The 55,739-nt window shown below is 69.8% G+C and carries 51 protein-coding genes and 1 pseudogene (1 of these 52 running past the window's edge); 28 read left to right on the top strand and 24 right to left on the bottom strand.

Annotated elements, in window-relative coordinates:
- Positions 1-91: 91 nt before the first annotated feature.
- The 5 genes and pseudogenes from ACH4TV_RS41930 to hutH form a co-directional block, all read right to left on the bottom strand.
- Positions 92-1,624 (bottom strand): TIGR02677 family protein, encoded by a 1,533-nt coding sequence (locus ACH4TV_RS41930; protein WP_398406737.1) that lies wholly within the window; start codon positions 1,622-1,624, stop codon positions 92-94.
- A gap of 142 nt (positions 1,625-1,766) precedes the next feature.
- On the bottom strand, positions 1,767-2,090 hold the full coding sequence (locus ACH4TV_RS41935) for a hypothetical protein (RefSeq protein WP_398406644.1): 324 nt from the start codon (positions 2,088-2,090) through the stop codon (positions 1,767-1,769).
- A 129-nt stretch (positions 2,091-2,219) separates the two neighbouring features.
- Positions 2,220-3,029 carry an SDR family NAD(P)-dependent oxidoreductase gene (locus tag ACH4TV_RS41940; RefSeq protein ID WP_398406645.1) on the bottom strand — a complete coding sequence of 270 codons (810 nt, stop codon included), beginning with the start codon at positions 3,027-3,029 and terminating at the stop codon, positions 2,220-2,222.
- Between the two features lie 67 nt (positions 3,030-3,096).
- Positions 3,097-3,333, bottom strand: coding sequence for an acyl carrier protein (locus ACH4TV_RS41945; protein ID WP_398406738.1), 237 nt, complete (start codon positions 3,331-3,333; stop codon positions 3,097-3,099).
- A gap of 151 nt (positions 3,334-3,484) precedes the next feature.
- A pseudogene (hutH, locus tag ACH4TV_RS41950) lies at positions 3,485-4,954 on the bottom strand (histidine ammonia-lyase); the annotation flags it as partial.
- Between the two features lie 433 nt (positions 4,955-5,387).
- Here hutH and ACH4TV_RS41955 point away from each other — a divergent pair.
- Positions 5,388-5,996 (top strand): helix-turn-helix domain-containing protein, encoded by a 609-nt coding sequence (locus ACH4TV_RS41955; protein WP_398406646.1) that lies wholly within the window; start codon positions 5,388-5,390, stop codon positions 5,994-5,996.
- A gap of 48 nt (positions 5,997-6,044) precedes the next feature.
- Here ACH4TV_RS41955 and ACH4TV_RS41960 read toward each other — a convergent pair whose 3' ends face one another.
- Positions 6,045-6,896 carry an IclR family transcriptional regulator gene (locus ACH4TV_RS41960; RefSeq protein ID WP_398406647.1) on the bottom strand — a complete coding sequence of 284 codons (852 nt, stop codon included), beginning with the start codon at positions 6,894-6,896 and terminating at the stop codon, positions 6,045-6,047.
- Positions 6,897-7,110: 214 nt separating this feature from the next.
- Entirely contained in the window at positions 7,111-8,451 is a 1,341-nt protein-coding gene (locus ACH4TV_RS41965; RefSeq protein ID WP_398406648.1) for an MFS transporter, read from the bottom strand.
- Positions 8,452-8,710: 259 nt separating this feature from the next.
- Between ACH4TV_RS41965 and ACH4TV_RS41970 the strand changes: the two genes are divergently transcribed.
- Positions 8,711-9,904: an MFS transporter gene (locus tag ACH4TV_RS41970; protein ID WP_398406739.1), complete on the top strand. Its 1,194-nt coding sequence runs from the start codon at positions 8,711-8,713 to the stop codon at positions 9,902-9,904.
- A 75-nt stretch (positions 9,905-9,979) separates the two neighbouring features.
- Here ACH4TV_RS41970 and ACH4TV_RS41975 read toward each other — a convergent pair whose 3' ends face one another.
- Together ACH4TV_RS41975 and ACH4TV_RS41980 are read right to left on the bottom strand one after the other, a co-directional pair.
- Complete coding sequence (locus ACH4TV_RS41975) at positions 9,980-10,654, bottom strand: response regulator (protein WP_398406649.1); 675 nt, start codon at positions 10,652-10,654, stop codon at positions 9,980-9,982.
- Positions 10,651-12,300: an ATP-binding protein gene (locus ACH4TV_RS41980; protein WP_398406650.1), complete on the bottom strand. Its 1,650-nt coding sequence runs from the start codon at positions 12,298-12,300 to the stop codon at positions 10,651-10,653. The genes ACH4TV_RS41975 and ACH4TV_RS41980 overlap by 4 nt, the downstream gene beginning before the upstream one ends.
- Positions 12,301-12,397: 97 nt before the next feature.
- Between ACH4TV_RS41980 and ACH4TV_RS41985 the strand changes: the two genes are divergently transcribed.
- From ACH4TV_RS41985 to ACH4TV_RS42005, 5 genes are read left to right on the top strand one after another with little or no spacing between them, the layout of a single operon-like run.
- A complete protein-coding gene (locus ACH4TV_RS41985) occupies positions 12,398-13,408 on the top strand; it encodes a Bug family tripartite tricarboxylate transporter substrate binding protein (protein ID WP_398406651.1) in 1,011 nt (336 codons plus the stop codon).
- Positions 13,405-13,938: a tripartite tricarboxylate transporter TctB family protein gene (locus ACH4TV_RS41990; protein ID WP_398406652.1), complete on the top strand. Its 534-nt coding sequence runs from the start codon at positions 13,405-13,407 to the stop codon at positions 13,936-13,938. Before ACH4TV_RS41985 ends, ACH4TV_RS41990 begins: the two co-directional genes overlap by 4 nt.
- Positions 13,938-15,434: a tripartite tricarboxylate transporter permease gene (locus tag ACH4TV_RS41995; RefSeq protein ID WP_398406653.1), complete on the top strand. Its 1,497-nt coding sequence runs from the start codon at positions 13,938-13,940 to the stop codon at positions 15,432-15,434. Before ACH4TV_RS41990 ends, ACH4TV_RS41995 begins: the two co-directional genes overlap by 1 nt.
- A 30-nt stretch (positions 15,435-15,464) precedes the next feature.
- Positions 15,465-15,860, top strand: coding sequence for a universal stress protein (locus tag ACH4TV_RS42000; protein WP_398406654.1), 396 nt, complete (start codon positions 15,465-15,467; stop codon positions 15,858-15,860).
- Positions 15,861-15,862: 2 nt separating this feature from the next.
- Entirely contained in the window at positions 15,863-17,008 is a 1,146-nt protein-coding gene (locus ACH4TV_RS42005; RefSeq protein WP_398406655.1) for a DUF475 domain-containing protein, read from the top strand.
- A gap of 83 nt (positions 17,009-17,091) precedes the next feature.
- Here the strand turns inward: ACH4TV_RS42005 and lpdA are convergent, their stop codons facing one another.
- Positions 17,092-18,504 (bottom strand): dihydrolipoyl dehydrogenase, encoded by a 1,413-nt coding sequence (gene lpdA, locus ACH4TV_RS42010; protein ID WP_398406656.1) that lies wholly within the window; start codon positions 18,502-18,504, stop codon positions 17,092-17,094.
- Between the two features lie 260 nt (positions 18,505-18,764).
- Here lpdA and ACH4TV_RS42015 point away from each other — a divergent pair, with 260 nt between their 5' ends.
- Entirely contained in the window at positions 18,765-19,394 is a 630-nt protein-coding gene (locus ACH4TV_RS42015; protein WP_398406657.1) for a TetR/AcrR family transcriptional regulator, read from the top strand.
- Between the two features lie 56 nt (positions 19,395-19,450).
- On the opposite strand, the gene ACH4TV_RS42020 is transcribed toward ACH4TV_RS42015, so the two are convergent.
- The 3 genes from ACH4TV_RS42020 to ACH4TV_RS42030 form a co-directional block, all read right to left on the bottom strand.
- On the bottom strand, positions 19,451-20,509 hold the full coding sequence (locus ACH4TV_RS42020; RefSeq protein ID WP_398406658.1) for an LLM class flavin-dependent oxidoreductase: 1,059 nt from the start codon (positions 20,507-20,509) through the stop codon (positions 19,451-19,453).
- Entirely contained in the window at positions 20,509-21,042 is a 534-nt protein-coding gene (locus ACH4TV_RS42025; protein WP_398406659.1) for an SRPBCC family protein, read from the bottom strand. Before ACH4TV_RS42025 ends, ACH4TV_RS42020 begins: the two co-directional genes overlap by 1 nt.
- Before the next feature lie 124 nt (positions 21,043-21,166).
- On the bottom strand, positions 21,167-21,664 hold the full coding sequence (locus ACH4TV_RS42030) for a winged helix-turn-helix transcriptional regulator (RefSeq protein WP_398406660.1): 498 nt from the start codon (positions 21,662-21,664) through the stop codon (positions 21,167-21,169).
- 119 nt (positions 21,665-21,783) lie between these two features.
- On the opposite strand from ACH4TV_RS42030, the gene ACH4TV_RS42035 reads away from it, so the two are divergent.
- On the top strand, positions 21,784-22,680 hold the full coding sequence (locus ACH4TV_RS42035) for a short-chain dehydrogenase/reductase (protein ID WP_398406661.1): 897 nt from the start codon (positions 21,784-21,786) through the stop codon (positions 22,678-22,680).
- 286 nt (positions 22,681-22,966) lie between these two features.
- Here the strand turns inward: ACH4TV_RS42035 and ACH4TV_RS42040 are convergent, their stop codons facing one another.
- On the bottom strand, positions 22,967-23,344 hold the full coding sequence (locus ACH4TV_RS42040; RefSeq protein ID WP_398406662.1) for a hypothetical protein: 378 nt from the start codon (positions 23,342-23,344) through the stop codon (positions 22,967-22,969).
- Between the two features lie 792 nt (positions 23,345-24,136).
- On the bottom strand, positions 24,137-24,829 hold the full coding sequence (locus tag ACH4TV_RS42045) for a TetR/AcrR family transcriptional regulator (protein WP_398406663.1): 693 nt from the start codon (positions 24,827-24,829) through the stop codon (positions 24,137-24,139).
- Between the two features lie 225 nt (positions 24,830-25,054).
- Between ACH4TV_RS42045 and ACH4TV_RS42050 the strand changes: the two genes are divergently transcribed.
- The 4 genes from ACH4TV_RS42050 (at position 25,055) to ACH4TV_RS42065 (ending at position 29,166) form a co-directional block, all read left to right on the top strand.
- Positions 25,055-26,029 carry an enoyl-CoA hydratase/isomerase family protein gene (locus ACH4TV_RS42050; protein ID WP_398406664.1) on the top strand — a complete coding sequence of 325 codons (975 nt, stop codon included), beginning with the start codon at positions 25,055-25,057 and terminating at the stop codon, positions 26,027-26,029.
- Between the two features lie 7 nt (positions 26,030-26,036).
- Positions 26,037-26,960, top strand: coding sequence for an alpha/beta hydrolase (locus ACH4TV_RS42055; RefSeq protein WP_398406665.1), 924 nt, complete (start codon positions 26,037-26,039; stop codon positions 26,958-26,960).
- A gap of 35 nt (positions 26,961-26,995) precedes the next feature.
- A complete protein-coding gene (locus ACH4TV_RS42060; RefSeq protein ID WP_398406666.1) occupies positions 26,996-28,468 on the top strand; it encodes a class I adenylate-forming enzyme family protein in 1,473 nt (490 codons plus the stop codon).
- 194 nt (positions 28,469-28,662) lie between these two features.
- A complete protein-coding gene (locus ACH4TV_RS42065) occupies positions 28,663-29,166 on the top strand; it encodes a hypothetical protein (protein WP_398406667.1) in 504 nt (167 codons plus the stop codon).
- Here ACH4TV_RS42065 and ACH4TV_RS42070 read toward each other — a convergent pair.
- Complete coding sequence (locus tag ACH4TV_RS42070; protein ID WP_398406668.1) at positions 29,146-30,042, bottom strand: TIGR03620 family F420-dependent LLM class oxidoreductase; 897 nt, start codon at positions 30,040-30,042, stop codon at positions 29,146-29,148. The two genes, ACH4TV_RS42065 and ACH4TV_RS42070, sit on opposite strands and share 21 nt — an antisense overlap.
- A gap of 92 nt (positions 30,043-30,134) precedes the next feature.
- Here ACH4TV_RS42070 and ACH4TV_RS42075 point away from each other — a divergent pair, with 92 nt between their 5' ends.
- Positions 30,135-30,716 (top strand): TetR/AcrR family transcriptional regulator, encoded by a 582-nt coding sequence (locus tag ACH4TV_RS42075; RefSeq protein ID WP_398406669.1) that lies wholly within the window; start codon positions 30,135-30,137, stop codon positions 30,714-30,716.
- Positions 30,717-30,782: 66 nt separating this feature from the next.
- Positions 30,783-31,481 (top strand): SDR family oxidoreductase, encoded by a 699-nt coding sequence (locus tag ACH4TV_RS42080; protein WP_398406670.1) that lies wholly within the window; start codon positions 30,783-30,785, stop codon positions 31,479-31,481.
- 17 nt (positions 31,482-31,498) lie between these two features.
- On the opposite strand, the gene ACH4TV_RS42085 is transcribed toward ACH4TV_RS42080, so the two are convergent.
- Positions 31,499-32,371, bottom strand: a complete 873-nt coding sequence (locus ACH4TV_RS42085) for an alpha/beta fold hydrolase (protein ID WP_398406671.1) — start codon at positions 32,369-32,371, stop codon at positions 31,499-31,501.
- Positions 32,372-32,435: 64 nt separating this feature from the next.
- Between ACH4TV_RS42085 and ACH4TV_RS42090 the strand changes: the two genes are divergently transcribed.
- A complete protein-coding gene (locus tag ACH4TV_RS42090; protein WP_398406672.1) occupies positions 32,436-33,041 on the top strand; it encodes a CGNR zinc finger domain-containing protein in 606 nt (201 codons plus the stop codon).
- A 316-nt stretch (positions 33,042-33,357) separates the two neighbouring features.
- Here the strand turns inward: ACH4TV_RS42090 and ACH4TV_RS42095 are convergent, their stop codons facing one another.
- Positions 33,358-33,831: a winged helix-turn-helix transcriptional regulator gene (locus tag ACH4TV_RS42095; RefSeq protein ID WP_398406740.1), complete on the bottom strand. Its 474-nt coding sequence runs from the start codon at positions 33,829-33,831 to the stop codon at positions 33,358-33,360.
- Positions 33,832-33,972: 141 nt separating this feature from the next.
- On the opposite strand from ACH4TV_RS42095, the gene ACH4TV_RS42100 reads away from it, so the two are divergent.
- A complete protein-coding gene (locus ACH4TV_RS42100; RefSeq protein WP_398406673.1) occupies positions 33,973-34,986 on the top strand; it encodes an NADP-dependent oxidoreductase in 1,014 nt (337 codons plus the stop codon).
- An 81-nt stretch (positions 34,987-35,067) separates the two neighbouring features.
- On the opposite strand, the gene ACH4TV_RS42105 is transcribed toward ACH4TV_RS42100, so the two are convergent.
- Positions 35,068-36,078, bottom strand: coding sequence for an enoyl-CoA hydratase/isomerase family protein (locus tag ACH4TV_RS42105; RefSeq protein ID WP_398406674.1), 1,011 nt, complete (start codon positions 36,076-36,078; stop codon positions 35,068-35,070).
- A gap of 65 nt (positions 36,079-36,143) precedes the next feature.
- Entirely contained in the window at positions 36,144-37,304 is a 1,161-nt protein-coding gene (locus tag ACH4TV_RS42110; protein WP_398406675.1) for an iron-containing alcohol dehydrogenase, read from the bottom strand.
- A 128-nt stretch (positions 37,305-37,432) separates the two neighbouring features.
- Between ACH4TV_RS42110 and ACH4TV_RS42115 the strand changes: the two genes are divergently transcribed.
- From ACH4TV_RS42115 to ACH4TV_RS42130, 4 genes are all read left to right on the top strand, one after another.
- On the top strand, positions 37,433-38,395 hold the full coding sequence (locus ACH4TV_RS42115; protein WP_398406676.1) for a LysR family transcriptional regulator: 963 nt from the start codon (positions 37,433-37,435) through the stop codon (positions 38,393-38,395).
- Between the two features lie 148 nt (positions 38,396-38,543).
- Positions 38,544-39,455, top strand: coding sequence for an alpha/beta hydrolase (locus ACH4TV_RS42120; RefSeq protein WP_398406677.1), 912 nt, complete (start codon positions 38,544-38,546; stop codon positions 39,453-39,455).
- 112 nt (positions 39,456-39,567) lie between these two features.
- Complete coding sequence (locus ACH4TV_RS42125; protein ID WP_398406678.1) at positions 39,568-41,451, top strand: propionyl-CoA synthetase; 1,884 nt, start codon at positions 39,568-39,570, stop codon at positions 41,449-41,451.
- A 95-nt stretch (positions 41,452-41,546) separates the two neighbouring features.
- Positions 41,547-43,745: a SpoIIE family protein phosphatase gene (locus tag ACH4TV_RS42130; protein ID WP_398406679.1), complete on the top strand. Its 2,199-nt coding sequence runs from the start codon at positions 41,547-41,549 to the stop codon at positions 43,743-43,745.
- 195 nt (positions 43,746-43,940) lie between these two features.
- On the opposite strand, the gene ACH4TV_RS42135 is transcribed toward ACH4TV_RS42130, so the two are convergent.
- On the bottom strand, positions 43,941-44,441 hold the full coding sequence (locus ACH4TV_RS42135; protein ID WP_398406680.1) for a PaaI family thioesterase: 501 nt from the start codon (positions 44,439-44,441) through the stop codon (positions 43,941-43,943).
- 93 nt (positions 44,442-44,534) lie between these two features.
- On the opposite strand from ACH4TV_RS42135, the gene ACH4TV_RS42140 reads away from it, so the two are divergent.
- Positions 44,535-45,002, top strand: a complete 468-nt coding sequence (locus tag ACH4TV_RS42140; RefSeq protein ID WP_398406681.1) for a winged helix-turn-helix transcriptional regulator — start codon at positions 44,535-44,537, stop codon at positions 45,000-45,002.
- 106 nt (positions 45,003-45,108) lie between these two features.
- Positions 45,109-45,681, top strand: coding sequence for a TetR/AcrR family transcriptional regulator (locus tag ACH4TV_RS42145; RefSeq protein WP_398406682.1), 573 nt, complete (start codon positions 45,109-45,111; stop codon positions 45,679-45,681).
- A 111-nt stretch (positions 45,682-45,792) separates the two neighbouring features.
- Here ACH4TV_RS42145 and ACH4TV_RS42150 read toward each other — a convergent pair whose 3' ends face one another.
- Together ACH4TV_RS42150 and ACH4TV_RS42155 are read right to left on the bottom strand one after the other, a co-directional pair.
- Positions 45,793-46,662 (bottom strand): alpha/beta fold hydrolase, encoded by an 870-nt coding sequence (locus tag ACH4TV_RS42150; protein WP_398406683.1) that lies wholly within the window; start codon positions 46,660-46,662, stop codon positions 45,793-45,795.
- Between the two features lie 209 nt (positions 46,663-46,871).
- Positions 46,872-47,723: an alpha/beta fold hydrolase gene (locus tag ACH4TV_RS42155; RefSeq protein ID WP_398406684.1), complete on the bottom strand. Its 852-nt coding sequence runs from the start codon at positions 47,721-47,723 to the stop codon at positions 46,872-46,874.
- 397 nt (positions 47,724-48,120) lie between these two features.
- Between ACH4TV_RS42155 and ACH4TV_RS42160 the strand changes: the two genes are divergently transcribed.
- From ACH4TV_RS42160 to ACH4TV_RS42175, 4 genes are all read left to right on the top strand, one after another.
- The gene (locus tag ACH4TV_RS42160; protein ID WP_398406686.1) at positions 48,121-48,729 is read left to right on the top strand and encodes a TetR family transcriptional regulator; all 609 of its coding nucleotides are present in this window, start codon (positions 48,121-48,123) and stop codon (positions 48,727-48,729) included.
- 150 nt (positions 48,730-48,879) lie between these two features.
- On the top strand, positions 48,880-49,884 hold the full coding sequence (locus tag ACH4TV_RS42165; RefSeq protein ID WP_398406687.1) for an NADP-dependent oxidoreductase: 1,005 nt from the start codon (positions 48,880-48,882) through the stop codon (positions 49,882-49,884).
- A 114-nt stretch (positions 49,885-49,998) separates the two neighbouring features.
- On the top strand, positions 49,999-50,868 hold the full coding sequence (locus ACH4TV_RS42170) for an alpha/beta fold hydrolase (RefSeq protein WP_398406688.1): 870 nt from the start codon (positions 49,999-50,001) through the stop codon (positions 50,866-50,868).
- Between the two features lie 123 nt (positions 50,869-50,991).
- A complete protein-coding gene (locus ACH4TV_RS42175; protein ID WP_398406689.1) occupies positions 50,992-54,051 on the top strand; it encodes an AfsR/SARP family transcriptional regulator in 3,060 nt (1,019 codons plus the stop codon).
- Between the two features lie 35 nt (positions 54,052-54,086).
- Here the strand turns inward: ACH4TV_RS42175 and ACH4TV_RS42180 are convergent, their stop codons facing one another.
- Positions 54,087-54,923, bottom strand: coding sequence for a DUF4394 domain-containing protein (locus ACH4TV_RS42180; protein WP_398406690.1), 837 nt, complete (start codon positions 54,921-54,923; stop codon positions 54,087-54,089).
- A 267-nt stretch (positions 54,924-55,190) separates the two neighbouring features.
- Here ACH4TV_RS42180 and ACH4TV_RS42185 point away from each other — a divergent pair, with 267 nt between their 5' ends.
- Positions 55,191-55,739, top strand: partial view of an aldo/keto reductase gene (locus ACH4TV_RS42185; protein ID WP_398406691.1) — the 5' portion only. 309 nt of this gene lie beyond the right edge of the window; 549 of the gene's 858 nt are visible here — the first part of the coding sequence; it begins with the start codon at positions 55,191-55,193; its stop codon lies beyond the right edge, outside the window.

Genomic DNA, 55,739 nt, shown 5'->3' on the forward strand with positions numbered 1-55,739 from the left:
CCTGTTACGACCCTGCCATCCACCAGGCCAACGGAAAGATCAACAGTAGGCCAGACACACCTGTCCCGGCATAGAGGTTGACTCAGGAAACTCATCCCGCCGCCTCCCGCTGTGCGGCGGGGAAGTCCCCGAACGCGTCGGCTCCGCCGGCCGCCGCGATGTGGACGACGTAGTCCGGTCCGGTCAGTGAACCCTTCGCGGTGCGCAGCAGGGCGGTGCGGTCGTCGGCAGGCGCAGCCAGCGCGATCTCCACCCGGCCGTCCCCCGTCGTGGCGCGTCGCAGCCCGTCCGTGTCCGGCCGGGCGGACAGGGCGCGGCCCAGCAGGTCCAGCAGCCGGTCGAAGACGGCGAGGTCCAACGCGCCGAAGGAGGACAGCCGTACGGGTCCGTCCGTCTCCAGCGTCCGCCAGGCACGCGCCAGTTCCGCTCGCTGCGCGCGAGCCCGCTCGGCGCGCTCCGCCCTGACGGCCGTGACATCCCGCACCCGGGCCGTGCGGGTGAAGCGCTCCGTCCGACCACTGGTGCGCAGCAGCGCCGACACCTCCACGGGCGGGGCCTCGGACCAGGAACGGGACGACGGGATCAACTCCGGGTCGGGATGCGCGAGATGGGCGTGGCGCGCCGGCCCGAGGCCGAAGGCCGCCGACCACAACCGATGCAGGTCCTCTTCCGCGGGGGCCGCCTCGAACCAGCGGGCCAGCTCCCGGAAGTCCTGCACGGCGCTGGAGGAACGGCGCCGGGACTCGTTGATCCGCTCCAGGACCTGCAGGAGCGAGACGATGGCCCGTCGGGCGATGTCGTGCAGTTGCTCGATCCGGGGGCGGGACCCGTCGTCCGGAAGGAACCACGCCCGCAGGCCCGCCCAGCGCGCCCGTCGGCTCTCCAGCCAGCCGGCCGCGGGATCCTCTCCGGCGACCGGCGGCAGCTCGGCTCCGCGCAGCGCCCGCTCGCGCAGCAGGGCGATCCCCTGCTCCTCCACCCGGGCCACCGCGGCGGCGACCATCTGGCCACGCCGGTCGAGGTTGACCAGGAACTCCTGGAGATACGCGACGGTGGCGGCCTTGACCTCGTGGAACACCTCCAGATCCGCCCCCTCGGCACGCAGGAGCCGCTGGAGTTCGCCGTTGAAGGCCTTGGTGTTCTCGACCAGGGCCTCCAGATGCCCCTCCAGTTCCCGCAGGGTGCTGAAGATCCGGCGATCGGCCGCGGCGGGTTCGCCGGACAGAAGGCCCAGCTCGTCGAGCCGGTCGGCGATCGCCTCCAGTACGGCCGTCTGGAGGGCCCCCGTCGAGGCGAGAACCTCCAGCGCGTGCCGCACTCCGGCGAGAGCGGCCTCGCCCCGGCGGGTCAGTGAGTACTGAAGGTTGCGCCGCTCGTATTCCTCGGCGGTGCGGTAGTTCTCCGCGTGGTTGTGCACCACGTCCAGCAGCTCCCACTGGACGAGTTTCCTGAGCGCGTCGTGCAGTTCCTCGTCCTCGACCGCCGCCGCCCAGCCCACCCCGCGCAGCCGCTCGCGCACCGCGTCGAGCCCCAGCGCCGTCTCCAGGTGCTCTCCGGCCGCGCCGAAGGCGTCCAGCACCGCCCCGTACAGATCGGACCTCTCCACCGTCGTGAACCGGAACATCTCCGGTGGAACCCTGCGCACGCCTGTCGCCCCTCCCCACCGCCTCGGCGGCATCCGAATCTCCACCGTAGGGGGCACCACCGACATTCCGGGGCGAGTCCCCGGAACAGCGGATCGCCGTACGGGACAACCCCCATCCTGGTCAGTCGGGCGGCGCCGGCGGCTCGGAGCGTTGTTCAGCTCTGGCGACGCGTTCCTCAAGGGCCCGGATGCGGTCGTAGAGATCGACGAGAGTCACGCCGTTGGCGACCACACCGGGGCGCTGCCAGTGCCTGCGCACAAATTCCTCGCGGCTCTCCTGCGACGACTGCTGGAGTCCGGTCGCGGCGGCAGCGGGTGATGCCGCCGCCTGCCCGGGTCCGTCCGGCCCGCGCGCGATCTTCTGCAGCTTCAGCACGCCGATCGCACCGACCACGAACACCACGAGTGCGGCGACGGGTATCAACAACGCCCAGCCGGCCGACATGAGAACCCCCTGTCCCTGACCAGGGGATGACACTATCGGTTCGGCGGATCACCCTCCTCACCGCGTGGTGGTCACCCCGCCTTCGCCGGGTCGATTCCGTACAGGGCCCGCCACTTGGCACCGTCCCCGTCAGGTGCGTCCGGTGGCCGCGACGAGCGCCGATAGGTCGTCCTCGTGGGTCAGGTAGCGTCCGGTGAGTGCGTCGGCCTCGCCCCGGATCAGCCGCAGCAGGTTGGCGATCGCCTCGGTGACCGGGGTGTACTGACCGGCCTCGCGCTGTGTGTCGAGCCAGGATTCGACGCGGCGCTGCCACGGGTTGTCGCTGTCCTGTGTCCCGGTGGCGGTCGCTCCGAGGCCGACGTCCACGATCCCCGGGTGGTAGCTGAAAGCGGTGATGCCGTGCGGCAGCAGCTCGATGGCCATGTTCTCCGTCAGCTTGTTCGCCGCCGCCTTGGACACCGAGTACGCGCTGACGTACGGCCAGCGGGTGTGCCCCGCGTTGCTGGAGATCGTGACGATCCGCCCCCGGCCGCGCTCGATCATGCCGGGCAGCACCGCCCGGCAGGCTGCCAGCGCGCCCCCCAGGTTGACCTCCATGGCGTGCCACCACTCGGCCGGGTCGTTCTCCCAGGCGGGCCCGGCCGGTCCGGGCACGCCGGCGTTGTTGACCAGTACGTCGATCCCGCCGAGCCGCTCGGTGGCCAGCTCGACGGCCTTGGCCAGTTCGGCGTCGCTGGTGACGTCGGCGGCGGCCATGACGACCTCGGGGCCCCGGTCGAGACCGGCGGCGGCCCTGAGCAGCGAGTCGGCGTCCCTGGTCGTGAGCACCAGGTGCGCGCCCGCCGCGTGCGCGGCCTCGGCGATGGCCCGGCCGAGCCCGCCGGCCGCCCCGGTCACCAGGACCCGCAGCCCGGCCAGGTCCGTCGTGTCTTGAGACATCACAACCTCCACCACGGTCAGAGTGAATTGCTGGGATTCCGCTGGAGTTCCGCCGGCCCGCGCCGCATCAGGCGCCCGTTTCCACCGGGGCGGCCAGCGCCCGCTGGAGGTGGTCGGCCAGGGCCTGCGGCGCGGGGTGGTCGAGCACGAGCGTGGCGGGCAGCCGCAGCCCGGTCAGGGCGCTGAGCCGGTTGCGCAGTTCCACCGCGGTGAGCGAGTCCAGCCCGGCCTCGTGCAGGCTCCGTTCCGGGGGCAGGGCGTCGGCGTCGCGGTGGCCGAGCAGTTCGGCGGCGGCCGCGCGCACCTCGGCCAGCAGCCGTTCGGCCCGCTCGGCCGGAGCCAGGTCGCGCAACGGGACGACGGGTGCGGAGTCGGCCGGTCCGGCGGGCGCAAGACCGCGCAGCAGCGCGGGCGCCCCACGGGCGCGCAGCCTGGCGGCGTCGAACCGGGCGAGGGTCAGTACCGCGTCGTCCTGGCGCAGCGCTTCGTCGAACAGGGCCAGCGCGAACGCGGTGGGCAGGGCGGTGTCCGGGAAGGTGGCGTCCAGGCCGGTCCCGCGCAGCGCGGGCGCCGGTGAGGATCTCGATGGCGACGACACGCGTGAGGCCGTCGACGGCGCGCCGCAGTTTGCGGGCCGCGCTCCATCCCATGGAGACGTGGTCCTCCAGCATCGCGCTCGTCGGTATGGAGTCGACCGACGCGGGTGCCGCGAGGCGTTTGAGTTCGGAGACGATCGCGGCCTGCGTGCACTGGGCGATCATGTATCCGCTGTCCACGCCGGGATCGGCGGCGAGGAACGCGGGCAGACCGTGGCTGCGGGCGACGTCCAGATACCGGTCGGTGCGGCGTTCGCTGATCGAGGCGACGTCCGCGGTCGCGATGGCGAGGAAGTCGAGCACGTAGCCGACGGGCGCGCCGTGGAAGTTGCCGTTCGACTCCACCCGCCCGTCGGTGAGGACGGCCGGGCTGTCGACGGCCGCGGCCAGTTCGCGGCCGGCGACCGTGGCGGCGTACTCGACGGTGTCGCGTGCCGCGCCGTGGACCTGGGGTGTGCACCGGAGGGAGTAGGCGTCCTGCACGCGGTTGCAGTCCGGCCCGCGGTGGGAGGCGACGACACCGGAATCGGCCAGGATCGCGACCAGGTTGGCCGCGGCGGTGGCCTGGCCGGGGTGCGGCCGAAGCGCCATCAGGTCAGGCGCGAACACCCGGTCGGTCCCGAGCTGTGCCTCGACGGACATGGCGGCGGCGATGTCCAGGGTCTTGAGCAGCCGCCGCAGATCGGTGACCGCGAGGACGAGGTGGGCCAGCATGCCCTCGACGCCGTTGAGGAGGGCGACGCCCTCCTTCTCCTGTAACGCGACCGGACTGAGCCCGGCGGTGGTCAGCGCCCGGGCGGCGGGCATGAGAACACCGGACGCGTCACGCACCTCGCCCTCGCCCATCAGCGCCAGCGCGCAGTGAGCCAACGGCGCCAGGTCACCGGAGCAGCCGAGCGAGCCGAACTCGCGTACCACCGGCGTGATCCCGGCCGACAGCATGAGGGCGAGCCGTTGCGCGGTCCCGGCTCGCACGCCGGTGTGCCCGGTCGCCAGCGTCGACAGCCGCAGCAGCATCATCCCGCGTACGACGTCCCGCTCGACCTCCGGCCCGGAGCCGGCGGCGTGGGAGCGCACCAGGGACCGCTGCAGCTGGGCCCGCTGCTCCGGTGCGATGCGTTGGGTCGACAGGGCGCCGAACCCGGTGGAGAGCCCGTACACGGGTGTCGGCGCGGAGACGAGTTCCTCCACCATCGCCCGGCCCTTCTCCAGGGCCGACAGCGCGTCGTCACCGAGGCGGACCGTCGCACCGTCCCGTGCGACAGCGGCCACGTCGTCGAAGGAGAGGGGGCCGGTCCCGACGGTCACGGTTCGGCGCGGCTCACTCATGGCGAGACCTTCTCGAGCTGTTTGTTCACGGCGTCACTTCCTGTCGAACTGGTCACGTGGGGGGACACAGCTGACGGGGACGGGCGCTTTTGCGTCGCCCGACAACGTCAGCAACGGCGGGCCCGATCGAGAACTTGCTACCGCGCTGTTACCAGGAGATGACCTTGGGCAATCGCGTGTCACCCCCGCCGTGCCGCAGGACGGCACACCAGAGGGCGCACACGGGCGGCCAACGGCACTCTTGGACCCGTAAGTTCCGGAAAAAGCACAGGAGTTGACCGGAGGACACATCTGACGACTCGTCACTCTCCGTACCGGGCAACGCCGGTGGTCCGCGAGGCGTGGGCGTGCTCCGAAGCGAGTCGCCGGGGGCCCGGGAGGGGACCTTACTCCGCAGTACGGGCCGTTTTCCTCTCGCCTACAGTGGTGTGCCATGACGTCGGGAAACAGCGTGGTGGCGCGCAATGTGCACCTTCTCAGAGAGCAGCGGGGCCTCTCGCTGGCCGAGCTGGCCCGCCAGGCCGGCCTGGCCAAGCAGACGCTGTCCAAGCTGGAGCTGGGCACGGGAAACCCCACGGTCGACACGCTGTTCTCCATCGCGGGCGCGCTCGGCGTGCCGGTGACGCGACTGGTGGCCGAGCGGGAACAGGTGATGACCGTGCAGCGGGGCGACGACGTCGTCTGGGAGCGGCACGACGGGTACGAGTCCCGGTCACTGGACCATGTGTACGGCTCCGGCGTCATCGAGAACTACCTGGTCCGCGTCAGCCGTTCACAGGGGATGGACAAGCCCTCCGATCCACACCCGGTAGGCACTCTGGAGCACCTCTACGTGATCCGGGGACGGGTACGGGTGGGGCCCGCCGACGCCCCGGTGGAGCTGGCGACCGGTGACTTCGTGCGATATCCGGGCGACCGGCCGCATGTATACGAATCGCTGGACAGGGAGAGCCTGTTGCACATCGTGGTGAGCGTGCCACGCGCACAGCCCGGCACCGGCGGCCTGAACGTCACGCACACCCACGCACACCGGCGGCCATGAGCGCCGACCCGGCAGACGAGGCCGCGGATCGGCGCGGCTCCGACCGGGTCAGGCGGGCAGAGCGCCGCGGCCGGACGGTACCGCGCCGCGTGCCTTGGCCGCGATGACCGCACGGGCCGCTTCATGGGCCACGCGACGCAGGGCCTCGGCGTAGCACGAGGGGTTGAAGCGGCGGTCGGCGCCGGCGACGGAGAGCGCGGCGACGGGACGGCCGAGAGGGCCCATGACCGGTACGGCGACGCAGATCAGGCCGGGGGTGGCCTCCTGTCGGTCGTAGGCGATGCCGTCCCGGCGGATGCGGCGCAGCTCGGCCCGGAAGCAGTCGGCGTCGGTGAAGGTGTACTCGGTGAGGGCGGGCAGCCCCGCCTCGATGGCCGCCTCGGCGGCGTCGTGGTCGAAGGCGAGCAGGGCCTTGCCGACAGCGGTGCAGTACGCGGGCAGCCGGGCGCCGATCCGGGAGGGTGAGCGCGCGGCGCGGTGGCCGTGGATCTTGTTGACGTACACGATCTCCGTGCCGCGCAGGACGGCCAGAGGGACTGTCTCGTGGGTCAGTTCGTACAGGTCGGCGAGGTGGGGCAGCAGCCATTCCTGGAGCAGCGGCGGGGTCGGCCCGTAGACGCGGTTGCCGATGTCGAAGAGCTGGGCGCCCAGCCGGTAGTTGCTGCCGACCCGCTCGACGAGTTCGTTGCGTTCCAGGATGCCCAGCAGGCGGAAGGCCGTCGACTTGGTGAGACGGGCGCGCCGGGCCAGCTCGCTGACGCCGACGTCCCGGTCGTGCTCGGCGAGCGACTTCAGGAGGACCAGTGCCTTGTCGACCGCTGTCTGCTGCTCGGGCCCGGGGGTCGGCCCGGCGGGGTTCGGGGCGTCGGCATGCTCGGGAGAAATGACGGTGACGCGCATGGGCAGACTCCGTGGGGAGAACCGAGGGCGGCCATTTAAGTGGACGCGCGTCCAACATAGGGGACCATGTCGGGCTTGTAAACGGCCCGTGCCACGCCAGTGTCGGCCCGCCGCTCTGTGCCGCCGGACGCCTCGAACGCGGCCGGGCACCGCAGAACCGCCCCTCGTGCCTCACCGGCACGACGGGCGGTTCGGGGGCTGCGGACGAGGGACGTCAGACGCTGAAATCCTGGTCACGGGTCTCGGGCAGGGCCCGCACACAACCCAGGCTGACCAGGCACAGAGCACCGGCGTAGCAGCCGAGGACCAGGGGCGACCGCCAGTACGAGTTCAGCCAGGTGGCGACCAGCGGGGCGAAACCGCCGCCGAAGGTCGCGGCGAGGATGAAGGTCGCCGAGGCGCCGGTGTACCGCAGCCGGGCCGGGAACAGCTCCGGCAGGAACGCGGCCATGGGCGAGAACATCATCGTGAACAGGACGAGCCCGACGGTGAACGCCCCGGTGATCAGTACGCCGTTGCCGGTCTCCATCGAGCCGAACATGGGCAGGGCCCACAGCGCGCAGCCCGCCGCACCCGTCAGCATCACCGGGCGCCTGCCCACCCGGTCGGCCAGTGTCGCCAGCGGCACGGTGACGGCCACAGCGACCGCTGCGGCGATGCTCGTGGCGGTCAGCATCGTGGGCTGCGGGATCCCGAGGACCGTCGGCCCGTACGAGAGGCTGTAGACGATCGTCAGGTAGTACAGCGCGGAGCCGCCGATCGCCGCACCGATGCCGAGCAGCAGCTTGCCGGGATACTCCTTGACCAGGGCGCCCAGCGGGAAACGGGGTGCCGCGGCGGCCCCGGTGCGGCGCTGGTCGAACACCGGGGACTCGGTGACCCGGGACCGCACCCAGAGGCCGACGACGACCAGGACGGTGCTCAGCAGGAACGGGATGCGCCACGCCCAGTCGGCGAAGCCGTCCTTGCCCGCGATCGCCAGCGTCGGCAGGATCACGGCGCTGGACAGCAGGAAGCCGAGCGGCGGGCCGGCCTGCGGGATCGACGCGTACAGCGCGCGGCGCCCGGGAGGCGCGTGCTCCGCCGCCAGCAGCACGGCTCCGCCCCACTCGCCGCCCAGGCTCACGCCCTGGAGCAGCCGCAGCAGGACCAGGAGCACGGGGGCGGCGAGGCCGGCGGTCTCGTACGTGGGCAGCAGTCCGACGCCGACGGTGGACAGGCCCATCAGCACCAGGGAGAGGAAGAGGGCCCGCTTGCGGCCGACCCGGTCGCCGATACCACCGAACAGCACCACGCCGACCGGACGGGCCAGGAACGCGGCGGCGAAGGTGAGGAACGCGGCCAGCGTGGACAGCGTGGCGTTGCCGGAGGGGAAGAAGGCCGGCCCCAGGACGAGGGCGGCGGCCGTGCCGTACACGGCGAAGTCGTAGTACTCGATGGTCGTGCCGATGAGGCTCGCGACGGCGACCCGCGACACGGTGGACTTCTGTGCGGCGGTCGCCGCAGGGGGTGCGGTGACGCCGGCGGGTGCGGCGTCGCTGGTGGTCTCGGACATGGAGCGGCTCGATTCCGATCAGGCCTGAATACGCGGTGATCCAGGACACAAGGTCGGGGGGACTGAGCGGGGACTGTAGAGCTCCGGCAGGCGGCGGAGAGCCCGGTGTGCCGTCCAACGGCACGCAACAGCGGCTGTCGCCCACGTTCGTCCAAGCGCCGTCGATCTTTGTCCATGGACGGGTCCGCCGCTGGGGTCCGAGGGTGAAGCCATGAGGACGGGCACCCTGCTGCACAGGCGCGCGATCGACCGGCGGCGGATGCCGGGCGGGCTCGTCGCCCTGGCACTCGGCGGTTTCGGTATCGGTCTGACCGAGTTCCTGATCGCCGGGCTGCTGCCGCAGGTGGCGTCGAGTTTCGCGGTGTCCGAGGCGGCGGCGGGCCGGCTGATCTCCGGGTACGCGTTGAGTGTCGCGGTCGGCGCGATCGCCCTGACCGCGGCGACGGCACGGCTGCCCCGCAAGCAGGTTCTGGTCGGCCTGGTGGCGTTGTTCGTCGTCGGCAACCTGGTGTCCGCCCTCGCGGCGAGCTATCCGGTGATGCTGCTCGGGCGGATCGTCGCGGCGCTGTGCCACGGTTCGTTCTTCGGAATCGGCTCGCTGGTCGCTCGCGGTCTGGTCGCGCCGGAGCGGACGTCACGTGCGGTGGCGGTCATGTTCGCCGGGCTGACGCTGGCGAACGTGCTGGGCGTGCCGTTCGGTGCGCTGGTCGGTGAACGCTGGGGCTGGCGGGCGGCCTTCTGGGCGGTCACCGCGATCGGCGTACTCGCGCTGGCGGGCATCGCCGCCCTCGTCCCCGGCGGCGCGGGCGAGGCCAAGTCGACGACAGCGGAGGGCCGTTGGGACCCGCCGGCGCCGACCAGTGTGCGGGCCCAGTTCCGGGCGTTCCGGTCCTGGCAGGTCTGGCTGACCCTGACGGCCACCGCACTCGGCTACGGCGGCATGTTCGGTGCGTTCACCTACATCGCCTACACGTTCACCGAGGTCGGCGGCTTCTCCTCCGGGGACGTCGCCTGGCTGCTGATGGTGTACGGCGTCGGCCTGGTCGTGGGAAACATGGTCGGCGGGCGCGCGGCCGACCTCGACCGTGACCGCGCGCTGGTCCTGTCCCTGCTCGGACTCACCGTCACCCTGGCCCTGTTCGGTCTGCTGGCCGGCGACGCCACGGCGTCGGTGGTGCTGACCTTCCTGATGGGGGTGTTCGGGTTCGCGAGTGTGCCCGGCATGATCACCCGCGTCACCGACCACGCCCACGGAGCGGCACTGGCCGCCAGCGCCAACGTGTCGGCGTCCAACCTCGGCAACGCGCTCGGCGCCTGGCTCGGAGGCCTGGCCATCACCGCGGGCCTGGGCTACACCGCGCCGCTCTACGTCGGCGCCGGCCTCGTCCTGACCGCAGTCGTCGTCATGGCCGTCGCCGCCCACCACGCCAGGTCATCCGCACCACAGACCTAGCACCGCACGTGACCGGACGGCGGCCGACAGCCGGCCCCGAGAACCGTCCCCGTCCGGCCACCGGGCAGGACACCGTCAGACGTGCCACTGGTAGCGGCGCTCGGGGCGGCCGGCCTGCCCATAGCGCAGCGACACCACCGCCTGGCCCGTGACACTGAGGTACTCCAGGTAACGGCGTGCGCTGACACGCGAGATGCCGACCCTCGTCGCGCACTCGGCCGCGGACAGGCTTCCGTCAGCGGTGCGCAGTGCGCGCTCGACCAGTTCGGCGGTCTCCACGCTCATGCCCTTCGGCAGCGTGGCCGTCACCGTCGGCGTCGCCGTCCGTCCCAGTGCGCGGTCCACATCGGCCTGCCCGCTGACGGTGGCGGCGTGCAGGTTGCCGCGCCGGGCGCTGTAGCGTTCCAGCCGGTCCCTGAGGTCGTCGGCGTCGAAGGGTTTCAGCAGGTAGTCGACCACGCCCTGGCGGACGGCGCCCCGGACCGCCTCGGCCTCGCGGGCGGCGCTGATCACCAGCACATCGCAGTCCTGGGCCGCCGTCCGCAGCCGGGGGATGACATCCAGACCGAACATGTCGGGCAGATACAGGTCGAGCAGCACCAGGTCGGGCTGCAGCTCGGCGGCGGCGGCGAGCGCCTGCTCCCCGCAGTTGGCCGATCCGACCACGCGGAAGCCCTCGACTCCGTCGACGAATCCACGGTGGATCCGCGCCACCATGAAGTCGTCCTCGACCACGAGTACGTCGATCACCGGACTTCCTCCGTCTCCCGATCGGTGAGCTGGCCCACGGACATCCGGGCGGTGAACACGGCGCCGGCCTGGGTGTTGGCCACGGACACCTCGCCTCCCCTGCGGGTGCAGACCAGCCGGGTGAGCGCCAGGCCGATGCCCCGGTCGCCGCCCTGCGCGGCCTTGGTGGTGTAGCCGCGGGCGAACACCTCCTGCGCGAGTTCGGGAGCCACGCCCGGGCCAGAGTCCCGCACCACGATCTCCACACTCGACGCGTCCTGGCGCAGTTCGACCTCCACCCAGGCCTCGCTCTCGTGGTCCGGGGCCGCGGCGGCGTCGAGGGCGTTGTCGACGAGGTTGCCGAGCACCGTCGCCACGTCCGCCGAGTCCATCGGCTCCAGCCGGTCCAGGGCCGTGAGCTCCGAGATCCGCAGCCGGACCCTGCGCTCCGCCGCGAGCGCCGACTTCGCCATGAGGAGCGCGGCGACAGCCCGGTCACCGACCCGGCTGGTGAGGGTCAGGTCGAGCGACTCGCGGTGTTTCCGCAGAGCGCGAACATACCGTACGACCTCGTCGTGCTCATCGATCTGGATGAGGCCGGAGATGGTGTGCAGCTGGTTGGAGAACTCGTGGGCCTGCGCGCGCAGCAGTTCGGTGCTGCTGCGGAACGAGCCCAACTCGCGTTCCAGCTGGGCCAGTTCGGTGCGGTCCCGCAGGGTCGTCACCGAGCCCAGCCGACGGCCGTCCTTGGTGACGTCCATCCGGTTCATCACCAGCACCCGGCCCCGCCGTACGACCACCTCGTCGCGCCGCTCGGTGCCGTGCTCACCGCCGGTCCCGGCCAGGACGTCGTACAGCCTGCCCTCGATGCCCAGGTCGGACAGGCTCATCCCGACGCAGTCCTCGGGAAGGTCGAGCAGTTTGTGGCCGACCTCGTTCACCAGGGTGAGCCTCAGGTGCGGGTCGAGTGCGATGACTCCCTCGGCGATGCCGAACAACATCGCCTCCCGGTGTTCGGCGAGGCCCGCGATCTCGCGGGGTTCGAGGCCGAGGGTCTGGCGCTTGATCCGCCGGGCCAGCAGCCAGGAGCCGGCCACGCCGAGCACGCTCGCGATGCCGAGATAGGCGAGCAGATACGAGGAGGCGCCGCTCAGCCGCTGCCAGACCGTCGGTGAGACCCGTCCGATCATGACCGTGCCGAGATGTTCGCCGACGTGCTTCAGGTGCTCGGCGAGCACCGGGACCTGGGCCACCAGCTCACGGACCCCGTCCACCGGCAGCTCTCCCGACCAGCCGCGCGCCTGCGCGACGCTGGGCCCGTCGACCGGCAGCCGGGTCCCGACCAGGGTGGGGTTGGTGGAGGCGACGATCGCACCGTGTTCGTCGGCGACCGTGACCGAGGTGACGTTCGACCGGGTCAGCGTGGTCTGGAGCAGCGGCGCGAGGGTTTCGCCGGGGGCAGGACGGACGAGCTGGGAGCGCAACAGAGGGTTTCCGGCCATCTCCTCGGCGAGGGCCGTCACCCGGCGCCCCTCCACCCGGTCGAACGTCGCCTTCGACTGCGCCAACGACACCGCGGCGACCGCGACGAGCACCAGCACCACGATGGCGAGCTGCAATACCAGCAGCTCACCGGCGAGTGTGTGGCGGCGTGACGTAACGACCACTATGAACTCAACCTTCAATGGCAACACAAGGCAGACGGGTTGTCCGGGGGGCCGCACAATCATGGCGCCGGACTCGCCCAAGCGAAAGAGATGAGCCATGAGAACTCGCAGAGCCGCATTTCTCTCCGCTCTTGCCACTGTGTCGATACTCGCCGTGAGCGCCTGCGGCGCCACCGCGGACAAGGAGGAATCGGGCAGCGCAGGCACGGGCGACAAGCCCGTCACCGGTCTGCGGATCATGGTGCCCAACACGCCGGGCAGCGGGTACGACGTCACCGCCCGGACCGTCGCCCAGGTGATGCAGGACTCCAAGGTGGCGTCCGGCGCCCAGGTGTACAACCTGCCCGGGGCCGGCGGCACCGTGGGCCTGCAGCGTCTGGTGAACGAGAAGGGCAACGGCAAGCTCGCCATGCAGATGGGGCTGGGCGTCGTCGGTTCCTCGTACACCTCGAAGTCGGCGGCGACGCTGACCGACACCACGCCGCTCGCCAAGCTCATCGAGGAGGCCGGCGCGATCGTCGTGTCGAAGGACTCCCCGTACAAGACGATCGACGACCTGGTCACCGCCTGGAAGAAGGATCCCAAGAAGGTCGCCGTGGGCGGCGGCTCGTCGCCGGGCGGCCCGGACCATCTGCTGCCGATGCAGCTGGCGCAGGCGGTCGGCATCGAGCCGAAGAAGGTCAACTACATCTCGTACGACGGCGGCGGCGAGCTGCTGCCCGCCATCCTGGGCAACAAGATCGCCTTCGGCGCCAGCGGGTTCGGCGAGTTCCTCGACCAGATAGAGGCCGGTCAGGTGCGGGTGCTCGCGGTCACCAGCGAGAAGCCCATCGACGCGGTGAAGGACGCTCCCACGTTGGTGGACTCGGGGATCGACCTGGTGTTCACCAACTGGCGCGGGATCGTCGCCCCTCCCGGGATCACCGACGCGCAGAAGAAGACGTGGGTCGACTCCCTGACCACGATGCACGACTCCGAGCAGTGGAAGGCCGAGCTGACCAAGCGCGGCTGGACCGACGCGTTCATCACCGGTGACGAGTTCGGCACCTTCCTGAAGGAGCAGGACAAGTCCGTCGCGGACCTGCTGACCGAGCTCGGTCTGGCATGAGTTCCCAGATCGACGAACGGCGCGTCGAGGACGCCCGTCCGCCGCAGGGCAAGGACCGCGCGCAGTACGGCGTGTGCGCGTTCCTCGTCCTGGTGGGCACCGCGGTGATCGTGGACGGCCTCGGCATCCCGCACGTCACCAGCAGCACCGACCCGGTGGGATCGCGCACGGTGCCCGTGCTCCTGGGCGTACTGCTCCTGGTGGTCGCGGTGGCGTACGCCGTCGATGTGGCCCGGGGCGGCCACGGTGAGCCGGAGGCCGGCGAGGACGTCGACCTGACGCAGGGCACGGACTGGCGCACGGTGCTGCTGCTGATCGGCGCGTTCGTGGTGAACGCGGTGCTGATCGAGCGGCTCGGCTGGGTGATCAGCGGCGCGCTGCTGTTCTGGGGAACGGCCTTCGCCCTCGGCAACCGCCACTACGTACGCAATCTGCTCATCGCGGTGACGCTGTCGCTCACCACGTTCTACGCCTTCGCGATCGGGCTCGGTGTGAACCTCCCGGCCGGTGTGCTGCAAGGAATCCTGTGATGGACAACCTGAACAACCTCATGCAGGGCTTCGAGGACGTCATCGCCCCGATGAACCTGCTGCTGGCGTTGATCGGCGTCCTGGTCGGCACCGCGGTGGGTGTGCTGCCGGGCATCGGCCCGGCGATGACCGTGGCCCTGCTGCTGCCGATCACCTACGGCATGGAGCCGGTACAGGCGTTCATCATGTTCGCCGGCATCTTCTACGGCGGCATGTACGGCGGGTCGACCACCTCGATCCTGCTCAACACCCCCGGGGAGTCGTCCTCGGTGGTGACGGCCATCGAGGGCAACAAGATGGCCAAGTCCGGCCGGGCGGCGCAGGCCCTGGCCACCGCCGCGATCGGTTCCTTCGTGGCGGGCACGATCGCGACCCTGCTGCTGGTGCTCGTCACTCCGGTCGTGGTGGACTTCGCGGTCAGCCTGGGCGCGCCGGACTACTTCGCCCTCATGCTGCTCTCCTTCATCGCGGTCACGTCGGTGCTGGGCGCCTCCCGCATCCGGGGCCTGATCTCCCTGCTGCTGGGGCTGACGATCGGCCTGGTCGGCATCGACACGGTGTCCGGACAGCAGCGGCTCACGCTGGGCGTCCCCCAACTGGCGGACGGAATCGACGTGGTGGTGGTCGCCGTCGGTATCTTCGCCGTCGGCGAGGCGCTGTGGGTGGCCGCGCATCTGCGGCGCAAGCCCGTCGAGGTCATCCCGGTCGGCAGGCCGTGGATGGGCAAGAAGGACTGGAAGCGGTCCTGGAAGCCCTGGCTGCGGGGTACGGCGTTCGGCTTCCCCTTCGGTGCGCTGCCGGCCGGGGGTGCGGAGATACCGACCTTCCTGTCGTACGCGACGGAGAAACGGCTGACCAAGCACCCGGAGGAGTTCGGCAAGGGCGCGATCGAGGGCGTGGCCGGGCCCGAGGCGGCGAACAACGCCTCCGCGGCGGGCACGCTGGTCCCGATGCTGGCCATCGGCCTGCCGACGAACGCGACCGCCGCGGTCATGCTGGCCGCGTTCCAGTCGTACGGCATCCAGCCCGGTCCGCTGCTGTTCGAGCGGGAGGCGAGCCTGGTGTGGGTGCTGATCGCCAGCCTGTTCGTCGGCAACCTGATGCTGCTCCTGCTGAATCTGCCGCTCGCACCGGCCTGGGCGAAACTGCTCCAGATTCCGCGCCCCTATCTGTACGCGGGGATCCTGTTCTTCGCGTCGATGGGTGCGTACGCCGTCAACGCACAGCCCCTGGACCTGTTCCTGCTGCTGTTGCTGGGACTCCTCGGCTTCGCGATGCGGCGGTTCGGACTGCCCGTACTGCCGCTGATCATCGGCGTCATCCTCGGCCCGCGCGCCGAACTCCAGGGCCGGCGCTCCCTGCAGTTGTCGGGCGGCGAACTGTCGGGCCTGGTGGGCGGACCGGTGTCCTACGTGGTGTACACGGTGATCGTGCTGGTGCTCGTCTGGCCGCTGGTGCGGCGGTTCGTCGTACGTCCTCGTACGTCCCCTGCGTGAGCGAAGTGCCTGAGAGGGAGTGCAGAGAAAATGACCGTACTGGTCGGATACGTACCCTCACCCGAGGGTGAGGCCGCGCTGCGGGCAGGGATCGACGAGGCCCGGCTGCGCGGGGAGAAGCTGCTGGTGGTGAACACCTCCCGTGGGGACGCCTATGTGGATCCGCGGTTCGCGCAGGAGCCGGATCTGGCTCATGTCCGGGAGGATCTCGCCGCGCTGGGCATCGAGTTCGACATCCGCCAGGTGCTGGGCGGGGGCGATGCCGCCGAGGAGATCATCGAGCTGTCGGAACAGCTGGACGTGACCCTCGTGGTGATCGGTCTGCGGCGCCGGAGCGCGGTCGGCAAGCTGATCACAGGCTCGGCGGCGCAACAGATCCTGCTGGGATGCGACTGCCCCGTTCTCGCGGTGAAGGCGGCGGTATAGCCATGGTGTTCAGAACCTTCGGCTGGTCGTTCGCCGTCACGGCGGCCGGCCTCGTCTTCGCGGCGTGGCAGTGGGGATGGGAGGCGTTCGGGGTCGTCCTGATCCTGTCGATCCTGGAGATCTCGCTGTCCTTCGACAACGCCGTGGTCAACGCCGGAATCCTGAAGAAGATGAACGCCTTCTGGCAGAAGCTCTTCCTCACCGTCGGCATTCTCATCGCGGTGTTCGGCATGCGGCTGGTCTTCCCGGTCGTGATCGTCGCCATCAGCGCGAAGGTCGGGCCCATCGAGGCGGTCGAGCTCGCCATCGACAACCCCGGCCGGTACGAGGACCTCGTCACCGACGCCCACCCCGCCATCGCGGCGTTCGGCGGGATGTTCCTGCTGATGATCTTCCTCGACTTCATCTTCGAGGACCGTGACATCAAGTGGCTCGGCCGGCTGGAACGCCCGCTGGCCAGGCTCGGCAAGGTCGACATGCTGTCGATCTGCGTCGCGCTCGTCGCGCTGCTGGTCTCGGCGCTGACCTTCGCCACCCACGCGCACGTCAGCACGGGCCACGCGGACAAGTCCGCCACGGTGCTGCTCGCCGGGGTCGCCGGTCTGATCACCTATCTAATCGTGGGCGGCCTCTCCGGGTACTTCGAGGACAAGCTCGAAGAAGAGGAGGAACACGAACACGAGGCGGAGGAAACGGCCAGGGCCGAGGGCAGGCCGGTGTCGGTGGTCGCCCTCGCGGGCAAGGCGGCGTTCTTCCTCTTCCTCTACCTGGAGGTCCTGGACGCGTCCTTCTCCTTCGACGGGGTGATCGGCGCCTTCGCCATCACCAACCACATCTTCTGGATGGCGCTCGGCCTGGGCATCGGCGCCATGTACGTCCGCTCACTCACGGTCTACCTGGTCCGCCAGGGCACCCTCGACGACTACGTCTACCTGGAGCACGGCGCCCACTACGCGATCGGTGCCCTCGCCGCGATCCTGCTGATCACCATTCAGTACGAGATCAGCGAGATCATCACCGGCCTGGTCGGCGTCATCCTGATCGCGGCCTCCTTCCTGTCGTCCGTCCGCCGCAACAAGGCACTGGAGACGGCGGGGGCGAAAGGCCCGACCTCGGACGAGGAGACGGCGGTCCCGTCGGGAATGTGACAGAGCGGCGATGAGACAGGGCCCCTTGGCAGCCCGGGGTCGCGAAACCGGTCCGGGTGCCAGGGGCCCCTCTTGCCGCTCCCCTACATGTTGATCATGTGCCCCGCGAGGCCGTGCACGGCCTCCTTGACCGCTTCGCCCAGGGTCGGGTGGGCGTGGACGTTGCGGGCGACCTCATGGACGGTGAGGTCCCACTGCTGGGCCAGGGTCAGTTCGGGCAGCAGCTCGGTGACGTCGGGGCCGATGAGATGGCCGCCGAGCAGCTCGCCGTACTTGGCGTCGCTGATCAGCTTCACGAAGCCGGTGGCGTCGCCCAGGCCGTGCGCCTTGGCGTTGGCGGTGAACGGGAACTTGACCACCTGGACGTCGAAGCCGCGCTCCCGCGCCTGGGCCTCGGTGTAGCCGAAGCTGGCGATCTGCGGCTGGCAGTAGGTGGCGCGCGGGATCATCGCGTAGTCCAGCTCCATCGTCTCCGCGTCCGCGATCGTCTCGGCGGCGACCACGCCCATCGCCTCGGCGGCGTGCGCGAGCATCAGCTTCGCGGTGACGTCGCCGATGGCGTAGATGTGCGGCACGGCGGTGCGGCAGCGGCCGTCGACGTCGATCGCGCCGCGCTCGGTGACCTTCACGCCGGTGTTCTCCAGGCCGTAGCCGGTGACGTTCGGCGCGAAGCCGATCGCCTGGAGCACCTTGTCGGCCTCCAGGACCTGCTGCGCGCCGTCCTTGCCAGTGACCGTGACACGGACCTGCGGACCGGACTCGTCGATCGACTCGACCCGCGTCGAGGTCAGGACGTCGATGCCCAACTTCCGGTACTGCTTGGCCAGTTCGGTCGAGACCTCGACGTCCTCCAGCGGGGCGACACGGTCCAGGAACTCGACGATCGTGACCTTCACGCCGTAGTTGTGCAGCACGTACGCGAACTCGATGCCGATCGCTCCGGCGCCTGCGATCACGATCGACTGCGGAAGGTCCTCGGCGAGGATCTGCTCCTCGAACGTCACCACACGTGAGGTACGGCGGGTGCCGGGCAGCAGCTTGGGGGTGGCACCGGTGGCGATGACGCAGTGGTCGAAGCCGATGGTGCGGGTGTTGCCGTCGAAGTCGGCCACCTGGAGCGTGTGCGGGTCGACGAACGTGCCGCGACCGCTGATCTCCGTGATCTTGTTCTTCTTCATCAGGAAGTGGACGCCCTTGGCCCGGCCGTCCGCGACCTTCCGGCTGCGGCGGTAGGCCTCCCCGTAGTCGAAGGAGACCTCACCGTCGACCTTGATGCCGAAGGTCTTCGCCTCGCGCGTGAAGATGTGCGCCAGCTCAGCGTTGCGCAACAGGGCCTTGGTGGGGATGCAGCCCACGTTCAGACAGACACCGCCCCAGTACTTCTCCTCGACCACCGCGACGCGCTTGCCCAGCTGGGCGGCCCTGATGGCGGCAACGTACCCGCCGGGGCCCGCGCCGAGTACGACGACGTCGAAGCGCTCACCCTGCTCGTCCATGGACGGTTCCTTTCCGCTGGAGCGGCCGGCTCCCTACGCGGGGCCCACGCGTTCCCTGTCGAACGGTCTGTTTCATCAACTCAACAACGGGGCTTCTCCATCGCCCCGCAGACATACGTTTCAGATCCCATGATCCATGCCCGCTGCCATCATCGGTGGCCTCCCGGGGCGTGATATCGGCCGGAGAGCGTGGTGATGACGACCATCGACGACCCCAAGTCATTCACTGACCTCAGGTCATTGAATATACGATGGTGCACATGAGAAGGCCAAACCGACGTCAGATGTACGCGGAGCAGACCCGGGCGGATCTGGTGGCGGCCGCACGCAAGCTCTTCGTCGACAACGGGTTCGCGCACACGTCGGTCGAGGCCATCACGGTGGCGGCGCTGGTGAGCAAGGGCACCTTCTACCATCACTTCCCGGACAAGAAGGCGATGTTCGCCGAGCTCTACATCGACCTGGTTCAGCAGGTCGGGGTACTGGGCGACGCGACGGCCGAGGCGATCCGTGCGGCGTCCGACGAGCACGCCATGACCGCGGCGTCCCACCTCACGCACACCTTCCTGCGACGCACCATCGACGACCCGTTGCACCGCGAACTGATGGTCCAGGCGCCCTCGGTCCTCGGTGCGCAGTACCGGCACATCAACGACTCCGTCGCCCAGCCGCCGATCGAACGGCTGCTGACCGTTCTGGCGGAGCGTGGTGACCTGCGCCCGGACGTTCCCGTCCCCACGGTCGCCCGGCTGTTGCTGGCCGGTCTGTGCGAGGGCAACCAGATCATCGCGGCCGCCGAGGACCGGGAGGCCGCCCTGGACAGGACGTTCCGTGCGATCACCCTGCTGATGTCAGGCCTGGCGGCCGACGGCGTCAGCACCCGCGACTGACCTGAACCGGGGCCACGCACAGGGCGCCGTCGCGCGTCGGCTCGCCCCGTCGCTCCCTACCGTGTCGCTTCGTCCTCGATGCCGCGGACCAGGTCGATGGCCCGCCCCAGGGTGGTGAGGCGCGCGTCGAGGGTCTCGCCGGCGGGATAGAAGCGAACGGTGTCAACCCCGGCGTCACGCCACACACGCAGCCGCTCGCGCACCATGTCCTCGGTGCCGATCAGCGTGGTCGCCAGCACCATCTCGTCCGTGACCAGACCGGTCGCGCCCTCCCGGTCCCCGGCCTGCCAGCGTGTGCGCACCTCTGCCGCCACCTCGGCCCAACCCTGGCGGCTGTAGGCGTTGTTGTAGAAGTTCGTGGTCGTGGAGCCCATGCCGCCGAGGCTGAACGCCAGCTCCTTCTTCCGCCCGGCCACCATCGCGCGCAACGTGTCCTCGTCCTCGGCGAAGGCGACCTCGGCGCCCTGGCAGATGTCGAGGTCGGCGCGTTTACGGCCGGCGGCGGCCAGCCCCTCGTCGAGGTGGTCGAAGTACGCGGCCTTGGCACCCTCGGGCACGAAACTCGTGCCCAGCCAGCCGTCGGCGACCTCACCGGTCAGGTGCAGCATCTTCGGCGAGAGGGTGGCCAGATAGACGGGGATGTCGTGCTCGGCGCGCATCGACAGCCGCATGGGTTTGGCCTCACCCGGCAGCGGGATGCGGAACTCCCGCCCGGAGTACGAGATCTTCTCCCCCGAGGCGGCCTGGCGCACGATCTCGACGGTCTCGCGCATCCGCGCCAGCGGCCGGGCGAAGGGCACACCGTGCAGCCCCTCGATGACCTGCGGTCCGGAGGGGCCCAGTCCGAGGAGGAAGCGCCCCTCGGAGATCTGCGAGAGGGTGATCGCGGCGCGGGCGATGGCCATCGGGGTGCGGGTACCGAGCTGGATGATCCCTGAGCCGAGCAGCATGCGCTCGGTCTTCGCGGCGAGGTAGCCGAGCGGTGACGGCGCCTCGGAACCCCAGGCTTCGGCCACCCAGCAGATGTCCAGGCCGAGTTTCTCCGCCTCGGTGACGTAGCCGACGATTTCCCGCCAGTCGCCCCCGGAGGCCTCGATCGTGGTGGAGGTACGCATCAGAGAGCCGCCTCGTCCGGGTTCCGGGCGCCCTCGGCCAGCTTCTTGATCTCTCCCAGGGTCGCGGTCATGTTGGCCTCGAACTCTCGCATACGTACGAAGACGATCTTCTGTTCCTTCTCCGGCATACGGTCGATGGCGAAGGAGAGGCCCGAGCGGGCCGGCCCCATCTGCATCCATTCCCGCAGGAGAGTGCCGCCGTTCTGCGGCTCCAGGGTGAACCGCCAGACAGCGGTGGGGTGTTGCGGATCCTCGACCGCCCAGGCAAGCACTTTCGACGGCTCGTACTCGACGATGTGGGAGGTGGTGGCCCACTCCCCCAGCGCCTCGTGCTTGCTCCGGCCGATGAACCGGGCACCCAGGGCGGGGCCACTCCTGCCGTCCAGCCACTCCACCGACTCGAGCTCGGAGCTGATACGCGGCATCAGCTCGACGTCGGACACCAGCGTCCACACCCGCGACGGCGGTGCGGCGATCCAGGTGTGGACCTCGACTGTCGGTTCGTCCGCATAACACGCGCCCGTCCACTCCATGATCCCGCGGCCTCCATGCCCTTGCTGAGAATCCCTGAGCCCCTGCATACGCAACCGACCAGTAAAGTTGCGTAGATAGACTGACTTGTCAAGGGCAGGCGCAGGGCACTGCGGAGCCTCCGGGTCAGCCGGCGAAACGCTCCTGCACATCCGGTCGCCTGGCCAGATGCGGGGGATAACCGGGGCCCATCCGGGGGCGGGTGTCGTCCGCGGTCATCGGTTCGCCGCAGGCGGCGCACACCACCTCGGCATGAGTTTCCTGCCCGCACGCATCGTGGTGCATGGTCACCGGCGGACCCGCCTCACCGGCCAGCCAGCGATCGCCCCACCGGTTCATCACCAGCAGCACGCTGTAGAAGTCGCGCCCCTTCTCGGTGAGCACATAGTCGTACCGGACCGGTTCCGTCTGGTACGGCCGCTTCTCCAGCAGCCCCTCCTCCACCAGCCGCCGCAGCCGGTCCGTGAGGGTATTGCGGGCGATCCCGAGCGACTCCTGGAACGCGTCGAAACGCCGGATCCCGTAGAACGCCTCGCGCAGCACCAACGGCGTCCACCAGTCCCCCAGCAGGTCCATGGTGCGCGCGATCGAGCAGGGCCACTGCGCAAAGGATGTCCGCCTCATACGGGCCAGAATACGGGCCGGAACAGGGGCCGTCCCGTCATAAGACCCAGCAGGTGCAGCAAGAGCGGCGATGTGCACGACGTCTTGTGTTCGCAGAATAACGAAGTTATGTTGCCGCCATGAAACGTGACTTGCTGGGCAGGAAGCTGGTTGTCACCGGAGCGGCACGCGGCATCGGGGAGAAGGTGGCCCGGCTGGCCGCCGCCCGAGGGGCCCGGGTGACCGTGATCGGGCTGGAGCCCGACCGGCTGCGCGACCTCGCCGACGAACTGGGCCCCGCCGCTTCCTGGCGTGAGGCCGATGTGCGGAACGGCGCCGCTCTACGGGCGGCGATCGACGAAGCCGCGAGGGTCATGGGCGGTATCGACCTCGTCGTCGCCAACGCCGGTGTCGTGGCGTACGGGACGGTGCGGCAGACGGACGACGCGTCGTTCGAACGGGTCCTGGACGTCAACCTGAACGGTGTCTTCCGCACCCTCAAATACGCGACACCCCATCTGGAGCGCAGCCGGGGCCACGTACTGGTCGTGGCGTCCGCGCTGTCCTTCATGCCACTGGCCGCGATGGCCTCGTACGGCGCGAGCAAGGCCGCCGTCGAGTCGCTCGCCCTGACCTACCGCCAGGAGGTGGCGCACCTCGGGGTCACGGTCGGCCTGGTGCACCCGTCCTGGATCGACACGGACCTCGTGCGCGGCGCCGACGTGGACCTCCCGTCGTTCCAGGCCCTGCGCCGCAAACTGCCCTATCCGGGCAACGTCACCACGAGCCCCGACCGGGCGGCCGCCGCGATCGTCGACGGCCTCGTACGTCGGCGCAGTCGCGTGTACGTCCCCCGTGCGGTCGTCGTGGCCAACTGGGCGAAGGCCGCCCTGAACTCACCGCTGATCTGGCCCTGGGCGAGGCGCTTCGCAGCCAGGGCGGTACCCACTCTGGAGCAGGAGGTCGCGGCGCTCGGAAGGCACGACCAACTCACGCCGGGTGCCGATGCCCCTGCGGCGAAGCCCAGGCCGTCCTAGCACCAGCGGCCCACCGCCGCGTGTACCGGTGGCCCGTCCGGACGCGGCCACCGATACCGCACCGCAGCGACCTCTTCGCCCTGGTGCAGGACGCCTTGGTGCAGGACGGCGAATACACCGGCACGCTTGAAAACGAGGATCAGCCACCGCGTATCTGATGATTCGTGGTCTGTCACATGGGTGAATGTAGCAGGCGTTATTCGGAGGATTCTTCCTCACGGAGTGTTCAAACCGTCGGCCAGGTCTCGTATGGACGAGGCCCGGCCGATGGTTTCTCGGTTCCCCTTTACGGCGCGATATTGAAGGTCTGGGTGAGCTTTGTTCCGGGAGGCCGCTTGATGGTGAGGGTCGTGCTGTACGAGTCCTCTTCGCACTCGACCAATGCGGTGGCCTTGGTGCCCGCGCCCGAGGGGATCTTCTTGAAGGTGATCTTGTAGATTCCGTCGTCCTCCACCCGCGGCTGGGCGTCGACGCCGACTTCACCGTTCTTCGCCGTTATCGTCACCTGGAGCGGAGCGGTGTCGTCCTCGCAGTCCTGGACCGTGCCCGTGACCACGACCCTCGGCTTCGCCGGATCTGCTCCTGCCTGGCTTGCTCCCGCGATCGTGGCCACCCCTGTCAGAGGGAGTACCGCCGCGAGGGCGACAATGACGCGCTTGCGCATGACTTCTCCTAGGTGTGGGATCCAGCTGCAGATACTGCGAATGGCGGCGAAAGACTGCGATGAGAATGCAGCGAATTCCTATGGAGTCATCGCCGCTCCGCATTTCCGGAGTGACTGCAGATTCGCCAGTTCGATTCGCTGTTCCGGTTGATGCAGCGACAGGACTTTCTGTACAAAGATCTGGCATCGGCCTGTGTGGGTCAAGGGGGACGATTACCCACGACCGGCGGGGCAGAACTACCCACAGCCGCCTGCTCGGAACGCCTTGTCTCTACTCTGTGAGCCTGTTTTCAACCGCGAGTCGGGTGAGGTCGGAGCGGCGGCGGGCACCTGTCTTCTCGCCGATTTGGTGGAGGTGGGACTGGAAATACGAGAAGGGCGTTCCGGCCACACGACCGCACCCGGCCGACCTGCCCACGCCCGGGCGGTTCGCGCTACCGACGGTCACACCAGTCGTGACGACCCCGGAGACCCGACCCGCTGCGGCAACGCCGACGCGTCAGCCGCACGGCGGTACCGGGTACCACAAGCCGCCGCACGAGCAGGACGCCCCGGCGCGCCCTGCCGACCCGGCAACCCCCGGCCCGTTCGCGGTACCGACGGTCACACCAGTGGTGACGGCACCGGAGACCCGACCCCGCCGCGGCGACAGCGACGCGTCAGCCGCACGACAGTCCCGGGTACGACAACCCGCCGTACGAGAAGGGCGTCCCGACCGCACGACCCCCAGCCGACCCGGCAACATCCGGTCGTCCCTGCCACGGCCGGCGACAGTGCCCGGCCGCCCGATTCTCACCGGTCCTGCAAGCCCTCGACGATCGAGTCGTAGAGGCGGACGCCGACCTGGTGCGAGGCCTCGGCGCGTGCCCGTTCGTCGCCCAGGCCGACCGAGAAGTTCACCCCCAGGGGGAGCAGCACCTGCGCCACCGCGTCCTCGAACTCGACGAAGTGCTCGGCAAGTTCGAGGGTGACATAGCCGTGCACGAGACTCCACAGCTGGGCGGCGATGACGTCGGGGTCCTGCTGCTCGACCCTGCCGGAGCGGACGAGCCGTCCGCACGCCGCCGCGACGTGGGCGTGCGCTTCCCGGAAGGCGGGTGAATGCCCGCTCAGGCGAAGGTCCGCGTCCGACAGCGGCCGGTAGGTCGCGCGGGTGGACAGCCCGAACATCAGGTCGTACAGGTGAGGGTTCTCGCGGGCCACTCGGCGACAGGTCAGGGCCATGGCGAAGAGATCCGCGATCGGATCCTCCGTCACCGGCACCCGGGCGAACGCCGCGCCGAGCTCCGTGAACCCGTGGTCGGCGACAGCTCGCATCAGCTCGGGGATCCCCCCGAAGTGGCTGTAGACCACCATCGTCGACAGTCCGCTCGCGGACGCCACCGTCCGCGCCTTGACGGCCGAGGGCCCCTGCTCGGCCAGCAGGCCGACGGCAGCCCGCACAAGCCGCTCCGGCACGTCGTCGAGCTTCGCTCGCCCTGACATGTCTCGCACACCTCCACTGTTGACACACGCGAAATAACTTGGTTATCTCACTGGTCACGGCAATAGTACACACCACGAGTGGCATGCCGTTCCGGACACAGGCGCGCGCACCTGGACGCGCCTTCACCAGCTGTCCCGCACAAGCTGTCCCAGATTCCTGGCGCCCGGTACTCCCTACCCTCACGCGCCCCCACTCCCCATGAACTCAGCACGGGAGCAGCATCCATGCCATACACAGACAAGGGCCATCTGGAGATCGAGGACCGCGGAGCCGTCCTCGTCGTCCGGGTCGACGGCGGCCCGCACGGCGAGTTCGGCCTCGACATCGCCAACCAGCTGGACAGGCTGGTGGACCGGGTCGACCGCGATCCGGGCATCCGGGCCGTCGTCTTCACCGGGGCGCATCCCGAGCGGTTCGTCAGCCATGCCGCGGTCCGGTGGCTGCAGGAAGAGGGCGCCGCCAGCCCCACGGTGGGCCGGCGGGCCGCCTCCGCCGTGGTGAGCGTGGCCAAGGGCGTGGACCGGGCCCGTGCTCTGGACCCCGTCGTGAGAAGGACTCCGCTGCGCGGTGCCCTCCAGCTCGAGCGCCTGCATGCCACGTTCCTGCGGATGAACGCCAGCGGAGTCGTCTTCGCCGCCGCCCTCAACGGTTCGGCTCTCGGCCTCGGCGCGGAGTTCGCCTGGGCCTGCGATCTGCGGGTCATGGCCGACGGGGACTTCTTCATCGGCCAGCCGGAGATCCTCCTCGGCATCATTCCGGGCGGTGGCGGCACGCAGCGGCTGACCCGGCTGATCGGCACCCACAGGTCCCTGGCCGCGATCCTCTCGGGCAGGCCGTTCACCCCCGCGGAGGCCCTGGCCAACGGGGCCGTCGACGAGGTCGTACCCCAGGACGAGGTGGTCGCACGGGCGACCGCGCTCGCCGGACACCTCGGCGCGCGGTCCAAGGGGTCCGTCGCCGCTGCCAAGAGGTCGGTGTACTTCGGCGGCTCGATGTCCCTGACGGACGGGCTGCACGTCGAGCGCACCGAGTTCTTCACCAGAGTCATGTCGAAGGAAGGCCAGGAACTCATGCTCGACTACATCGCGACCACCGAGTCCACGGGCGAGCTCCCGCTCTACGACCCGGACACCTACGCGCAGGCGCTCGCCTCGGGCAGCGTGCCCGGGCACCGCTCGACGCAGCCGAAGCGGCGGTGAGCCGGCGATGAGCACTCCCCCTTCCGTCACGCGTCACGACGTCAGTTTCCCCTCCGGCGACAGCAGATGCGCCGGCTGGCTCTACCGTCCCGCGGGCGTCGCCTCGCCGCCCGTCGTCATACTCGGGCACGGTCTCGGTGCCACCCGCGAGATGCGATTGGACGCCTTCGCCGAGCGGTTCGCCCAGGCCGGCATCGCCGCCCTGGCCTTCACCTACCGGCACTTCGGCGACAGCGGCGGCCACCCCCGCCAGCTCCTGTCGATCAAGCGTCAACTCGCCGACTGGGATGCCGCGATCGCCTACGTCAAGGACCGCCACGACGTCGACCGCACCCGTATCGCGGTCTGGGGCAGCTCCTTCGGCGGCGGACACGCCATCACCGTCGCCTCACGTCATCCCGAACTGCGCGCGGCCGTGGCCCAGTGTCCGTTCACCGACGGTCTCGCCTCCGCACTCACGCTGGGCCCTGTCGCCTCACTCAGGATCACCCCCGTGCTCGCCCGGGACCTGGCGACCAGGGTCCTAGGCCGGCCGCCCGCGATGGTCCCCATCGCCGCCGCCCCCGGTTCGCCGGCCCTCATGAACGCTCCGGACGCGCTGCCCGGCTACCAGGCACTCCAGCCGCCGGGGACGACGTTCCGCAACGAGGTGGCAGCCCGGGTCATACCGACCATCGCCGCCTACCGGCCCGGTCGTGCGGCGAAGAAGGTCGCCGTTCCGATCCTGTTCTGCGTCAGCGACACCGACTCCGTCACGCCTCCCGCCCAGACCCTCAAGTACGCGCGCACCGCGCCCCAGGGAGAGATCAGGCGGTACGACGCCGGCCACTTCGACTTCTACACCGGCGAGACCTTCGAGGAACTGGTGCGGGACCAGACCGAGTTCCTCACCCGCCAGCTGCACCCGGCACCCGCCGTGTCGGCTCCCTGACCGGATCGCATCACCCCGAGACAGGTATGCACGCCATGAATTTCGCCTCTCTGCCCGACCGCCGAGCCGAGTCCGACCCCCAGGGGCCCGCGGTCTCGGACGGACGCCAGACGCTCACCAACGCTCAACTGCTGCATCGCACCCGAGCCGCAGCAGGTCACCTCCAGGGGCTCGGGATCGGTCCCGGTGATGTCGTCGCCCTCAAACTGACGAACCGTGTCGAGTTCGTCCTGCTCCTGTTCGCGGCCTGGCGGCTCGGTGCCACCGTCACCCCGGTCAACCCGAGCCTGACCGACGTCGAGGTCACCCGGCAGCTCTCCGACTCCGGCGCACGCCTGCTGGTGATCGAGGACGGCGCGGCAGCCACGGCCGGCGTGACCACACTCGCCGTCGGTGAGGTGCCCGACGAGACGCAGTGGAGGGACCGGACACCGAGTCCGGAACCGTCCGCGCTGGCCCTCCTGATCTACACCAGCGGGACGACCGGGGTGCCCAAGGGCGTGATGCTCGACCACGCCAACATCGACGCCATGGTGGAGATGGGACGCCAGGCCCTCGACGTGGGACCGAGCGACCGGTGCTTGCTGATCCTGCCGCTCTTCCACGTCAACGGCATCGTGGTCAGCGTCCTGACACCGCTTCTCGCCGGCGCCAGTGTCGTCATCGCTGGCCGCCGGTTCGACCCCCGCGCCTTCTTCGACCTGGTCGAGCAGGAACGCCCCACCTTCTTCAGCGCCGTACCGACGATCTACGGCATGCTCGCGGCGCTCCCGGACGACGTCCGGCCCGACACGTCGTCGCTGCGGTTCGGGGTCTGCGGCGCCGCGCCCGCCTCCGCCGAGCTGCTGACCCGGTTCGAGGCCCGGTACGGATTTCCGCTCGTGGAGGGTTACGGCCTGTCCGAGGGAACCTGCGGCTCCACCATCAACCCGGTCGCCGGCCCTCGACGCGCCGGCACCGTGGGGCTCCCTTTCCCCGGCCAGGAGATCCGGATCGTCGACGTCGACGGCAGCGTGTTGGCGCCGGGCACGGACGGTGAGGTGGTCGTGCGGGGCCCCAACGTGATGCGGGGCTATCTCGGCCGTCCGGAGGAAACAGCCAGAGTCGTCGTCGACGGCTGGTTGCGGACGGGCGATGTGGGCCACCTCGACACCGAGGGCTATCTGACCCTGGTCGGCCGCTCGAAGGACATGATCATCCGGGGTGGGGAGAACATCTACCCCAAGGAGATCGAGGACGTACTCACAAGCGACGCGTCGGTGCTCGAGGCCGCGGTGATCGGCGTACCCGACGAGAAGTGGGGAGAGGTGGTCGTCGCCTACGTCCAGCCTCGACCGGGCTCGGCCGTCGATCCGTCGGCGCTGAAAGCCCTCTGCGCGCGCAGCCTCACCGGCTACAAGCGCCCGACCGCGTTCTTCGTGGTGGAGGCCATCGCGAAGAACGCGGTCGGCAAGATCGACAAAGCCTCGCTGCGGGCCGGCCACGCCACACTCTCCGGCCGTTCCTGATGGACGCGGACGGCGACCGGACTCGTCCCCTGGCCGGCCAGTAGTCCCGCCAGGGAGCGAGTCCGGTTCCGCCCGGGCGACCAGGAGTACGGGCTGTGCCTGCGCGCTCCCTACCCGCGTACGGCCGCGATGATCGCAGTCAACCGCCGCTTGGAGGCGTGCCGGCATGAGCCTGAGCCCGGTCCAGCCACTGCGTGCCCTCGGACGGCGGCCAGGAACACTCCGGTGAGGCCGCGTCGCTCAGCTCCTGCGGGTGGGCCGTCCCCAACAACCCAAACCGGGTGTTCATCGTCGACCGGCTCAAGGAACTGATCAAGTACAAGGGCTATCAGGTCCCGCCCGCCGAACTCGAGGCCCTGCCGCTGACCCACCCGGCCATCACCGACACTGCGGTCATCGGGGTCACCGACGACGACGGTGAGGGGATTCCCGAGGCCTTCGTCGTGCGCCGGCCCGGCACCGACCTCACGGTCGACGAGGCCATCGAGTTCGTCGCGCGTCAGATCACCCCGTACAAGAAGGTCCGGCGGGTCGAGTCATCGACGCCATCCCCAGGTCGGCCTCGGGCAAGATCCTCCGCAAGGACCTCCGCACCCCGACCGCGTGACACCCGTTCCCTCCCTGTCACGGGGCGCCGCGACTCCTTAAGCGCGCGGCGCCCCGTACAGAACCGCAGATCAGGCGCTGCCGCCCCGTGACAGGAGTGCCTCGCCGAGCATGCGCCAGTACGGCATCGCGGACTCACCCGGCCCGATCCCGATCACCTGCACCGCGACATGATCGGCTCCGGCCGCGACATGGGCGTGGAGCTTCTCGACGATGGTGTCCAGGTCGCCCCAGAACACCAGGTCGTCGACGATGCGGTCGCTGCCGGCGGCGATCTCCTCCTCCGAGTAGCCCAGCCGCCGGAACTTCGCGATGTTGTAAGGGGAGTTCAGGTAGGGGTGCAGGTGTTCACGCGCGATCGCGCGGGCCTTGCCGGGGTCCGATTCGAACAGCACCGCGTGTTCGACGCCCAGGAACGCGTCCGGCCCGAGGATCTCGCGCGCCTGAGCGGTATGCGCCACGTTGACGTGGTAGGTCTGCGCGCCGGCAGTCCGTTCGCCGGCCAGCTCAAGCATTTTGGGCCCGTACGCGGCCATGATGCGGCGCATCGGAGCCTTCGGGAGGGGGTTGGGCGTCTGGGGCCGGAGCGCGTCCATCTCGTCGAGGTACGCGGTCATGGCCGCCAGCGGCTTGGTCCCCGGCCCCTGCCCGCCGCCGAATCCCAGACCGAGCACGTGCCGGTCGGGGTACGCATCGGCCAGCAGCAGACCGGCACCGTACGCCCACCGGGCTTCGCGTGACCAGATCTGCGCGATGCCGTTGATGACGTGCATCCGCTCGGTGCAGGAGAGCAGGTACCCGGCGTGCGTGAACGCGTCACGCCCGAGGAGCTCAGGAATCCATAACGTCCGCCAGCCCTGCTCCTCGAGTTCCCGAACCGACTCGCGTATTCGCGCCGCCGACTGGAACTCGAAGTCGAAGGTGTAGACCCCGAACGTCCCGAGATCCAGACCGTCAATGCTTCCCATCGAACGTCTCCTCGTAGCTCAGCCACTGACACAGACGGATAGGTCTGTGCATGCCTGGGCGGTAGACAGACCTGTCTGTTAACTTACACCTCATGACCACCGCACCCAAGCGACTCCCGGCCCGGGACCGCATTCTCGACACCGCTTGCGAGCTGTTCTACGCACACGGCATCCACGCCGTGGGGGTGGACCGGCTGATCGCCGAGTCGGGAGTCGCCAAGGCCACGCTGTACAAGCAGTTCCCCAGCAAGGATGACGTGGTCGCCGCCTACCTGCGACGGATGGACGACAACTGGCGGCGCTATCTGCGCTCAGCCGCACTCGCGGCCGGGGACGATCCGCGCGAACAGCTCCTCGGCCTCTTCGTCGCGCTGGAGCACGCGGCGCGAGAGGGCACGCTGGGCTGTGCGTTCATCAACGCGGTGGCGGAGTACGAGCCCGGCAGCACCGCGCACGCCATCACCGCCGAGCACAAGCGCACCGTCCGCGCATGGGTGCGCGACCTGGCCGCCGCAGCCGGCGCGGCGGACCCCGACACGCTCGCGTTCCAGCTCACGCTCCTCATCGACGGCACGCTGGCGGCGACCCGCGTCGAACGGGCCGACGCCGCCGCCGAGGCCGCCAAGCGAGCAGCGCGCGACCTGCTCGACGCGGCCTGCCCGAATTCCGGCTGACCCTCCCCCACCCCGATCGCCCGCCCTGCGGCTGCCCGGGAACACCTACTTCACCAGGAACTCCCCATGGATCTCTCCACCAGCACCGCCCTTGTCACCGGAGCCAACCGGGGCTTCGGCCGCGCCCTCGCCGCCGAACTGCTCAGCCGCGGCGCCACCGTCTACGCCGGTGCCCGCAACCCCGACCAGATCGACCTGCCCGGCGCCAAGCCGATCGCGATCGACATCACCGACCCCGCCTCCGTCGCGGCCGCCGCCGCAGCCACCGGCGATGTGACCGTCCTGGTCAACAACGCGGGATCCTCGACCGGCGCCGACCTGCTCGCCGCGGACCTCGACGACATCCGCCTGGAGATGGACACCCACTTCTTCGGCACCCTCGCGGTGACCCGCGCCTTCGCACCCCAGATCGCTGCCAACGGCGGGGGAGCGATCCTGAACATCCTGTCCGGCCTGTCCTGGGTCAGCTACCCGGAGTTCGGCGCCTACTGCGCCGCCAAGTCCGCGGAGTGGTCCCTCACCAACGCCCTGCGCGTACAACTCGCCGACCAGGGCATCCGGGTGGCCGGCCTGCACGTCGGCTACATGGACACCGACATGGTCAGGGCGGTCGACGCGGCCAAGTCGGATCCGGCCGACATCGCCCGGATCGGCGTCGACGGCATAGCCGCCGGTGCCTACGAGATCCTCGCCGACAACGCCGCCCGCCAGGCACAGGCCGCGCTGTCCGGGGGCGTCTCCGTGCTCTACCCGCAGCTTCCTTAAGGTCCGGGCGGCCGGTGTCAACGGTGCGTTCCGTCGACCAGGAAGGGCCGCAGATGTGACAGCAGCACCTCCGGTTGCTCTTCCGGGATGAAGTGGCCGCATTCCGGGATCTCGGCACCGGTGACGTCGTCCGCGTAGGCCTGCCAGATCTCCAGCGCGGGCAGGCGGGCCGGCAGCCCTGCGGAACCCCACACCGCCAGCACGGGCATGGTGAGGCGGCGGCCCTCGGCGGCGTCGATGTCATCGAGGGCGATGTCCTCGTCCATCGCACGGTAGTCATCGAGGCTCGCGCGCAGAGCACCGGGGCGGGAGAACGCGCGGACGTAGCCGTCGACCGCTTCGGGGGTCAGTCCGTGACGGTTGTACGTCCACCGCTCGAAGAAGTACTCGAGGTACCCGCGGATGTTGTGTCCCACGAGCAGCTCGGGCAGATCGGGCTGCATCTGGAACAGCCAGTGCCAGTACCCGGAGGCGAGCGAGGCGTCCATGCGGCGGAACATCTCCCGGGTGGGCACGATGTCGAGGACGGCCAGCCGCTCCACCTGCTCCGGGCGGTCCAGTGCCCAGCGGTGCGCCACGCGGGCGCCGCGGTCGTGGCCCACGACCGCGGCCTTCTCGAAGCCGAGCGCTTCGACGAGGCCGGCGATGTCGGCGGCCATCCGCCGCTTGTCGTAGCCGGTCGTGGGTTTGTCGCTCAGGCCGTAGCCGCGCAGGTCGGGCGCCACAACAGTGTGGTCGGCGGCGAGGTCCGCCAGTACGGGCCGCCAGCAGTCGGAGGTCTGCGGCCAGCCGTGCAGCAGAACGAGCAGGGGGCCGGATCCCGCGCGGACATAGTGCAGGCGGACCCCGTCCACCTGCGTCACTCCGGTCGTCACTGTCGGCTGTCCCATGACCGCGCCTCCTCGGCACTGACTAACCCTCTTAGGGGGTTAAGCTAACGTGCAGAATGAGGGCATGGCAACGGACGACACGTGGATCTGGGACGGCGGGCGGGTCTGCCTGGACTTCACCAACACCCTGCGGTTTCGATGGCGGGCCGCGCCGACGGAGACGCTCCGGAATCCGGGTGACCTGGCCCGCTGGCTCCAGCAGGCCGGACTGCTCGCGCCGGGCGCCCCGGACCCCACCGCTGCCGCCGCCCTGCCGTCGGGCCGCCGACTGCGCGAGACGGTCGACCGGGCCGTACTCGCGGTCGCCGACGGCCGGCTGCCCGCATCCGCCGACGTCACCCTGCTCAACCGGGCAGCAGCGGACGCACCCCGGCCCACCCTGCAGATAGCCATCAGGGACGGGCGGCTTGAGCCCGCCGACACCACGAGCCTCGCCACCGATGCCGCAGCCGCGCTGGCACTGATCGCCCAGGACGCCGTCGATCTGCTCCTGTCCGCCGAGATCCGGCGCGTACGCGTCTGCGGCGGGGACCAGTGCGCCCTGCGCTTCCTGGACCGCTCCCCCGCCCACAACCGCCGCTGGTGCTCCATGTCCCGCTGCGGCAACCGCACAAAGGTCCGCCTCCACCAGGCCCGGGCCAGCCGGAGCGAACACGCGCCGGGAGACTAAGGACCTGCCCGGCCGATCATGCCGCAGACGCGGGGCGGCCGTGACATCAGCCGCTCCGCGGCGGGCGCACGTCTGCGGCGTTGTCGTCGGTTGCCGACTCCCCCACGCCCGGCTGCGCTCGCGCGGGGGGACCCCCATCGCGTCGACGCCCTCCTCCGCCTTGCAGCTGCACGCTCCCCCACGCTCGACTTCGCTCGACCGGGGGACCCCCATCCCTCCGCTCACCGGCGCCCCAAGGCCCCGCCCCTTTCCTGCGACCTGATCGGCCGGACAGGTCCTGGCCGTACGGCGGGCTCCCGGCGCGATCACGTTCGGCTCAGTCAGCGGCCTTCATACGGAAGGCGGGGCCGGGGAGGCTCTCGATGTCTTCCGTCTGCACCGCGTGGCCTCGTTCGCAGTAGATCTGGGCGTCGACGCGCGCGCCGCATCCGCGGTGTCGCGTGAGCATGGCCGGGCCCTCCGGGTCGGCGCGGTAGCGGTCGCCCCACTGCAGGAGCCCCATCACGGCCGGGACCAGGTCCATGCCCTTGGGCGTGATCACATACTTCGGCCGGCTCCGCGAGCCCGGCTCCTTGTAGGTCTCGGTGGCCAGGATCCCTTCCTCCACGAGCATCCGGAGCCGCGCCGCGAGCAGGTTGCGAGGACAGCCGAGGACCCGCTCGAAGTCGCCGAAGCGGGACGAGCCGTACCAGACCTCACGCAGGATCAGGATCGTCCACTTCTCACCCACGATCTCAAGAGTCCGGGCTATCGAGCAGTTCGACATGTCCCGGTCGAGACGGGGGTCCATGCCGGTGTCCTGAAGAACTTCGGTGCGCGCATCCATGAGATGGAGTCTAACCTCACCTGAGTTTACTTTTCCATACTCAGCCAGTATGGTCATGACCAGCACATGGACCACCGAGAAGATCACACAGAAAGGGCGACCGACATGAAGGCATTCGTCGTCGAGAAGTACGGCAAGGACGGCGCACGCGCCGCAGAGGTACCCGAGCCAACCGTCGGGGACCGCGACGTGCTGGTCAGAGTGAGCGCCGCCAGTGTCAACCCGCTGGACAAGATGGTCCGCAACGGAGAGTTCAAGCAGCTCCTGAAGTACAGGACTCCGTTCGTGCTCGGCCACGACGTCGCCGGCGTCGTGACGCGGGTCGGCTCCGCCGTACACGGCCTCCAGGTCGGCGACGAGGTGTACGCCCGCCCGCGCGACCTGCGCATCGGAGGCTTCGCCGAGTTCATCGCGATCGACATGGACGATGTCGCACCCAAGCCCGCCTCACTCACCCTCGAAGAGGCAGCCGCGGTGCCGCTGGTGGCCCTGGCCGCCTGGCAGGTCCTTGTCGACCGAGCGCACGTGAAGCCGGGCCAGAAGGTGCTCATCCACGCCGGTGCCGGTGGCCTCGGGTCGACGGTCATCCAGCTCGCCAAACACCTCGGCGCCACGGTGGCGACGACCACGGACACCAAGACCGAGGAGTTGGTCAGGAGCCTCGGCGCGGACGTCGTCGTCGACTTCACCAAGGAGGACTTCTCAAAGGTGCTGTCCGGCTACGACCTGGTGCTGGACTCCCTGGGCGGGGCGAACCTCGAGAAGTCGCTGACCGTGCTCAAGCCCGGCGGCCTGGCCATCAGCGTCGTCGGCCCGCCCGACTCCGGGTTCGCCAAGCAGCTCGGCGCCCCGTCGTTCCTGGGCCTGGTCATGAACACACTCAGCCGCAAGATCCGTAAGCAGGCCAAGGCCCTGGGCGTGCGCTACGAGTTCTTCTTCATGCAGGCCAACGGCTCCCAGCTGCGCAAGCTCGGCGCCCTCTACGACAGCGGCAAGCTCCGCCCGGTCGTCGACAGCACCTTCCCGTTCGACCAGACACTCGAGGCGATGGCGTACGTCGAGCAGGGCCGCACCAAGGCCGGCAAGGTCGTGGTCTCGATGGGGCCCGACAACAGCTGAGACCGGGCAGCCACCGAGCCTCCGTCCGGCACCGTCACCGGAGGTCGCGCAGGGCATTGTCCTGCGCACCGGCGGACCCGCTCAGGCCGGCCGCGTCCGTTCGCCGTGCGGCGCCCGTTGCCAGTGGGGAGTGCGGTCCTTGTCGACCAGGGCCGCGCGGACGCCCTCCAGGAAGTCCGGCGTGCGGATGGTCGTGCGCGTGAGGGCGAGTTCAGCGGCCAGGCACTCGCGCAACGTGCGCTGCCTGCCCCGGGCCAGCAGGGCGTGGGTGATCTCCAGGCTCTGCGGCGAGGCGGACTCCAGAGCGGCCAGCGCGGTTGCCGCCCAGGGGGTGTCGAGCAGGCGCAGGCGCTTCTCGATCTCGCCGACGGTCGGCGCGCCGAACGCCCGGTCCACGTCCCCGCGTACCTCCGTCAGCCCGCTCTCCGCCACCGGGGAACGGCCGGCGAGGCGGTTCAGGACGACGTCCACCGGGTCGCCGGGGCTGTCGGCCAGGGCGTCCCCGACCGCGTCGAGCCCGTCCGCGGGGACGAAGTGCGTGGCCAGCCCCGTGTACAGGGCGTCGGCCGCATCGAGCCGGTGCCCGGTCAGCCCCAGGTACATGCCGATCGCGCCGGGCAGCCTCGGCAGGAAGTAGCTGGCCCCGACGTCGGGGAAGAACCCGATCCCGGTCTCGGGCATCGCCAGCACCGCGCGCTCGGTGACCACGCGGAAACTGCCGTGGACGGACAGACCGAGACCGCCGCCCATGCACAGGCCGTCGATGAGCGACACGACCGGCACGGGATACTCGGCGATCCGGGCGTTGAGCCGGTATTCGGAGGCGAAGAACCGCTCGCTGGCCTCGGCGTCCCCGGCGAGGCTGTGCTCGCGGATCGTGCGGATGTCGCCGCCCGCGCAGAACGCCTTCGCGCTGGTACTGGCGATCACCACAGCGGACGGTGGCGCGTGCTCCCAGTCGGCGAGCACACGGTCGAGGGCGGCGACCATGTCTGTCGTCAGGGCGTTGAGCGCCTTGGGCCGGTTCAACAGGATGCGGCCGACGCCCCGGTGGACGTCGGCGAGGATCTCGACCGCGGCGGTGTCAGTCATCGGCCGTCGTCTCGTCGTCCGCGGACCTGGCTGTCGTGGCCATCATGTTCCTCACTCGCCGGGTGTCAGGCGTAGATCTGCGCGTAGAGATCCTGGATCTCGTCCACGGTGGGTACGACGGGGTTGTTGGCCGGGGATCCGGACGCGAGCGCCTGCTCGGCCATGAGGGGCGACAGGCGGAACCACTCGTCCTTGTCGATGCCATGAGCCCTGGGGGTGGGCACCTCAAGATCCTCGCACAGGGCGCGGAGCGCCTCCACGAACTCACCGGCGGCCACGGCGTCGCTGTCACCGTCGGTGGCGGCTCCGAGTGCGCGGGCGCAGTCGGCGTACCGGCTCTCGGCGGCGGGCACGGAGAACGCTGTCACCGCGGGGAAGAGCATCGCGTTCGACAGACCGTGGGCGACGTGGAAGTGGGCGCCGATCGGGCGGCTCATGCCGTGCACGAGCGCCACGCTGGAGTTGGAGAAGGCGATGCCGGCCTGGGTCGAGGCGAGCATCATCGCCTCGCGGGCCTCGGTGTCTTCCCCGTCGGCGTGGACGCGGCGGAGGTGGCGGCCGATGGTCCGGATCGCGGTCAGGGCGAGGCCGTCGGTGAACGGGTTGGCCCTGCGGCTCACGTACGCCTCGACGGCGTGGGTGAGCGCGTCGACGCCGGTGTCGGCGGTCAGCCGGGCCGGCATCGACAGGGTCAGTTCGAAGTCGATGACAGCGGCGACCGGCAGGAACGCCGGCCCCGAACAGAGCATCTTCTCGTCCGTGGCGCTGTCGGTGATGATCGTGAACTGGGTGGCCTCCGAGCCGCTGCCCGCGGTCGTCGGGACCGCGATCACCGGAAGCGCCGGGCCGAGATTGGTGTGCGGGGCCTTGTAGTCCCGCATCCGGCCGCCCTGGACGCCCAGCAGGCCGAGGGCCTTCGCGGTGTCCACCGGGCTGCCGCCGCCGAATCCGATCACCGAGTCCGCCCCGTGTTCCCGCAGTACGGCCAGGCCCGCGCCGAGCGAGTCGGTCGTCGGATCCGGAACGGTGCCGGCGAACAGGCACGGCTGCAGGCCGGCGCCCCTCAGCGTCGCCATCAGGCGCTCCGCCGCACCGGTCCCCGCAAGGAACGCGTCCGTCACCAGCAGGGGGCGGCGCAGGCCGAGCCCAGCGACGACGTCACCCAGTTCGCCGACGGCGCCGCCTCCGATGCGCAGGATCGGCGGGAGGGAAAGGCTGGCAACCATGGCGGCCCTTTCGGCAAGAACGGCGGGGCATGTCGCGCCCACTGCCCCGACTGTGCGGTCCCGCGCCATGTGCGCTCAACCACCAATAGCGCACACCCACTGTGCAGAAATGCAGATACGGTCGGGCCGTGCACCCCCGCTCCCCGGACGAGAACCCCGCCCCGCAGCCGGCCGGCTCCCCTCGCCCGGTCGATCCGCGCAGACTCCGCGCGGACGATCTGCGCTACCTGCTCGCGGTGTCCCGCACCGGACGCCTGGTGACGGCCGCCGACGCGCTCGGCGTGGATCACACCACCGTGTCACGCCGTATCGCCGCGCTGGAGAAGAGCATCGGCCTGCGTCTCATCGAGCGCGGTGCGGACGGCTGGACGCTCACGGACGTCGGCAGAGCCGTCTCGGAGGACGCGCGTGCGATCGAGGAGGCCATCAACCGTGTCGCCGACACCGTGGCGGGCCAGGACTCGCCGTCCCTGCACGGCACGGTCCGCGTCAGCGCGCCCGACGGCTTCGGCACCGCCTTCGCCACTCCCGCCCTCGTACGGCTACGCCGTCGGCATCCCCAGCTCCAGGTCGAACTCATCACCGCGACACGGCAGCTCGCCCTGCGCCCGTCCGGTTTCGATCTCGCTCTCGTCATCGGCGTTCCCTCCACCATCCACCTGGTGACCGAGCACCTCACCGACTACACGCTGGCGCTCTACGCCTCCGTCGACTACCTCACCCGGTACGGCCGGCCCCAAACAGTGGCCGAGCTGCGCGCGCACCCGCTCATCTTCTACATCGAGTCGATGCTCCAGGTCGGCGACCTCGACATCGAACGCCACCTGCCCGGAATGACCCCGGCGTTCTCCTCGACGAACGTCTTCGCCCAACTCGAAGCCACCCAGCAAGGCGCCGGTATCGGCGTCCTGCCGGCCTTCCTGGCCCAGCGGACGCAGCTGCGCCGGCTGCTCGCCGACGAGATCGACATCCGGCTCCCCATCACCCTGGCGGTCCGCCGTGAAGCGGTGACGCACCCCGCCGTACGCGCCCTGTGGAGCGCTCTGCGGCAGGAGGTCGCGGAACGGGCCGCCGAACTGCTGCCGGAATGAAGCCGCGCCGGTCGAGGGATCCATGGCGTGATGTCAGCCTCACCTGGGTTTACTTTCATATACCCAGAAAGTAGCGTCACGGCCATCGCATCGACCCGGCTGCCGCGGCCGAACCCCGTACGGCACCCGCCAGAGAAGGAGCACCACCATGGGAGTGAGCCCAGAAGCACACGAGTTCGCGGAGTTCCTCGCGAGCGTGGGCGCCAAGTCGTCGACCCCCGGCCTCGACCTGGCCGTCATCCGCGACATCGTCGACTCGAACCACAAGGCGTCGACTGAGCCCGAAGGCGTCACCTACGCCGAGGTCGACGCGAACGGCGTCCCCGCCCTGTGGGCCATCCCCGAGGGCGCCGACCCCGACAAGGCGCTGCTCCACTTCCACTTCGGCGGATCCGTCACCGCTTCGATGCACTCGGACCGCAAGGCCGCCGGCCACATCGCGAAGGCGGCCGGCGCCCGCTCCCTCGTCGTGGACTTCCGTCTGGCACCCGAACACCCCTACCCGGCGCAGCTCGACGACGCCGAGACCGCCTACCGCTGGCTGCTCTCCCAGGGTTACGCGCCGCGGAACATCGGCAGCACCGGCCACTCCATCGGCGGCACCCTCGCGGTGATGCTGCCGCTGCGTCTGCTCGCGAAGGGCGAGGCGACGCCGGGCGCGATCGTCAGCGTCTCACCCTGGACCGATCTCACCATCCAGAATCCGTCGGTGGACGAGAACGAGGACAACGACAGGATGCTCAGCCGCGGCACGCTGGAGCTCTTCCGGGGAGCCTGGCTGCAGGACCCCGCGGTGGACTTCGCCGACCCCCTGATCAGCCTCGTGAACGCCGATCTGACCGGTCTGCCGCCCACGGCTCTCCACTACGGCGAGTACGAGACCCTCGCCGACGACGGCGCCCAACTGGCCTCCCGCCTCACGGACTTCAAGGTCACCTCCGAGGTTCACCCGATGCCCGAAGGACAGCATTCGTTCATCCTGGGCGCGGGGCGCGTACCCGAGGTGGACCAGGCCATCGAGCAGATGGGCCAGTGGCTCCGCGAGCACCTCGGCGCTTGAGCGGACGCCGCGCGATGCTCGACCGTCCCGGGCGGCATGCGGTACTTGTAGCCGACACGCCGTTGCGAATGCAGCAACACCACCGTCCCCTGATGCCACAAAGGAGTGTGCGATGGGATCGTACGAGGATGTCTTCCGCGCCAGTACCGAGGACCCGGAGGGCTTCTGGCTGAAGGCGGCGGAGGGCATCGACTGGGATGTCCCTCCGCAACACGCCCTGGATTCCTCGGGCGCGCCGTTCTACCGCTGGTTTCCCGACGGCCGGCTCAACGTCGCCTTCAACGCGCTCGACCGGCACGTCGAAGCCGGTCGCGGCGAACAGCCCGCGCTCATCTACGACTCCCCTGTGACCGGCACCCGACGCACGTACACGTACGCGCAGTTGAGGGACGAGGTGGCGGTCTTCGCCGGAGGGCTCGCGCAGCTCGGCGTGGGGCACGGCGACCGGGTGGTCATCTACATGCCGATGGTCCCCGAGGCTGCCGTCGCGATGCTGGCGTGCGCGCGGATCGGCGCGGTCCACTCGGTCGTCTTCGGCGGGTTCGCCCCGCGTGAACTCGCCCTCCGTATCGATGACGCGGCCCCCAAAGTGGTCGTCTCCGCCTCGTGCGGCATCGAGGGCAAGCGGGTCATCGCCTACAAGCCCCTGCTCGACCGGGCGATCGAATTCGCGGTCCACAAACCGCAGAAGAGTGTGATCCTGCAACGCCCGCAGGAACCGGCCGAGTTGGGGCCCGACGACGTCGACTGGGCAGAGCTGGTCGCCACCGCGCCGCCGGCCGACTGCGTTCCCGTCGCCGCCACCGATCCGCTCTACATCCTCTACACGTCCGGAACGACCGGAAAACCCAAGGGAGTCGTGCGTGACGGCGGCGGCTACGCGGTTGCCCTGCACTGGTCGATGGGAGCCGTCTACGACGTGGGCCCGGGCGAGACCATGTTCACCGGCTCCGACGTCGGCTGGGTCGTCGGGCACTCCTACATCGTCTACGGGCCGCTACTGGCCGGCGCCACGACCGTCCTGTACGAGGGCAAGCCGGTCGGCACCCCGGACGCGGGGCAGTTCTGGCGCGTCGCCGCCGAACACCGGGTCAAGACCATGTTCACGGCACCCACCGCCTTCCGGGCCATCCGCAAGGAGGACCCGAAGGGAACGCTCACCGCGGACCACGACCTGACCGGTCTGCGCCACCTCTTCCTCGCCGGTGAGCGCCTCGACCCCGAGACCTATCACTGGGCGAGCGCCCTGCTGGGCATCCCGGTGATCGACCACTGGTGGCAGACCGAGACCGGCTGGCCCATCGTCGCCAACCCTGTGGGCATCGAAGCCGCTCCCCTCAAACCCGGGTCCCCGACCCTCCCGCTACCCGGCTGGGACGTACGTGTCCTCGACGCTTCGGGCGAGCCCGTGCCCGCGGGCGTCGACGGGGCGATCGTCGTGAAGCTCCCCCTGCCGCCCGGCGCGCTTCCCACCCTCTGGCAGGACGACGACCGTTACCTCGCCTCCTACCTCTCCGCCGGCTACTACCTCACCGGCGACAGCGGTCACATCGACGAGGACGGCTACGTCTTCGTCATGGGCCGCACGGACGACGTCATCAACGTCGCCGGGCACCGGCTGTCCACCGGCAGTATGGAAGAGGCTCTGGCCGCCCACCCCGACGTCGCCGAATGCGCCGTCATCGGCGTCGCCGACGCGCTGAAGGGGCAGGTACCGCGCGGCTTCGTCGTCCTGAAAGCCGGAATCGACCGCGAACCGGGCGAGGTCGAGACCGAACTCGTCCAGCTCGTGCGCGAGCGCATCGGTGCCGTCGCCTCCCTCAAGGACGTCACGGTCGTGGCCGCCCTGCCCAAGACCCGCTCGGGAAAGATCCTGCGCAAGACGATGCGCGGCATCGCCGACGGCCACGACGAGCCCATCCCCTCCACGGTGGACGACCCCGGGGTCATCGAAACCCTGCGCCCGGTTCTCCGCCGCACCGGTCACACCCCGTGAACGGCTGACCGATGCTCTGGCCGACGGCGGGTGAGCGCGGCCGGCGGACTCCGCGCGGCACGGTCCGTCGGCCGGGGCGGAGGTACCTTGTGAATATGGGTACCGACACCGACACCCATGTCTTCCTCAGCGATCTCGCTCGGGGCCTCGCACCCCGAGCGGATCAATTGAGCGACGTACTGCTGCAGCACCTGCTCGGCGAGCTTCCCGAAATGTGGAAGTACGAGGACATCGCCGCCGTGGCACCCATGGCGTTGTCCGAACACCTTGCCAACGTTCTGGATTTCCTTGAGCGCGGCCTTGGCATGACCGAGGTCAGGACGCCACCCGCCGCCATCGAGTTCGCCTGCCGACTCGCTGAGCACGGGGTGCCGATCAGTCAACTCCTTCGCGTCCACCGGCTCGTCCACGCACGTCTGCTTGATCAGCTCTACACGGAGACAGCCCGTGTGGCCGGGTCCCAGGAGCTGATCAACGCCGCGACGGTCACCCTGAGCGCCATGGCTTTCGAGTACGCCGATCGCACGGCGGAACAGGCTGTCACGGCGTACCAGAGGGAACGCGACCACTGGTTGCAGCGGCGGCTGATCATGATCAACGAGGCCGGGACACGGATCGGGACCACCCTGGACACCACCCGCACAGCGCAGGAACTGGCGGACGTCGGTGCCGACCACCTCGCGGACCTCGTCACCGTCGACCTTCTCTCCTCCGCTCTCCAGGAGGAGGAGACGTCTGCGGCGGCCGGTCCTGCGACACTCCGCCGAATCGCCCAGGCGGTCTCGGCCGGCTGTCCGGACCAGGCAGCCGTGACAGGGCGGACGCACACCTACCCGGAGGATTCGGAGCCGGCTCGCGTACTGGCCACCGGGCAGCCGCTGCGCCTGCGCATCACCGCCGACGACATCCCCTCCTGGCTGGCCATGTCGGCGGAACACAGGCTCGCCCTGCGCTCCTTGGGCCTGCGCTCCGTACTGCTGATCCCGCTGTGGGCCCACGGAAGCCCGCTGGGACTCGCACAGTTCGCCCGCCGTGAAACGGCGGACCCCTTCGACGACGACGAGTTGCTGCTGGCCCAGGAGATCGCGTCCAGAGCCGCGGTGAACATCGACAACGCCCGTCGCTACACACAGGAGCGTTCCACCGCGCTCACCCTCCAACGCAGCCTGCTTCCCCGGCATGTGCCGACGGACTTCGCCGTCGAGACGGCATCGCGCTACCTGCCCAGCGGGTCCCGGGCGGGCGTGGGAGGCGACTGGTTCGACGTGATACCGCTCTCCGGGGCCCGCGTCGCGCTCGTCGTGGGAGACGTGATCGGTCACGGCATCCACGCCGCGGCCACCATGGGCCGGCTGCGGACAGCCGTCCGCACTCTGGCGGACATCGACCTGACACCCGACGAATTGCTGACCCACCTCGACGACGTGGTCATCCGCATGCAGCGCGAGGAGGAACAGGGCACGGACGAGATCAGCGCCACCTGTCTGTACGCGGTCTACGACCCTGTCTCCCGCGTGTGCTCCCTGGCCAGCGCCGGACACCTTCCGCCGGCCGTGGTGACTCCCCCGGCCGCCGACGACACCTCCGCGTCCCCCGCAGTCGGCTTCCCTGAGCTGCCGATCGGTCCGCCCCTCGGCCTGGGCGGACTCCCCTTCGAGACCGCCCAGTTCGAACTGCCACCAAGCAGCCGACTGGTGCTGTACACCGACGGCCTCGTCCAAAGCCGCTCTCGTGACGTCGAGACCGCCCTCGCGCTGCTGTGCGACGTTCTGGCCCGCGCACCGGCCTCGCTCGAGGAGACCTGCGACGCGCTGCTGTCCGCACTGCTGCCCGGCCGCCCCGCGGACGACGTCGCACTCCTCGTGGCACGAACGGGGACTCTTGACGCCGATCACGTCGCCACCTGGGATCTCCCCAGCGACCCGGCAGTCGTCTCCCGGGCCCGCGCCCACGCGTCCGGTCAGCTGACTGCCTGGGGCCTGGACGACATGGCCTTCACCACCGAACTCGTGGTCAGCGAACTGGTGACGAACGCCATCCGCTACGGCGAGAGTCCCATCCAGCTCCGGATGATCCTTGATTCCGCTCTGACGTGCGAGGTTTCCGACGCCGGCAGCACCTCCCCGCACCTGCGCCGTGCCCGGACCTTCGACGAGGGGGGCCGCGGCCTGCTCCTCGTCGCCCAGCTCACCGACCACTGGGGCACACGGCACAACCGCGAAGGCAAGGTCATCTGGACGGAACAGCCCCTCCCCGCCGCTGCCGCCGGGGTCGAGTCCGCTCCGACGCCGTAGGTTCCCCACGCCGTCCGTCGTCCCCACGAAAAGCCCGGCACACCACAACTGCGGCGCACCTCGGTGGTGACCCGTGATTCCCCGGGTCACCGGACCGACGTGCGCCGCAGCCGTTTCACCTCGCACCCCGGCGTTCTGGGCCGGGGTCGAGGGAGTCCGGCGTCACCTGTCCGGTGCACCGGTCGCCGCTGAGGCTCAGCCTTGAGCGGAAGGCACCGGGAAGAGCATGCAGCTACTGGTGGCATGGGCGAGCAGACGACCCGTCGCGTCGACCAACTGAGCCTGGGCGAGGGCGGTTTGACGACCCTTGTTGACCAACGTACCGATGGCGCGCACCGTGCCGGTCTCCACGGTGATCCGCCGCAGGAACTTCACCGACAGGTCGAGCGACGTGTACGCCACGCCTTGCGGGAGAGTGGACTGTACGGCGCACCCCGCCGCCGAGTCGAGCAGGGTGGCGAAGATGCCGCCGTGCACGCTGCCGATCGGGTTGTAGTGCTCCTCCCCCGGCGTCAGGGAGAAGACCGCTCTGCCGGGCTCCACCTCGTCCAGGGTGAAGTCGAGGGTGTAGTTGATGGGCGGCCCCGGCAGCTGCCCCGCCTTCAGCTCACGCAGGAAGTCGATGCCGGCCATGCGCCCGGCCGCTTCCGCCAGGATCGCGGGATCGTCCCATTGATACGTACGTGTTCGCCCCACGGCCGAGCACCTTCCCATCTGACTTTTACAAGTGAAGCTAGCTTCCGGTTCACCTGACTGTCAATGACGAAGCCAGGGGCCTACGATGGCGGGATGGAGTGGCTTGAGGTGAGCACGGAGAACTGCCCCGTCCAGCGCACACTCGACGTGGTCGGCGAGAAATGGACGCTGCTGATCCTGCGGGACGCCATCAACGGAGTCCGCCGTTTCGACGACTTCCACCGCCACATCGGCCTGTCGGAGGCCGTCCTCAGCGACCGCCTCCGGAAGCTGATCTCGGCCGGAATCCTCAAGGCCGCCCCCTACCGGGAACCGGGCAGCCGCTCCCGCAACGAGTACCGCCTGACCCGCAAGGGCTGGGACCTGTGGCCCGTCCTGATGGCGCTGAGCCAGTGGGGCGAGGCGTACACCCTCGGCCCCGAGGGCCCTGTACTGGACGTCCGCCACACCGACTGCGACGCCCCGGTCCGCGTCGTCGTCGAGTGCTCCGCGGAGCACTCGACCCTCACCCCGAGGGAAGTCACCGCCCGATTGGGCACCGGCGCCCGCCTCCGGCCGTAAGCCGCACCCGGGACTCACGGGCGCAAAACATTATATTACATACGTCAGGCCATCGGTTAGGCTTGAGGGCGAGGCAATAACCTTACGGAACCCCTGGAGGACGCTCGTGGTGCGCTACGCCAAGGAGCACAAGCAGGTGACCCGGCAACGGATCATCGAGAAGGCCGGCCACCGGTTCAAGCAGGACGGCATCGACGGTTCGGGCATCTCCACGCTGATGTCGGACGCCGGGCTCACCAACGGAGCCTTCTACGCCCACTTCTCATCCAAGGACGATCTGGTCGCCCATGTCGTGGCCGACGAACTGCGCAATCAGATCGCGATGTACGACACTCTGCAGCCCGGCCGCCAGGGGCTCGAGGACTTCATTCGTGGATACCTGGCGCCCCAGCACCGGGACGACCCCGGCTCCGGATGCCCCTCCGCCGCCCTGCTGGACGAGATCGGGCGCTGCGGAGACGCGACCAAGCAGGCCTACACCGACGGCGCGCGGGCCATCGTCGAAGAGTTCGCCGCCCGACTGGCCCCCGGAGACCCGGCGTCGGCTCGCGGCAAGGCCGTCGGGCTCTACACCATGCTGGTGGGGACATTGCAGTTGTCCCGCGCCCTCTCGGACCCGAAGTTCGCCGACGAGATCCTTGAGCGGGGAGTGGAGAACGCCCTCGCCCTCCTGCACTGAACGGGCCGCCCGCTGCGAACAGGCGACTTCAGCCGCTTGCCCAGAGAGCGTCACTGCTCTGAAGCAAGGCCCTCGACCCTCTCGACGACAGCGCTCCGCACCGTCACCCGCTTACGGCCGTGCGAGGAACTCAAGCGCTGTCTTCACGAACTGGCCGTGGAACTGGAAGATGCCGCCGTGGCCGGCGTCGGGGTAGATCACCAACTCGCTGTTCGGCAGCCGTCGGACCATGTCGTGGGAGTTCTTGGTCGGCACCATTCTGTCGTGGTCGCCGTTGGCGACGAGCACGGGCTGCCGGACGGCGGAGAGGTCGTGGGGCTTCTCCAGGCCCCAGCGGTGAATGGCCTTGAGCTGGTTGCTGTACGAGATGGGGGACATCGCCTTGTCCCGGTCAACGGTGCGTTCCTTCAGACGGGCCACGAACTCCTTGCCGGCCCGACGCCCGTTGGCCGTGCGGGTGAAGAAGAGGAACTGCTTCACGTCCTGGAAGGTGAGCAGGGCTCGAACGGTGTCGAGATGGGACAGCACCGTCACGTTCTTGATGCCCTCGCCACCGGCGGGACCGGTGCCGGTGAGGATGAGCTTGCGGACGAGTTCCGGGTTGGTCTGCACGATCACCTGGGCGATCATGCCGCCCATCGAGAAGCCGTGGATGTCGACCTGCTCCAGTCCGAGCGCCTTGATGAAGGTGACGGCATCGGCCGCCATCGCCTGGATGGTGCGCGGCGTGGAACCGGTGGACGCGCCGACGCCCCTGTTGTCGAACGTGATGACGTGATGCTTGGCGGCGATGCCGTCGACGACCCGGGGGTCCCAGTTGTCGAGGACCCCGTAGAGGTGGTTGAGGAAGACCACCGGGGTGCCCGACCGGGGACCGAGCTCGCGGTAGGAGAAGGTCACTCCACCGGCGGTGACGGTGCGGGCCGGCGCGTTCTTGTAGGACGTCACCGCGTCGCCTCGTACCTCATGTGAGTCATTCATGGTCGTGCCCTTCGGTGTGGTGACGGCCGATGGCCGTGAGCGTCGGAATCCTCAGCGACCGAGCCCCTCGGCATCGCGTCGATGATTAAAGTATGACCGTAATTCCATCTGGCCGCAAGTAGCCGCACACGGACGGGCCGAACGGGAGAACACCAGCGCCGCCTCACACAGCGGCGAGGCGACGCTTGCACATCGGGCGGACGGTGCGATCAGGCAGCGAGGAAGTCGGCCACCTGCCTGGTGAAGGCCTTGGCGTACTGGAAGAGGAAGGCATGGCCGGCGCCGCTGTAGAGCACGAGGGTGGCGTTGTCGAGGTGCTGGACCGCTACATAGGAGTTGTGGGCGGGGATCATCACGTCGTCCAGGCCGTTGGCATAGAGGACGGGCTGCTTGATGGCTTCCAGCTCCTCCTTCACCTGGCCGAAGGGGGCCGCAAGCAGCATGCCCGCCGCGGTGAGCATGCCCAGCGCCGCCGCCTCGGAGACCGCGGGGCCGCCGGCCGCGAGCCGGGTCGAGACGTGGTCGAAGTGCTCGAGCCCAGAGGCACGTGCTGCCTCCGTCTCCGGATAGAAGAGATACAGCATGTCCTCCAGATCGGCATCAGGCTTGGCCATGATGCCCAGGACCTCGTCACTGAAGGACGGAGCGCCGGGCACCCAGCCGGCCGGACCGCTGCCCGCCACGACGAGCCTGCGCACCAGTTCGGGGCGTCGCACAGCCACCCGCTGGGCCACGATGCCGCCCAGGGACCAGCCGAGCAGGTCGGCCTGTTCGAGACCGAGCGCCTCGATGAACTCGATGGCCCCCCGGGCGAATCCTTCGAGGGTGTCGCGCGGTTCGCCGTCGGTGTAGCCGACGCCGACGTTGTCGAACACGATCACGTCGTGATCTGCGGCCAAGAGGTCCAGGAACTCCGGGTCCCACCAGTCGATGGTCCCGCGGAAACGGTTCAGCAGGACCAGTGGGACGCCGCCCTGAGGACCCATGCGCCGGTAGGTGAACCACGCGGAGGGACCCTCGATGGTGAGGTTCGCGGCCTTGTCTGCCAGATACGTGCTCATGGCGTCCTTTTCTGCTCGGCGGTTGCGCTGACATCTCACGGCTCTGCCCGGGCAGCCGACGGAAGACGTACGGGGACTGCGGGGCAGAAGTTCCTTTCGCCGGCGCCCGATGCGCGCCGACCTGCGCGGCACCGGGCGCATCGAGCTCCTGGAAGGTCGGCCGCAGCGGCGGGTGACCCCACAGCTTCCGACTCGTTGCGATCGCTTCGGAGTCCGCTACCGAGTGCGAGCACGGGACCTTCCGAAGTGAGCCACATGTATTACACTCGTAATACTATGCCGGGGATCCAGCGTCTCAAGCAAGTCCCCACGGCGGGCGGCGGTCCGACGTGAGCGACCGGCGGCGCTCGGAATTATTGGATTACGTTCGCAAGGCAACGTAGCGAAGGAGCGGGCGGTGCGATACGGGAAAGAGCACAAGCAGGCGACGAGGCAGCGGATCATCGAGGTGGCCGGACGCCGGTTCAAGCGGGACGGCATCGACAGCTCGGGCATCTCGACACTCATGCAGGACGCGGGATTGACCAACGGCGCCTTCTACACCCACTTCACATCGAAGGACGACCTCGTGGCCACCGCGGTCGCCGACCAGTTGCGGGCCCAGAACGCGAGCATCGTCGCCCAGGCGGCACCCGGCCGCGCGGGGCTCGAACAGATCGTGCGGTGGTACCTGTCCGCCCAGCACCGCGACAGCTCCGACGACGGCTGCCCCTCCGCAGCCCTGCTCGACGAGATCAGGCGCTGCGCGGACCCGACCAAGCAGGCTTACACCGACGGCGTACTGATGGTCATCGACGGCATCGCCGCCCGCCTGGCACCCGACGACCCGCTCTCGGCCCGCACCAAGGCGCTCAGCGTCTACGCCACGATGGCCGGGACGCTCCAGCTCTCCCGAGCCCTCACGGACCGGCACCTCGCCCATCAACTCCTCGAGCAGGGTGTTCACAACGCCCTCGCACTACTGGACATCGGGCACGGGCACGCCGGCCCACCCGCTCAGGAGTAAGGCGACGCCGGGAAGACGGGCCCCACTTGCGGTCCGTCGGCCGACCATTTAACATTACGGTCATACTTCAATGGGTTCCGCCCCTCCACCGACAGGGAGGCCCCAAGAGTTCCGCTTCCAACGGAACCGATTACCGACAGGGAGACGACGATGAGGGCCTTCACGGTCGATCGCTACGGCGACAGGAACGGCGTACGCGCCGGCGAGGTGCCGGACCCGGAGGTGGGCGCGAACGACGTGCTGGTCCTGATCCGGGCCGCGAGCATCAACCCGCTCGACCGCATGCTCCGGGACGGGGAACTGAAGACGGTCCTGCCGTACAAGGTCCCGTTCGTCCTGGGCAACGACCTGGCCGGAATCGTGCTCGAAGTGGGGGCGGCCGTCACGCGGTTCGCGGTGGGCGACGAGGTCTTCGCGCGGCCCGCCAAGGACCGGATCGGCACGTTCGCCGAACTCATCGCGATGCACCAGGACGACGTGGCGATCAAGCCGGCCGTCCTGACCATGGAGGAGGCGGCATCCCTTCCCCTGGTCGCCCTGACCGCGTGGCAGGTGCTGGTCGAGCGGGCACGTGTCCAGCCGGGCCAGAAGGTCCTCGTCCACGCCGGTTCCGGCGGCCTGGGCACCATCGCCATCCAGTTGGCGAAGCAGCTGGGCGCACACGTGGCGACCACCACGAGCACGGCCAACGTCGGCCTGGTGAAGCGTCTGGGCGCGGACGTCGTCGTCGACTACCAGAAGCAGGCGTTCGAGACGGTGCTGCACGACTACGACGTCGTCCTGGACTCGCTCGGCGGCAAGACGCTTCTGAAGTCCCTGGACGTGCTCAAGCCGGGCGGCAAGATCATCAGTGTCTCGGGCCCACCCGACGCCGCTCTCGCCCGGGAGCTGGGCGCGAATCCGATCATCCGGCTGGCGATGTCGGCGCTGAGCTTCCGGGTCCGGCGAGCCGCCCGGCGCCGCGACGTGACGTACTCGTTCCTCTTCATGAAGGCCAGCGGCGACCAACTGCGCGAGCTCACCCCGTTCTTCGAGTCCGGCAGGATCCACCCCGTCGTCGACACCGTGTTCCCGTTCGAGTCGGCGCGAGAAGCGCTGGAGTACCACGAAGCGGGGCGCGCGAAGGCCGGCAAGGTCGTCGTCAGTATGACGTGAAAAAGCAGTCCTGCCGGGTCCGGTCGCGGGCCTTCGGCAGCGCCGGAACGGCACCGCCCGCCCGCGGCAACGAGAAGTACACGCCCTGAAACCCCCTGCAAGAAGGATCCGACCATGAGCACACCGCGGAATTCCCCGTCCTCCCCGGCGTCGTCGTACAAGAACGCGCAGACCCGGACCGTGTCCGTGCACGGCACTGACTTCGCCTACCGGGAACTCGGTCCCGAGGGCGGCGTGCCGCTGATCCTCCTGATCCACATGGCCGGAGCCCTGGAACACTGGGACCCGCGAATCGTCGACGGGCTCGCCGCGCAACGCCGGGTCATCACGTTCGACAACCGTGGGGTGGGGGAATCGAGCGGCTCCACGCCGGACACGATCGAGGCGATGGCTCGCGACACCGCGCTGTTCGTCCGGGCCCTCGGGTTCGAACAGGTCGATCTGCTCGGCCTGTCGCTGGGCGGCTTCATCGCACAGGTCATCGCGGAAGAGGAACCCCTCCTCGTCCGTAAGGTCATCCTCGCGGGCACGGGTCCCGCCGGGGGCGCCGGCATCGTCAAGGTCCCGTCGATCGCCGTCAAGGCCACACTCAAGGCCGGCCTGGCCCGCCGGGATCCCAAGCTCTCCCTCTTCTTCACCGAAACCGCGGCCAGTCAGCAGGCCGGACGTGCCTTCCTGGAGCGGCTGAAGGAGCGCACGCACAACCGCAGCAAGGACATCGCGCTGCCGTCGCTCCTGGCCCAGTTCAAGGCGGTCAAGCAATGGGGCCGCCAGGCACCGTCGGACCTGTCGAACATTCACCAACCCGTCCTCGTGGTAAACGGTGACAACGACCGGATGGTGCCCAGCCACAACACACTCGACCTGGCCGCACGCCTGCCCAAGGCCGAACTCGTCCCCCTCTACCGGGATGCCGGGCACGGGGCAGTCTTCCAGTACCCCGATGAATTCGTGACGAGGGCGCTCACATTCCTCCGCTCCTGAACCTGAGCCACACCTTGTGACAGCTGAATGACACTGGGCCGGAATGTGCCTTCCGGGTATGCCGTTGATGGGGGTAAAGAAGAGAAACAGTGTGGGAGTTGTGAAGCAGCGAGCGGGGAACGTATGCGCATTCAGGTACTCGGGCCGGTGACCGTCTGGCGGGGCGACGAGCGCCTTGCTCTCGGTTCGCCCCAGCGCCGCGCGATCCTCGCGCTGCTCGCCGTGTCCCGCGGACAGCAACTCCCGTACGCGGGACTGGCGGACGCCCTCTGGGGTGAGCGACCACCGGCGAGTGCGTCGAACGTCATCCAGACCCACATCAAGCACCTGCGCCACGTACTGGAACCGGGACGCCCGCCACGCGCCGCCAGCACGGTGCTGCCCCGGCTCGGTGACGGCTACGCGCTGCGCGTCCCGTACGACGCCATCGACCTGCTGCGCTTCCGGACCCTGGTGGCCGCGGCGGAGAACGCGCGCCGGGACGACGGGACGGGCGAAGCCGGCGCGGACGACGGTCGGGTGCGGGCTGCGGCGCTGCTGTCCGACGCGCTCGCGCTGTGGCAGGAGCCGCCCCTCGCCGATCTGCCCGCACTCGCCGCCCACCCGACAGTCGTCGCACTGGCCGGTGAACGACGGGGCGTGCTGGCCCAGTACGGCGACGCCATGCTGGCCGCGGGCAGGGGCGCCGATGTCCTCGCCCTCCTGGAGGAGGCGGCGACCGCGCAGCCCCTGGACGAGGACGCCCAGGCCCGGCTCGTCCGGGCGTACGAGGCGGTCGGGCGCCGCGACCGGGCGGTCGCCGTGTATCTGCGCAGCCGCCGCAGGCTGGCCGACGAGCTCGGCGTCGACCCCGGACCGGAGCTGTCCCGGGCGTACACCGCCGTACTGCACCGCACCGCTGATTTGTCCGGCACCGGCCACGCGCCACTGCCCGTACAGCTGTCCGCTCAACCGTCCCCTCAGTCACCCGCGTCGCCCGCGCGGTTACCGGCACAGTTGCCGGCCGACGTGCCGGACTTCTCCGGCCGGGACGCGGAGTTGTCGGCCCTCGACCAGTTGCTGACCGGAGGTGCGGGCAACCCGACGGCGATGGCCCTCTCGGTGGTGTCCGGAACGGCCGGAGTGGGAAAGACCGCGCTGGCCGTCCACTGGGCGCACCGGGCGCGCGACCGTTTCCCCGACGGCCAGCTCTACGTCAACCTGCGCGGCTACGACCCCGACCACCCCGTGTCCCCCGGCGCCGCGCTCACCCGCTTCCTCACCGTCCTCGGTGTTCCCGGCGACGCCGTGCCGCTCGACGTGGACGACCGCGCGAGCCGCTACCGCACAGAAATGGCCAACCGCCGGATGCTGGTGGTCCTGGACAACGCCCTGTCCGAGGAACAGGTGCGACCGCTGCTGCCCGGCTCGCCGTCCTGCTCCGTGGTCGTCACCAGCCGGGACAGCCTGACCGGCCTGGTGGCCCTGCACGGCGCACGGCGTGTCGGCCTGGGCCCGCTCCCGCCGCCCGACGCGCTCGCCCTGCTGCGCACGCTCGTCGGCGCCCGGGTCGACAACGAGCCGGAGTCGGCCACCACCTTGTCCGAACAGTGCGTACGTCTCCCGCTGGCGCTGCGGATCGCGGCCGAACTGGCCGCCGCCCGTCCCGAGTTGCCCCTACGTGACCTGGTAGCGGAGCTCGCCGACCAGCAACGCCGACTGGACCTCCTGGACGCGGGCGGCGACCGGCGCGCGGCGGTGGAAGCGGTGTTCTCCTGGTCGTACCAGCATCTGCCCGCTCCTGTGGCCCGCGCCTTCCGTCTGCTGAGTCTGCATCCGGGACCGGAGGCCGACGCCCACGCGGTCGCGGCCCTGACGGACACCGGCAGCCCCGACACCCAGGCCGCCGGGACGCTGAACCTCCTGGCCCGGGCCCACCTGCTCCAGCCGGGCCGGTACGGTCGCTACGGCATGCACGATCTGTTGCGCGCCTACGCGTACCGCCTGGCCGGCACCCATGACTCCGAGACCGACCGGCAGGCGGCGCAGACCCGCCTCTTCGACCACTACGTGAGCACGGCCGCGGCCGCCATGGACGCCCTCTACCCCGCAGAGCGGCACCACCGGCTCGCGGTCGCGGCCACGGAGTACGTCCATGTCCCTCCGCTCATCGCCGCCGGCGACCAGGACGCGGCGCGTGCCTGGCTGGACGCCGAGCGCCCGGCCCTGGCCACCGTCTGCGCGGTCGCCGAGGACCGCGGCAGCCCCCGGCACGCCGTCCGGCTGGCCGCCCTGCTGTTCCGGCATCTCGACGCCGGTCACCACACCGAGGCGCTGGAGGTCCACCGGCATGCCCTCCATGCCGCGGAGACCCTGGGTGACCTGAGGGGGCAGGCGCACGCCCTGACCAACCTCGGTGTCGTGCACTGGCGGCTCGCCGACGCCGAATCGGCCGCGGCCCACCTCGTACGCGCCCTGGATCTGCACCGGCGTACCGAGGACCTCGCGGGCCAGGCCAGAGCGCTGTCCAACCTGGGCAACGTCCACTGGCGGCTGGGCAGCCTCCACAACGCCGCCCGCGACCATCAGCAGGCCCTCGCCCTCTACGCGGAGACCGGCGACCAGGTGGGCCAGGCCCGTACCCTGACCAACCTCGGCAACGCCTTCCTGCGGCTGGGCCGGTGCGAGCAGGCCGCCGACCACCAGCGGCAGGCCCTCGCCCTGCACGAACTGACCGGCGACCGGATCGGCCGGGCGCGCACCCTCTGCCACCTCGGCAACGCGCTCCTGCGGCTGCACCGGTACGAGGAGGCGGCCGACCACCAGCAACAGGCCCTGGCCCTCTACCGGCAGCTGGGGCACCACGGCGGCGAGGCCTACGCACTGTCCGGTCTCGGTGAAGTCCGGCTTCGGCAGGGCGCGTTCGAGGCCGCGGCGGGCTACCAGCAGCACGCCCTCGAACTGTTCCGGCAGCACGGGGAGCGCTACGGTGAAGCCTCCGCGCTCAACGGCCTGGCCGAGGCGCTCCACGGCAGCGGCCGGTACGACGAGGCGCTGACCCACCACTCCACCGCCGTGACGGTCGCGAACGGCACCGGCGAGCGCGACCAGTTGGCCCGTGCCCGTGCCGGTGCCGAACGCGCCCGGCAGGCCCTGCGGTCATGGGCCCGGCCGGCCGTCGCGTCGACGGCACCGGGCCCATGACCCCCCGCGCGGGCCTGCGTGTCAGGGCGTGCCTGTCACGGCGTGGGGTCGAGTGCGACGGCCACGTCGGCCATGGGGATCGGGAACTGCCCGACGTTGGTGGTCTCCCCGGTGAACAGATTGACGGTGTAGAAGGTCGCCGCGCCGCTCGACGAGAGGAGCGTGGCGAAACCCGTCACCGTGATCGTCTTGCCGGCCGACAGGTCGCTGAAGATGTCGAAGCCCGCGTTGGGGGCGGCGTCCACACCGAGCGAACCGTTGGCGACCAGCAGCCCGTTGGCGGGCGGCGACTGGATGAGCAGCTGGTCGGTGACCGTGCCGACGTCGTACAGCGTGGTCCCGGTGGTGCCGTTGAGGTCGTTGTTCGTGTAGGCGACGGCGCTGACGCCTGAGGTCGACGCGCCGTCCGTGGTCAGCGGGGTGTTCGTGGCCGTCTGGCTGTTGGCGAGGTTGTGCGCCAGGTTCTGGTTGGTGTCACTGACGATCCGCAGCCGGTCGGCCGCGGGGTTGAAGTCGACACCGAAGTTGTTGCCCTGCAGCGGAACACTGAGCTGCGAGACCTTGGTGACCACCACGCTCGAGGTCGCCGGCGGAGTCGAGATCGTGTAGACACCGCCGTGGTTCCCGACCCCGTACATCAGGCCGTTCTGCACGCGGAAGTCGATCCCGACCAGCTTGGTGTCACCGATGAGACCGGTGACGACCTGGACCCAGTTGAGCGTCCCGGGGGTGTCGGTCCAGAACGAGGACATCAACGTCCCGTCGGGCGAGATCCCGAACGCCTGCAGACGGGGCGTGGCGGCGTAGCTGGTGCTCGGGGTTCCCACCACAAGTGCTGCGACGGCGGTCGCGGCCGCGACGACCGCGGCCATTCTCTTCCTGCTCTTTCTGACGCCGGCTTTCATGGGCTGTTCCCTCCCGGTGAGCTGGTGCGCGGTAAAGGCGAGCACAAGCTATGCGGCGGGACTGGACACCCACTGGACGGTGATTGAACCGGCCGGCGGTCCGGGCCGAGCGCCCGGGATTCAGCGCCCTGGGTGCTGAATGCGTTCGTTTTCCTCAATTGGACCTCAGGGCGTCCGCGAGCAAGGCTGGAGCGCACTTCCTCCTGCACAACACCCGAAAGAGGTCACGAGCACATGCAGACTCGACGCATCGGTGACGTGGAGGTCAGCGCGATCGGCCTGGGCGGGATGCCCATGTCGATCGAGGGGCGGCCGGACGAGGCCCGTTCTATCGCCACCCTCCACGCCGCGCTCGACGCCGGCCTGACGCTGATCGACACGGCGGACGCCTACCACCGGGACGCCGACGAGGTCGGTCACAACGAAACCCTCATCGCCAAGGCGCTCGCCTCCCATGAGCGCGGCCCGGACGTCCTGGTCGCCACCAAGGGCGGGCATCTGCGTCCCGGTGACGGCAGTTGGACCCTGGACGGCTCCCCCGCCCACATCAAGGCGGCGTGCGAAGCGTCCCTGCGCCGCCTGGGCGTGGAGGCCATCGGCCTGTACCAGTTCCACCGCCCCGACCCCAAGGTCCCGTACGCGGAGTCGGTCGGCGCGGTCCGGGAGCTGCTGGACGAGGGGAAGATCCGCCTGGCCGGTGTCTCCAACGCCGACCCGGACCAGATCCGGCTGGCGAACGAGATCCTCGGCGGACGTCTGGTCTCCGTGCAGAACCAGTTCTCC

Origin of the sequence: Streptomyces sp. NPDC020898 (assembly GCF_044333925.1) — a bacterium.
Taxonomy (GTDB): Bacteria; Actinomycetota; Actinomycetes; order Streptomycetales; family Streptomycetaceae; genus Streptomyces.

Bases quoted from the DNA above. Each gene is read 5' to 3' on its own strand.
- ACH4TV_RS41930 (WP_398406737.1), bottom strand. From the start codon at position 1,624: ATGTTCCGGTTCACGACGGTGGAGAGGTCCGATCTGTACGGGGCGGTG.
- ACH4TV_RS41935 (WP_398406644.1), bottom strand. From the start codon at position 2,090: ATGTCGGCCGGCTGGGCGTTGTTGATACCCGTCGCCGCACTCGTGGTG.
- ACH4TV_RS41940 (WP_398406645.1), bottom strand. From the start codon at position 3,029: ATGTCTCAAGACACGACGGACCTGGCCGGGCTGCGGGTCCTGGTGACC.
- ACH4TV_RS41955 (WP_398406646.1), top strand. From the start codon at position 5,388: ATGACGTCGGGAAACAGCGTGGTGGCGCGCAATGTGCACCTTCTCAGA.
- ACH4TV_RS41960 (WP_398406647.1), bottom strand. From the start codon at position 6,896: ATGCGCGTCACCGTCATTTCTCCCGAGCATGCCGACGCCCCGAACCCC.
- ACH4TV_RS41965 (WP_398406648.1), bottom strand. From the start codon at position 8,451: ATGTCCGAGACCACCAGCGACGCCGCACCCGCCGGCGTCACCGCACCC.
- ACH4TV_RS41970 (WP_398406739.1), top strand. From the start codon at position 8,711: ATGCCGGGCGGGCTCGTCGCCCTGGCACTCGGCGGTTTCGGTATCGGT.
- ACH4TV_RS41985 (WP_398406651.1), top strand. From the start codon at position 12,398: ATGAGAACTCGCAGAGCCGCATTTCTCTCCGCTCTTGCCACTGTGTCG.
- ACH4TV_RS41990 (WP_398406652.1), top strand. From the start codon at position 13,405: ATGAGTTCCCAGATCGACGAACGGCGCGTCGAGGACGCCCGTCCGCCG.
- ACH4TV_RS41995 (WP_398406653.1), top strand. From the start codon at position 13,938: ATGGACAACCTGAACAACCTCATGCAGGGCTTCGAGGACGTCATCGCC.
- ACH4TV_RS42000 (WP_398406654.1), top strand. From the start codon at position 15,465: ATGACCGTACTGGTCGGATACGTACCCTCACCCGAGGGTGAGGCCGCG.
- ACH4TV_RS42005 (WP_398406655.1), top strand. From the start codon at position 15,863: ATGGTGTTCAGAACCTTCGGCTGGTCGTTCGCCGTCACGGCGGCCGGC.
- lpdA (WP_398406656.1), bottom strand. From the start codon at position 18,504: ATGGACGAGCAGGGTGAGCGCTTCGACGTCGTCGTACTCGGCGCGGGC.
- ACH4TV_RS42015 (WP_398406657.1), top strand. From the start codon at position 18,765: ATGAGAAGGCCAAACCGACGTCAGATGTACGCGGAGCAGACCCGGGCG.
- ACH4TV_RS42020 (WP_398406658.1), bottom strand. From the start codon at position 20,509: ATGCGTACCTCCACCACGATCGAGGCCTCCGGGGGCGACTGGCGGGAA.
- ACH4TV_RS42025 (WP_398406659.1), bottom strand. From the start codon at position 21,042: ATGGAGTGGACGGGCGCGTGTTATGCGGACGAACCGACAGTCGAGGTC.
- ACH4TV_RS42030 (WP_398406660.1), bottom strand. From the start codon at position 21,664: ATGAGGCGGACATCCTTTGCGCAGTGGCCCTGCTCGATCGCGCGCACC.
- ACH4TV_RS42035 (WP_398406661.1), top strand. From the start codon at position 21,784: ATGAAACGTGACTTGCTGGGCAGGAAGCTGGTTGTCACCGGAGCGGCA.
- ACH4TV_RS42040 (WP_398406662.1), bottom strand. From the start codon at position 23,344: ATGCGCAAGCGCGTCATTGTCGCCCTCGCGGCGGTACTCCCTCTGACA.
- ACH4TV_RS42045 (WP_398406663.1), bottom strand. From the start codon at position 24,829: ATGTCAGGGCGAGCGAAGCTCGACGACGTGCCGGAGCGGCTTGTGCGG.
- ACH4TV_RS42050 (WP_398406664.1), top strand. From the start codon at position 25,055: ATGCCATACACAGACAAGGGCCATCTGGAGATCGAGGACCGCGGAGCC.
- ACH4TV_RS42055 (WP_398406665.1), top strand. From the start codon at position 26,037: ATGAGCACTCCCCCTTCCGTCACGCGTCACGACGTCAGTTTCCCCTCC.
- ACH4TV_RS42060 (WP_398406666.1), top strand. From the start codon at position 26,996: ATGAATTTCGCCTCTCTGCCCGACCGCCGAGCCGAGTCCGACCCCCAG.
- ACH4TV_RS42070 (WP_398406668.1), bottom strand. From the start codon at position 30,042: ATGGGAAGCATTGACGGTCTGGATCTCGGGACGTTCGGGGTCTACACC.
- ACH4TV_RS42075 (WP_398406669.1), top strand. From the start codon at position 30,135: ATGACCACCGCACCCAAGCGACTCCCGGCCCGGGACCGCATTCTCGAC.
- ACH4TV_RS42080 (WP_398406670.1), top strand. From the start codon at position 30,783: ATGGATCTCTCCACCAGCACCGCCCTTGTCACCGGAGCCAACCGGGGC.
- ACH4TV_RS42085 (WP_398406671.1), bottom strand. From the start codon at position 32,371: ATGGGACAGCCGACAGTGACGACCGGAGTGACGCAGGTGGACGGGGTC.
- ACH4TV_RS42090 (WP_398406672.1), top strand. From the start codon at position 32,436: ATGGCAACGGACGACACGTGGATCTGGGACGGCGGGCGGGTCTGCCTG.
- ACH4TV_RS42095 (WP_398406740.1), bottom strand. From the start codon at position 33,831: ATGGACCCCCGTCTCGACCGGGACATGTCGAACTGCTCGATAGCCCGG.
- ACH4TV_RS42100 (WP_398406673.1), top strand. From the start codon at position 33,973: ATGAAGGCATTCGTCGTCGAGAAGTACGGCAAGGACGGCGCACGCGCC.
- ACH4TV_RS42105 (WP_398406674.1), bottom strand. From the start codon at position 36,078: ATGACTGACACCGCCGCGGTCGAGATCCTCGCCGACGTCCACCGGGGC.
- ACH4TV_RS42110 (WP_398406675.1), bottom strand. From the start codon at position 37,304: ATGGTTGCCAGCCTTTCCCTCCCGCCGATCCTGCGCATCGGAGGCGGC.
- ACH4TV_RS42120 (WP_398406677.1), top strand. From the start codon at position 38,544: ATGGGAGTGAGCCCAGAAGCACACGAGTTCGCGGAGTTCCTCGCGAGC.
- ACH4TV_RS42125 (WP_398406678.1), top strand. From the start codon at position 39,568: ATGGGATCGTACGAGGATGTCTTCCGCGCCAGTACCGAGGACCCGGAG.
- ACH4TV_RS42130 (WP_398406679.1), top strand. From the start codon at position 41,547: ATGGGTACCGACACCGACACCCATGTCTTCCTCAGCGATCTCGCTCGG.
- ACH4TV_RS42140 (WP_398406681.1), top strand. From the start codon at position 44,535: ATGGAGTGGCTTGAGGTGAGCACGGAGAACTGCCCCGTCCAGCGCACA.
- ACH4TV_RS42150 (WP_398406683.1), bottom strand. From the start codon at position 46,662: ATGAATGACTCACATGAGGTACGAGGCGACGCGGTGACGTCCTACAAG.
- ACH4TV_RS42155 (WP_398406684.1), bottom strand. From the start codon at position 47,723: ATGAGCACGTATCTGGCAGACAAGGCCGCGAACCTCACCATCGAGGGT.
- ACH4TV_RS42165 (WP_398406687.1), top strand. From the start codon at position 48,880: ATGAGGGCCTTCACGGTCGATCGCTACGGCGACAGGAACGGCGTACGC.
- ACH4TV_RS42170 (WP_398406688.1), top strand. From the start codon at position 49,999: ATGAGCACACCGCGGAATTCCCCGTCCTCCCCGGCGTCGTCGTACAAG.
- ACH4TV_RS42175 (WP_398406689.1), top strand. From the start codon at position 50,992: ATGCGCATTCAGGTACTCGGGCCGGTGACCGTCTGGCGGGGCGACGAG.
- ACH4TV_RS42180 (WP_398406690.1), bottom strand. From the start codon at position 54,923: ATGGCCGCGGTCGTCGCGGCCGCGACCGCCGTCGCAGCACTTGTGGTG.